The following is a 57,671-nucleotide window of genomic DNA, read 5'->3' on the forward strand; positions in this document are numbered from 1 at the left end:
AAAGGTAGTAGTTGCAATAACTATAGGCTATGCGTTTAGTCCAGTAGATTTAATACCGGACTTTATACCTATTTTTGGATTTTTGGATGATGCTATCTTATTACCTGTTCTGATTTGGCTGTCCTTAAAGCTCATTCCAAAAGAAGTTATAGAAAGTTGCAGACTTGAAGCAGAAAATATTTTTAAGGAAGGAAAACCTAAAAATTATGTAGCCAGTGGAATTATTATATTAATATGGATATTAATAGCATTAGTTATAATAAATAAAAGTTTGCCATAGAAATATAAAAATCGATTTTTATTAAGGAAGATATAGGTAGATGGAATATTAACTAAAATGTAATTAGAGTATTTAATATGATGAATTGGAACTTTAGAAATATACGTAGTATAATTAGGGTATCTTATTGTAATTTAGGAAGGAATGGATATAAGCTGTGATCGATATAAAGCTTGAAACATTTATTACTGTGGCTGATACAAAGAACTTTACACGGGCTGCCAGCATATTAAATATGACTCAACCTGCAATTTCTCATCATATAAAACTTTTAGAGGAATATTACAATGTGAAGTTATTAGAAAAAAAAAATAAGAACATGGAGCTTACGGGGGCAGGAAGGATACTTTATAAGTATGCTTTAGAAATTGATAAAATAAGTAAATTAGCAAAAAACCATCTTTCAAATGAATCATCTATTATAAAGAGATATAATGTAGGCGCAACTCTTACTATAGGGGGATATGTACTTCCATCTATCATAGGAAATTATAAGGTGAGCAACAAAAACATAGATGTAATACTTCATGTGGAAAATACAGGGAATATAATCCAAAAACTCTTTAGTGGTGAGATTATATTGGGTGTTATAGAGGGCCCCTTTGATAAAAGTAAGGTGATTTATGAAAAATTTAAAGATGATGAACTAGTATTTGCTATTTCAAAAAGTCATGAAATGGCTAAGAAAAAGAAAATAACAATGGATGAAATTCTTTCAGAAAAACTTATACTAAGAGAAAAAGGATCTGGGACAAGGCAGATATTTGAAGATTATATGGTGCAGCAAGGATTTGAACCTAAGAATATTAATCCTTATATGGAAATTGGAGATATAACAGCAATTATGTCTTTAGTAGAATCTGGACTTGGAGCAACAGTGGTATCAAAGGAAGCATTAAATTCACCATTGATGTGTAAAAAATTTAAAGCATTATCAATCAAAAATATGAAAATGAAAAGAGAATTTAATTTTATATATTTAAAAAACTCAAATATGGATTTTATAAAGAACTTTATTGATTTTTGTAAAAAGCAATGTGATGAGACTGAATTAGAATAAAACATCTTCTAATTTAGTCTCTATTTTATATTTAAGTTATCCTAAGTATAAAGAATCTTTATCTTACTATAACTAATCTTAAGTTCACTTTGTAAAATTGCAGAGATATAATAAACATGAAAATATTACAAGGGTATGACAAGTGCAGAAAGATTAACAATTAGAATGTCAATACAATGAAATAAAGAAGGGTAGTGAAGAAAATGGCAATAATAGCATCAGCAGAAGAAAAATCAAAATTAAAGGGTCAAGGATTTCTTCCACAAAGAGATGGAATACACTTTGCATGTAGAGTTATAACTGAGGACGGATGCTTAAATTCAAAGGAAACAAGAGTCCTTTCTGAAATATCAGAAAAATATGGAAGAGGATATATGAGTTATACTACAAGACTTACAGTAGAAATTCCATGGATAAGATTTGAAGATATTCAAAAGGTAAAAGAAGAGCTTAGTGAAGCAGGACTAGAAGGGGGAGGGACGGGTCCGAGAGTTAGACCTGTAGTAGCGTGCAAAGGAACCGTATGTATATTTGGGCTTTTAGATACACAAGAATTAGCAAGGAAAATACATGAAAGATTTTATAAAGGATATTACAATGTACTTTTGCCACATAAGTTTAAAATAGGTATAGGTGGATGTCCAAATAACTGTATAAAGCCAGACTTAAATGATTTTGGCATAATGGGTCAAAGAGTACCAGATTGTAATGAGGATTTATGTTTAGGATGTAAAAAGTGTTCAGTAGAAGAGGCTTGTAAAAAAGGAGCAGCAAAAGTTATTAATGGAAAGCTTCAAATAGATAGGGAGAAGTGTACAAACTGTGGACTTTGTATAGATAAATGTCATTTTGGTTCAATGGTATGCAAAAAAGATGGTGTAAAACTATTTATAGGTGGGAAATGGGGTAAAACTCCAAGACGTGGTGAACCATTGAAAGGGGTTTATTTATATGATGAGGCTATGGATATAATAGAAAAAGCAATTTTATATTATAGAGATAACGGAAAAACTGGAGAAAGATTTGGTGATATGGTAGAGAGAATTGGATTTGAAGAAGTATCTAAAGGAATACTAGGTAATGAAATTCTAAAAGAGAAAGAAGAAATATTAAAGGCAGAGGTCCACACCAAGAGAAACTATTCCTGTTAATTAAGATATAGAAATAAAAAAGTAAGCTAGGTTTAAGTTGAAATACTTGTACCTAGCTTGTTTTTCTATTGTAGATTATTTAATAAAAATTTAAGTTTTTCTCTTAAGTCTGATACTTCATCTAAAGAAAGACCAGTACTACAGAACATCTTTTCAGGTATTTTTGAAGCTTTATCCTTCATTGAAATACCTTTATCTGTTAGTTTCACATATACATTTCTTTCATCTTGAGAAGCTCTTATCCTTTGTATTATATCCATGGATTCAAGTCTTTTTAATACAGGTGTAAGGGTTCCAGAATCCAAATAAAGTTTCTTGCCTAACTCTTTTACAGTTATATTATCCTCTTTCCAAAGGACTAAAAGGGTAATATATTGAGTGTAAGTAATGCCAAGTTCATCTAATAGTGGCTTATAACTTTTTATTATAGCTTTTGAAGAAGCATATAAAGCAAAGCATAGTTGCTTATCAATATCTAAGTGTTCATAACTCATATTAGAAACCTCAGTCCTATAAAATTTTTTCTATCTCTGGAATCATATCCATAGGATCTACAGGAGATTCAAATCTATTTACTATATTTCCATCTCTGTCTATTAAGAATTTAGTGAAGTTCCACTTAATACTATTACCAATAATATACTCAGGGTATTTTTCTTTCAAGATGTTATCTAGTAGTCTTCCGCTAGGGGTACTTAAATCAAAACCCTTAAAAGGCATAGAATTACTTAAAAACTTGAATAGGGGATGAGCTGTTTGTCCCTTAACATCTACCTTTTCAAATAATGGGAAGGTAACACCATAGTTTAACTGACAAAATGCTTTTACATCATTGTTATTACCAGGTTCTTGTTCGGCAAATTGATTACATGGGAAGCCTAAAATTTCTAGCCCCATATCCTTATATTTTTTATAGATATTTTCTAAATCAGAATATTGAGGTGTAAATCCACATTTACTAGCTGTGTTTACAACCACTAGAACCTTACCTTTGTATTTTTCTAAAGTAGTTTCTTCTCCGTCTATAGTTTTAACTTTAAAATCATAAATATTCATATATATTTCTCCTTTTATGATGGGTATATAGTGTAATACAAAATAGCTAACAATCAAATTGTGCACAATCGATATCTTTAAGTTAATATTACAGTGGAATCTTAAGTATGTCAATATGAAAATAAAATTAATTTAAAAATATTGCATAAAATTTATACTAAAAAACTATTATTATAGTAGTAATTTAAAAGAGGAATAATTATGTGTAATTTTCTAAGAAATAAAGAAGAATTGGCTATCTCCTATGCAAAAAGAGCGATTGAAGAAGTACAACAAGGTAAAAAGGGGAGAATCAATGCTATATGGTTAGAGATATCAGGGTGTTTTGGAGAAGTAATTTCTCTGTTAAATGGAGATGAACCAGATGTTATATATATGCTAAAGGAATTTGTTAATATGATTTTCTTTGGCAGTATAAATGGAGATGAGGGACAAGAAAGCTATGAGAGAATATTTGAAATTTTGGATACTGAATATATATTTTTAGTTTGTGGCGCAGTACCATTAAGAGATAATGGTCTATTTACTACTGTTGCTACCTATAATGGAAGAAAAATAACAGCAATGGAGGCGGTAGAAACTATAGCTAAAAACGCTAAATATATTATTTCTGTGGGAACATGTGCTTGTTATGGAGGACCTACTGCAGCAAGACCTAATATATCTAATGGAGTTAGCATATCAGAGTTTTTAAAAAGAGATGACATTATTAGAATACCAGGTTGTCCTGCAAATCCTGTTTGGACTATGGGAATTTTGGGTTATATTACATCCTATGGTATGCCAGAAGTTGATAGTGATGGAAGACCAAAGGCTTATTATGGAGAGACAATTCATGACAATTGTCCAAGAAGAAGGTTTTTTGATAATGGGATATTTGCTAAGAAATTTGGAGATCCAGAATGTTTATTTTCTCTAGGGTGCAGAGGTCCAATAACCCATGCATATTGTCCTGTAAGTCGATGGAATGGCACTGATAATTGGCCTATCGGGGATAATACTAATTGTATAGGCTGTGCAGGACCTAGATTTCCAGATGGAACAGAGCCTTTTGTAAAATATGGAGGAGTTTAATTATGACTAAGATAGTAATTGATCCATTGACTAGGGTAAGTGGACTTTTAAATATAGAAGTAAATGTAGTTAATAATAAGATTATAGATGCAAAAAGTAGTGGAAGTCAGTTTAGGGGATTTGAGGAGATGTTTAAAGGTAGATATCCCTTAGATATTATAAGACTGGCTCCAAGGGTATGTGGAATTTGTTCTACCCATCATGCTGTAGCTGCTACTTTATGTCTAGAAGATGCAATGAAAGTTACACCTGATTTTAATGGGAAAGTAGTTAGAGATATTGCTAACGGATTTGAATTTTTGCAGAATTATTTGAGGCACATATATTTTTTCGTATTTCCAGATTATGTAGATATAGTTCATATAAATCCGTTGTATAAAACGGAAAGTGCTAAAGCTGCTGATTACAGGTTATCTAGAGAGGATACAAAAAGAATAAATGAAGATTACTTAGGAGCAGTAAGGTATAGTAGAGAAGCACATAGAGCTGTAGCTGAATTAGCTGGAAAAGTTCCTCATTGTCATGGCATTTTTGTAGGTGGCACAACTACCAATATTGATATACCACAAATAGAAAACATTAAATATAGTATAAAAGTAATAAAAAGTTTTATTGTAGATAAGCTTATACCGGATGTATATACTATAGCAGCCACTTATGAAGATTATTTTAAAATTGGTGATGGATATAAGAATTTTATGAGTTATGGATTGTATGACAATTACTTGCATCCAATTAAAATGGTATCAACTGGAGTAATGATAAATGGAATTAGAGAAGAATTTCAGTCTAGCAATATAGCAGAAGATATTTCTAAAACTTGGGTAGAATCAGATTTGCAAACTTTAATACCAGGAGAAGACAATAAAATCACCTATAATCCTTATAAACCAGAAGCATATAGTTGGGTTAATGCACCTAGATATAAGGGGAATCCTATGGAGGTTGGGGCACTAGCTAGAATGACTTTAAGTGGTGACTATAGTGGAGGAGTATCTATTATGGATAGAATAATTGCTAAATCAATAGAGGCGAAGAGACTTTGTGAAGCTATAGAGGGATTAATAGATTTATTAAAACTAAAAAAGGCTTATCAAGAGCAATGGGAAATACCTGAGGAATCAAGAGGCGTTGGATTAATAGAAGCAGAGAGAGGATCCCTAGGACATTGGTTGTCTATTAAGAATAAGTTAGTACACCACTATACTTTAATACCACCTTCATCTTGGAATTTGTCACCTACTGATAATAGGGGAATAAAAGGGCCAGTGGAAGAAGCGTTGATAGGAACGGAAATAAAAGATATGGTCCATCCAGTAGAAATAGGACGTATAGTAAGAAGCTTTGATCCATGTTTAAACTGTGCCGCACATGTAACCAGTGATAAATATGAGCCTATAACAATAAATATACTATGATAAAGATTTTTGCCATAGGAAATATTATTTTGGGTGATGATGGTATAGGAGTAAAGGTAATGGAGTTCATAGGGGCCCAACTGGAAAGCTATAGCAAAGAAGTTAAGGTATTAATAGTTGGAATTGATTATATATATTATTTAAATGAAATTAATAAGGAAGATACTGTTATTCTGGTAGACAGTACCTACTTTGGAATTGAACCTGGCAGAGTTTCAGTCTTAAATTTAAAGGAATGTGATAAATTTATTAACCCTTGCAGAGATATGCATAGTGAAAATCTTTTGAGGGTTTTAAGAGAAGAATATAGAGAAATTGCTGGATATTTAGTTGGTATTGAAGTGGAAAAGGTGAATTATTCCTTAGAGTTATCTAATACTTTAAAGGATAAATTTTCTGAAATTACTAAAAAAGTATTTAGGGAAATTAAAAGGATAATTGGTGATATAAATGCATGAAATTTCAATAATTAGTTACGTTATAGATATGGTTGAGAAACAGTGTATTAAAAATAATATAACTAAGGTATCAAAAGTATTTTTACAAATAGGAGAATTTTCTTGTATAGATAATTCCTCCATTGATTTTATTTTTAAAGAAATGAGTTCAGGGAGTTGTTGTGAGGGTGCAAAACTTATTATAGAAAAGTTATTAAGTAAGTCATATTGTAATAATTGTCATAAGGAATTTCCTTTAAAGACTACAAATAGAAAGTGTCCTATTTGTAATCAGATAAGTAATGAAATAACTTCAGGTTATGAAATTTTACTCTACAGAATAGAAGGAGAATAAAGTGATTAGAAAAGGAATTATAGTTAAAGGGACAGTTCAAGGCGTAGGATTTAGACCTTTTGTATATAGAATAGCTTTAGAAAATCAACTATCAGGTTGGGTGAATAATACAAGTAAGGGAGTGGTTATGGAAATTCAAGGAGCTGAAGTAGGTATAGATAATTTTTTAACTAACCTTAAGGAAAGGGCACCTGAGTTAAGTAGTATTGAAGAAGTAGTAGTTGAGAATAAAAAAAGCCTAAAGGATTATAAGGAGTTTCTCATAGTAGAAAGTACCGAAGAGAAGGGGAGGACTTTAATTTCTCCAGATATAGCTACATGTAAGGAGTGTGAAAAAGAGCTAGGGGATAGTAATAATCCAAGAAGATATTTATATCCTTTTATAAATTGTACAAATTGTGGTCCTCGATTTTCAATAATAAAAAATACTCCCTATGATAGAGAATATACTTCTATGGATAATTTTATTATGTGTGACAAATGTAAGAAAGAATATGAAAATCTTAATGATAGAAGATTTCATGCAGAGCCTACCTGTTGTTACTCTTGTGGTCCAAGAGTAATCCTCTTAGATAATAAGGGGAGCCCTATAAAATCTAGCGATAAATTTGAAAGTGTGAGAAAGTATTTAAGGGAAGGAAAAATAATTGGAGTTAAGGGCATAGGTGGTTTTAATCTTGTTTGTGATGGAAATAATGAACTAGCTATAGAAAAACTAAGGCTTAGAAAACATAGACCAGATAAGGCATTAGCCCTTATGATGAAAGATATAAATGTAGTAGAAAAATATTGTTATGTAAATAATGAAGAAAAAGAAATTTTAACAGGAAATAAGAAACCTATATTGCTTTTAAAGAAAAAGAACAATAAACTACCAACTAATATTTCTTTTAATAATAAAAGACTAGGAGTAGTATTACCCTATTCTCCCCTTCATTATTTAATATTTGGTAACAACATAGATATTTTAGTTTTTACTAGCGGGAATCTAAGTACTATGCCAATAATATATGAGGATATAGAGGCTATAGACAATCTTATGGAAATAGTAGATTATTTTTTTATTCATAATAGAGAAATTAATATGCCCGTTGATGATTCTGTAGTTCAAGTAATTGGTGGTTACGGTAGGGTTATAAGGGCTGGTAGAGGTTATGCCCCTTACTATAATAAGTATATATTCAAAGAAAATATCCTAGCCTTAGGATCTCAATTTAAAAATTCATTTTCTCTTGGAAGTGGAGATTGTATTTTTACAAGTCCTTATATTGGAGACATGGAGGGAGAAGAGAATTATTTAAGATTTAATAGAGTGTTAAAGCACATGAAGAATATTTTTAAAGTTGAACCGAATACAATTATTCATGATATGCATCCTAATTATTGGAGTAAGAATTATTTAGATAAAAACAAGGTGAAAACTTTAGGTGTTTATCATCATCATAGTCACATAGTGAGCTGCATGATAGAAAATAAAGAAAAGGATAAAGTTATAGGGATAGCCTTTGATGGAGTGGGATATGGAGAAGATGGAAACCTTTGGGGAGGAGAGTTTTTAATATGTGATAAAAAGAACTTTATTAGGGGAGCACACTTAAAATATATTCCTTTGCCTGGAAGGGATAGAGCAGTAAAATTTCCATGGAGAATTGGACTATCTCTTTTGTTTGGAGTTTTAAAGGAAGAGGAGATTGAAGAAGCTGCTTGTAAATATTTTTATGGTATGGAATCAAGGATAATTATTAACATGCTAAGAAAGAATTTTAATTGTCCACTAACTTCTAGTATGGGAAGACTATTTGATGGAATTGCCAGTCTTTTAGATTTTAACAAAGAAGTATCCTATGAAGGAGAGGCTGCTATGTATGTTGAAAGCTTAGCAGAAGATTTCATTGATTCTTTAAAGGGTACTAATAATTATGATTATATAAAAAGGTGTGAGAATATATATCAATGGGAAATTAGTGGTAGCCTGCCTTATATTATAAATATAAATAATATAATTAGAGGCATTATAAAGGATTTAAATAATAACATTGATAAAGGGTGTATAGCTCTAAAATTTCATAATACTATAATAGATTTTTCAAATAAAATTTGTATTAAGTTAAGAGAAGAATATAGCATAAATAAGGTAGCTTTAAGTGGAGGTGTATTTCAAAACTCTATTTTATTAGAAGGAATTGAGACGTCGTTGAAGGAAAGTGGATTTCAAGTTATAACCCATAGATTAATACCTTGCAATGATGGGGGATTGTCTATAGGTCAGATAGTTATTGGAAATGAGTTATGTAAGGAGAATTAATATGTGTGTAGCCATTCCAGGAAAGGTATTAGAAATATGTGAAGGTAATTCCTTAGTTGAATTTGGGAGTTTAAGAAAAAAAATTAATACTAGTCTAATAGAAAATTTAGTTGTTGGAGAATATGTTTTGGTTCATGTTGGTTGTGCCATTGAAAAAATAGAAGAAAAAGAGGCTATGGAGACTTTAATAATATTTAAGGAGTTAATGGGAGACTTTTAGTATGTTTTATAGAGATGAAGGAAATTCAAGGGAAATTAATTTGGCAATTAAACTATTAAAAAACATAAAGGAAAGGTGTAAGGAAAACATAAATATAATGGAGGTTTGTGGTACACATACACGAAGTATTTATAATTCAGGTATTGATAAGCTGTTACCACCTAATATTAGGTTGTTATCAGGACCAGGATGTCCTGTTTGTGTAACAGATGAGAGCTATATAGATCATGCCATAGAGTTAAGTGAGAAAAAAGATGTAATAATAACTACCTTTGGCGACATGATTAAAGTTCCAGGGAGTTGTAGCTCATTAAGAGAACAGATGGCTAAAGGAAGAAAGGTAGAAGTTGTATATTCCCCATTAGATGCTTTGAAGATAGCAATAAATAATAGAGATAAGATTATAGTTTTTTTAGCTATAGGCTTTGAAACTACAGCACCTATAATAGCTCTTACAATAAAAGAAGCACTAGAGAAAAATGTAAATAACTTTTTTATTTTGAATTCTCTAAAGGCTATGCCTAAGGTTATGTCTACCCTAATTTTAGATGAAGAAGTTAAAATTCATGGATTTATATGTCCAGGACATGTAGCAACAATAATTGGTTGCAGACCCTTTGAGAGATTATCTAATGAGTATAAAACTCCTATGGCTATATGCGGCTTCAAGGCTATAGATATATTAGTTGGGATACTTTATATCATATATAAAAAAGAGAGAGGTAATTACGGATGTGAAAATTTATATAAAGGTTTTGTTTATACAGAAGGAAATAGAAAAGCACAAGAGATATTAAATCAGGTCTTTGAAACTTCATCTAGTTTTTGGAGGGGTTTTGGAGAAATAGACGGTACAGGATATAAACTAAGAGAGGAATATAGCTACTTTGATGCTAGAAATAAATTTTCTTTAAAAAATAAAATTGTAAATAAAAATAATCAGTGTATTTGTGGAGATATATTAAGGGGAATAAAAAGTCCTATGGATTGTAATGCTTTTGGAAAGATGTGTACACCAAGGACTCCAATTGGTCCATGCATGGTATCTAAAGAAGGAAGTTGTGGTATTGTATACAGTACAAAAGAATTGTAGCTTATAAGTTTAACATAGAATAAGGTAACAAGTTTAATTATATGCATATTTAAATTATTTTGAAGTTTAATATTAGGAGGAGCTATGGAAGTTATAACATTAGCCCATGGGAGTGGAGGAGAGGAAACGTATAAATTAATAAAGAATGTATTTCTAAGGTATTTTAATAATGATATATTAAAGGAACAAGGGGATTCAGCTATATTAGATATGATTAAGGGGAAAATAGCAGTAACTACAGATAGTTTTGTGGTAGATCCTCTGTTTTTTAAGGGTGGAGATATAGGGAAACTGAGTATTTGTGGTACTGTGAATGATTTGTGCGTAAGTGGTTCAACTCCCATATATATATCTGCTGGTTTTATTCTTGAAGAAGGATTAGAAATTAAAGATTTAGAGAAAATAGTAAAATCTATGGCTGATACTGCTAATAAAATAGGAGTTAAAATAGTAACAGGAGATACTAAGGTTGTACAAAGAGGAAAAGGTCATAAAATTTATATTAATACAACAGGAATAGGATATATAGAAAAAAATAATTATCAGTTAAACATAAAGGAGATAAAAGAAGGAGATGCAATAATTATAAGTGGTACTATTGGAGATCATGGCACATCTATTATAAATGAAAGAGAAAATTTAGATATAGAGTCAGGTTTAAAGAGTGATTGTGCTGCTCTTAATGAACTAACAAAAGCTATAATGGATACTAGCAATGAAATTAGAGTAATGCGAGATCCAACTAGAGGAGGGTTAGCTAACACTTTAAAGGAGTTAGTGAGCACTAGTGGAAAGTCTATGGAAATATGGCAAAAAGATATACCTATAAGAGAGGATGTAAGGAATTTTTGTGATCTTTTAGGATTTGATCCTCTTTATATGGCTAATGAAGGCAAGTTAATTTGTATTGTAAGTAATAAAGATGCTCATAGGGTTTTAAATGTAATTAAATCAAATCCTTTAGGAAGAGAAGGCGCTATTATTGGTAAGGTACTAGATGATGGCAAAAGTAAATTATATTTAAAAACTTACATTGGAGGAACTAAGGTTTTGGGAATGCTACAAGGAGAATTAATCCCAAGAATATGTTGATTGATTTAAGAAGTGAGAGAAATTTTGCTTCTTTTTTATTACTAAAAATACCTATATTCAATAAAAATATAATTAAATTATTTATAAAGATAAATAAGATGTACTCGAGTATATAATAGTAAGTTTTATAATATATTTTGTAATTAAATTTAAAGAAAGGATTAAAGAAATATTTTTATAGATTAAATATTATAGATTTTTAAGTAATTTAATCATTATTAATAATAAGTATATAAATTACAAAAATATATAAATTAAAAAAATTATACACTTAGGAGGAAAAAATATGAAACATAAGAAACTTAATAAGCTTAAGAAATTTAAATTACAGAGCATTAGAGTCAAACTTATAGTTATACTTTTACTGATTTGTTTAGTACCAGTTTCCGGAATGGGAATAACTATATACTCACAATCAAAATCAATTTTAAGCGATAAGCTTGAAACTACAAGCAGACAAACAATTTTAGAGGTGAATAGAGGAATAGATAACTATTTTATCGGCATGTCTAAGTCTATAGAGCTACTATCTAATAATATAAATATTGTGGAAACGGAAGATAAAGAAGAATACTTTAAATTTGCTAAACTATTAATGACAGATGTTAAAAATTCGGATGAAGATATTCTAAATGTATTTATGGGAACAGAAAAGGGGAAATTTCATATTTACCCAGAAGCAAATACTGACGCTAATTATGACTATAAATCTAGACCATGGTATAAACTGGCTATGGAAAATAAAGGTCAAATAGTGATAACTTCACCATATAAAAGTGCAACTACTGGTGAAAATGTAGTAACTGTAGCTAAGACTATAGAAAAAAATAGCAATGTAGTTGGAGTTGTAGGAGTTAATGTAAGTTTAAAAAATCTTTCTGATGGATTATCTGAGATTAAGGTAGGAAACGAAGGGTACATGTATGTATCTGATTCAAATGGTAATTTAGTAGCACATCCTAATAAAGAAATCATAGGTACTGATGAAGCTGCTAAGCTTTCTGTTTGGAGTGACATAAGCTCAAATAAAGAAGGATTTACTGAATATGATTTTAATGGGGAAAAGAAGTTTGCAGTTTACACTACAAGTCAATTAACAGGCTGGAAAATAGTAGCATCTTTGGATGAGAAAGAACTATTAAAGGATACACAAAATATTCTAAATATAATTATACTAACCTCAGGAGTAATAGCTATAATAGCTATAGCAGTATCTTTAATATTTAGTAATTCTATATCAAAGAATATTAATAGATTATTGACGGCTTTTAACAAAGTTAAAGATGGAGATTTAAGGGTTAATGTTAATATAAAGTCAAGAGATGAATTTAAAGACTTAGGTGAAAATTTCAATGGAATGATAGAAAACATATCATCATTAATTAAAAGCGTTAACAAGTCTTCTAATATAGTTTTAGAAACTTCATCAAATTTATCTGCTATAGCCGAGGAAACTAGTGCTTCTATCAGTGAAGTAGCAAGAGCTATAGAAGATGTGTCTGGTGGAGCCATTGAACAAGCTAATAGTGCTCAAGACGGAGCCACAGCTATAATTGAATTATCAGAGAACTTAAAATTATTAAATGAAGCTACAGAAGCTATGGGTGCGGTATATGAAAATGCTAATCACCTAAGCAACAGAGGATTGACCATGGTAGATACATTGATAGAAAAGTCTAATGATACAAGGGTTTCCACTAATAAGGTTTCAGAGTTAGTTATAGATATGGATGAAAGTACAGGAAAAATAAATTCAGTATCAGATACTATTTCTCAGATTACAGAACAAACTAACTTACTTTCTCTTAATGCATCTATTGAAGCAGCTAGAGCTGGTGAAGCTGGTCGAGGTTTTGCAGTAGTAGCAGAAGAAATTAGAAAGCTAGCAGAGCAATCAAAGGATTCTACTATGGAAATTAAGAAGATAGTGGATGATATAAAAACTAAGACTAACATTGCTGTTGTGGCTATTAAGGATACTGAAAAAATTGTAGAGGAACAAGATGGTGTAGTAGACGAAGCAAAGGCTGTATTTAACGATATAATGGCAGGAGTGCAAGATTTAATAAGTAAAGTTACTGAAATTAGTGAATATATAGTAGTTATTAATAAAAAGAAGGATAATGTAGTAACTCAGATAGAAAATATATCATCTATATCACAAGAGACTGCGGCGTCTTCAGAAGAGGTTACTGCTTCAACAGAAGAGGTAACAGGAATTTCAGAGGAGCTTACGGGTCATGCTAATGAGTTACAACATATGTCTGAAAAACTAAAAGAAATAATAAATACTTTCAAATTTGAATAAAGATTATAAGAGAAGGAATATGGAATAAGCTGTATTCCTTCTTATTTTATACAAAAGTTATTTAATAAAAGGATAAATTTTTTTCTCAATAATATGTATAATATGTAATAGAAACTTAGTATTATGTAGATGCATAATTAAATTTAAGGACCTAGGTCAATATCAAATAAAATATTTTAATTTGTTTATACTATATGTTAGAACTCAAAATATATTTAGTTTCGTGCAATATTGTGCATGTTAAAAGGAGAGGTATTTATGGATATAAGAGAAATTCCCAAAAGCCAGTTACTTAAAAATGTTTCAATAGATCAAATTAATAGATGTTCAAAAGAACCTATGATGTTAAGTAATACTCAAGTTATGGTAAGACAACAGGATAATGAGTATTTTGTCATAGAAGGTCTTGAAAAAATATTAAGTACTGATAAAAATAAAGATGGTGATGACTTAATAAAATGTTACGTAGTATAATTTTAGAGTGATATTTAATAAATTATTTAAGATAGAGCATAAACTTTATGAAAAATATTTTAATTAAAAACTCCATTAAAAACACATAAGTTATTGGTATAATCTAATAAATAATTATTATGGAGGGATAGCATGTTTACTAGAATAAAGAAATCGGTTAATAGCTTTTTAGATAAGATTGCAAAACAAAATGAGGAACTATATGGGAAGAGAAAAATGGATTGCTGTAATTTAAATAATCAAAATCAGAAGAAGTCTATAAGAAATAAGTAATAGATAAATGTTTTATATAATATAAGAATTATAAGATATATTTATAGTATATACATTGAAATTATAGATAAGGTTTCACATATAACAAAATATAATAATTATATTTTAAATTTTTATTGACAAATTCAACAACTCCTAATAAAATTTACTCAGTGAATTTCATCTAAAGGAAAGGTGTATATAAAAGAATGGAGAATAAAATCAAATTATATGGCTTTAATAATCTTACTAAGACACTAAGTTTTAACATCTATGACATTTGCTATGCAAAGGGTGAAAGAGAACAAAAGGAGTATGTAGATTATATTGATGAGCAATACAATTCAGAAAGATTAACTAAAATATTATGCGATGTTACTGATATTATTGGTGCTCATGTGTTAAACATATCCAAGCAGGACTATGATCCTCAAGGTGCAAGTGTAACCATATTAATTTCTGAGGAACCTTTAGGGGATGGGGTAATAGATGAATCATGTAATAGTGGTAAATATATTTTAAAAACTAAGGAGACTGTTGTTGCACATTTGGATAAGAGTCATGTAACGGTACATACTTATCCTGAATATCATCCAGATAATTCTATAGCAACCTTTCGAGTAGATATAGACGTATCTACTTGTGGACAAATTTCTCCGCTAAATGCATTAGATTATCTAATTAGCAGTTTTGACTCTGATATAATTACCATTGATTACCGTGTTCGAGGATTCACTCGTGACATTAATGGTAAAAAGTGTTTTATAGATACACCAATTAAATCAATTCAAGATTATATTGATGATAAGACTTTGCAAAAGTATGATGCTATGGATATAAACATGTATCAAACAAATATATTTCATACTAAAATGCTTATAAAGGAAATTGATTTACAGAACTACCTATTTAAAAAAGATACTCATGAATTTTTACCAAGAGAAAGACTTAATATAAGTAATGCACTTAGAAAAGAAATGATAGAAATATTTAGTGGTAAGAATGTTTATAATGAATAATATTATATTAACTAGGAGGATGAAAAATGGAGTTATGGTATACTGAGAATCACTCAGAGACTGTTAGGTTTTCAATAAAGGTTGACAAGCAAATATATGCTGGGAAAAGTGATTTTCAAAGAATAGATGTATTTGAGACAAAGGAATTCGGAAGATTTTTCACTTTAGATGGAATAGTTATGATAACAGAAAAGGATGAATTTATTTATCATGATATGATAGTTCATGTTCCTATGGCTACAAATCCTAAGATTGAAAAAGTTTTAGTTATAGGAGCTGGAGATGGTGGAACAATCAGAGAACTAACAAGATATAATACAATAAAAGAAATAGACATGGTTGAAATCGATAAAAAAGTAGTTGATGTATGTTTAGAGTATTTTCCTATAACATCAAGTAAACTAAAGGATGAAAGAGTAAACTTATACTTTGAAGATGGTATTAAATTTGTAAAAAATAGGAAAAATTACTATGATTTAATAATAGTAGATTCTACTGATCCAATAGGACCTGGAGAGGGCTTATTTACAAAAGAATTCTATAGAGATTGTTACGATGCATTAAATGAAGAAGGAATTTTAGTAAATCAACATGAAAGTCCTTATTATGAAATGTATGCTAGTTCTATGAAGAGAGCTCATAAGCGTATAAAAGAATCCTTCCCAATAGGGAAAGTGTATCAAGTTCATATTCCAACTTACTCATCAGGACATTGGTTATTTGGATTCGCATCTAAAAAGTATGATCCAGTAAAAGATTTAAATGCTGAGGCATGGAACTCTTTAGGGTTAAAGACTAAGTATTATAATACAGACTTACATGTGGGATCTTTTGCTCTCCCTAACTATGTTTTAGATATGCTAGATCATGCTTGTGATGAAGAATAATATTCAATATACATAATAAAGGAAATTGAAGATATATTTTTCTATATAGATAAAATTAAAAATATTAATAAAAAACCTTTGACATATTAAAATTAATTTAACATGTTTTAAAGGTTTTTTATTTTTAAACATTTTGAATATATGGTAAAATGTATATTGAGTTTAGGAGGAATTAATATGAAGTGTAAAATATGTGGAATGAATATTAATGAAAAGAATTATGATTTTAATTCATTTGCTTTTATAAATAAAAATTCTATAAGTAACATAGTATACTGTCCGTTCTGTGGAGTAAGCAGTATTTATTTAAGTGGTGATGATGAAGTTATTGAAGTAGATAGTAAGAAGCTAGATATAAACACATTAAGAATTTTAGACCATGCCGTTAAGCTTGAAATATTTAATGGAGAGTTTTATAAAGAAGCAGCTAAAAAAGCAAAGAGTGAAGAAGTTTCTAAGGCTTTTCAGGCTTTATCAAAAATAGAAATTTTTCATTCAAAGGTTCATATGGGATTAGGAGGTTTTACTAAAACACCTGCTTTGACTAAAATAAACTATGACAAGTATGATAGTGACGAAGCACTTTTGAAATTGGCAAAGGAAAGAGAAGAGCATGCTGTTTACTATTATGAAAGATATAAGAATGAAGTATGCGATGAAAATGTAAAAAGAGTTTTCCAAGCTTTAATTGAAGTGGAAAAGGAACATATAGAGCTTACCTATGAGTATAATTTAATATAGATAAGCTTTATATAGATTAAACACAAGAAAATTAGTTACTATATGAACAAATTGAGAAATCTATTCATATACATTAGGCTTAAAAAATGTTAAAATAGTATTTTAGGCGAATATAGTATGGAAAAAATGAATTATAAAGGAGGAGAATATATGAAAGATTATGTTATTATTACAGATTCAACGGTAGATTTACCTCTTGATAATATAGAGAAAATAAATATAGGCATTATACCTATGGCCTTTGATATGGAAAATAAAACCTATACACACTATCCTGATGAGAGAGAAATGACAAGCCATGAGTTTTACGAGAGACTAAAAAATGGTGATACTTCTGTTACAACACAGATAAATTATTTTACTTATAGAGAGTGCTTTGAAAAGCTACTGAAGGAAGGAAAGGATATTTTATATATAGCGTTTTCTTCAGGACTTAGTGGAACATATAATAACTCTCAATTAGTGATACAAGATCTTAAAGAGGAATACCCTGAAAGAAAAATTATATCAGTTGACTCTCTTTCAGCTTCAGTTGGGGAAGGGCTTCTAGTATATAATGCTGCAATGAAAAAAGAAGAAGGCTTATCCATTGAGGAATTGGTAAAGTGGATAGAAGAACATAGAAATAATACTTGTCACTGGTTTACAGTTGAAGATTTACATCACTTAAAACGAGGTGGAAGGATTTCTTCAGTGGAAGCAATTATTGGGACAACCTTAAAGATAAAGCCTGTATTGAGTGTTGACTATGAGGGAAAGTTAGTAAATGTATCTAAAGTAAGAGGAGAAAAAAAATCCTTGGAGAAATTACTAGATAAGATGCTAGAAGATGGTATAAACCTGAAGGAACAAACTATTATCATAGGTCATGCAGATAGCTTAGAAAGAGCTGAGTATCTTGCTAATATTATTAGAGAAAAGGAACTCGTAAAAGATATTATTATTAGTACTATAGGTCCAATAATTGGAACTCACACTGGTCAAGGAATGATAGGACTAACATTTATGGGAAACAAAAACTTAAAATAAGAACTTATTAAGAATTATTATGGAATATTTATTTATAATATAGCAAAAGAAGCCTAGGTTAGTGGTAATTTAACCTAGGATTCTTTTATATATCTAGATATTCAGAGTTTTCTTCTGAATTTTTTTAGAAACTCTTCCATATAAGAATCCAATTCCAAAACATACTATAAAAATTAAGAAGAGTAAAAAATGGTCAATGGGATTATAAATTATATATTTTACATCTGACTTTAACATTTTTAGTATCATTAGTAATTTGGTGTGTGGTAATAATGATTTTAAATCTATGAACAGCATAGAAATAATTGAAATAGGCACTTGAAGAGAACAGATAAAACCTACTAAACATCTAATAGATAATTTAAAAGATTTTTCTAAATAGTATTTATTAAAGACAGATATAATTAATAAAGAACCCAATATAGGTATAATTAAATAATTGCTTTCTAGCTTATATATGGAGAATCCATATATAATTCCAATTATAAATGTAAAAATAAAGGAAAGTATAATTGATTTAATTAGGTTATTATTTGGTTTGTTATAAATATTATTTGAAATCTCGGTAATTACATCAGTATCATTTACAGATACTTTGTCTAGTTGCATAATTATAGTATTATAAAGTTTTTCCATATCTATATCTTTAAAAAGATTAAGAGATATCTGAAAGGAAGTTGGTGGAATCCCTAAAAGTGAATTTAAATTATTACATATAGATGATTTTGTTTTTTTATTTAGGTCCTTAATTAGCAAGAAAGATAACATAGGATTATTTTGATAATTATAGATTTGTATATTATAAATATCTTTCCAAAATGCAAATTTTTTAATAAATGGTGTAGTGATTTTAATATATTCATAAGTAATTTCAATTTGAAATTTCTTTAGAATTTCAATATTTATAAATAGATACATAAAGAAAATAGAAAGTACAAGTAAAATCAAGCTAAAAACAATGCCCATAATGGGATTTTCTTTAGTAATAAATATAAATATAAGAATAGATAATATTAAAAAAAATAGTACAAAAAATAAATAAAGAAATTTTAGAGACTTTTTTAAGCTTGATTTTTGATAAAGTGGAAGGGTATAAGTGTCCATAAAAACCTCCTAAAAAATTATGTTATAATATAAATTATAGCATAATTTTTATTTTTATACTTATATGTTTTAATTACTCTCCTTGAGACGGATCTAATGCTACTCTCAAGATATCACCAAGAACATTAAAGCTTAATACAATTAATAGTATCATAAGACCTGGAAAAATTGCTAAGTAAGTCTTATCACCAATTCTGGCTTGAGCAGTTTGAAGCATGCTTCCGAGAGAAGCCATCGGTTGTTGTACCCCTAGACCTAAAAAACTTAAAGATGATTCCATAAGTATAGCATCGGCTATATTTATGCTAGCTGCAACAATTACTGTGGAAATAGCATTAGGTATTATATGTGTTTTTACTATTTTTATATTATTGCTACCTAAGGCTTTAGAACATAGAATATAATCCCTTTCTTTTATAGATAATGTTTCTGAGCGGACTATTCTAGCGATACTCATCCATCCAAATATACCTATAATGATTATTATATTGGCTATACTTGGTCTTAAATAAGAATTTACTATTAGTAGTAAAAAGAATAGAGGTATACTCATTAACATGTCTATTATTCTCATTATAATAGCATCAACTTTGCCTCCTAATAGTCCGCTTATAGCACCAACTAGGGTGCCGATGAATATAGATACCATCATGGAGAGTACACCTACTATTAAGGAGATTCGTGCACCATATAAAGCTCTAGTAAAGTAATCTCTTCCGAGTTCATCTGTTCCAAATATATTTTTTAAATTTGGAGAAATAAATTGATTACTCATATCAATAGTATCAGGATTATAAGGAGTCAAAAATGCAAAAACAGATAAAATAATTATTAAAATTAAGCATACTAAAGCAAATATTCCTAATTTATTTTTTTTAAGCTCTCTTATAAAATTTTCTTTAAATCTAATACTAAACATTTTCATCCCCCCTACGTATTCTAGGATCTACTAGTACATAACTAATATCAGCAAGTAGATTTCCTATAACAACCATTATTGAGGTAACTAAAGTCATAGCCATTATAACTGGATAATCTAAGGCTTTTATTGAGTTAATGCCAAGTCTTCCCATACCAGGCCATCCAAAGATAGTTTCAGTGATAAATGCACCAGAAACTAAAGATGGTAAGCTCATTCCAAGAATTGTTATCATTGGAAGAAGAGCATTTTTCATGATATGTTTAAATAGAATTCTATTCTTACTTGCGCCTTTGGAAATTGCGGTAACAATATAATCTTGCTTTAGTTCTGTTATAGTACAAGAACGTACATATCTTGTAAGAACAGCTATATTAGAAAAACTAAGTACTATAGTAGGTAATATACCGTGTTTTATAACATCTAATATTGAAGTTACACCTATAGTTCTCATACCAACACTAGGAAGCCACTTTAATTTTAAAGAAAATATTGAAAGCAATATCATTGCAAACCAAAAGCTAGGTATAGAGATTGCAATATAGTTTAATATATTTGTAAATCTGTCTAAGAATTTATTTCTATGCATGCCCGTATGTAATCCTAGGGGAATTGATATTAAAATAGCTAGAAGTAGGGAAGAACCCATAAGTCCAAGGGTAGCAAAAAATCTTGAAGAAATTTCACTAGCTACAGCTTGTCTAGAAACCAAGGAGTAACCCAAATCACCACTTAATACATTTTTTAGCCATAAGAAATATCTAGTTAGCATAGGTTTATCCAGTCCAAGACTTACTCTTATTAAATCTGCTTGCTCCTTTGACATTTTAGGGGTTATATATCCTTGAGCTGGATCTCCTGGAGCCAGATTCATAAGTAAAAAGGATACAAAGGATATAAATAAAAGCATAGGAATAGCTTGTAAAATTCTCTTTGTAATTTTATTTTTCATAATACTATCCTTTCTATGTAAAAAATTTATGTAAAAATGGCTCAAGTACCCGGAAAGGGTAAATGAGCCATAGAAATATATTTTTATTGTTGAATCATATATATTTTTGATAAATCTTCAAACATATATATAGGTACTAATTTGGCATCTTCAATTCCACCAAATTTAGCATCAACTCCGATTAATGACTTTGAATAATATAATGGGTATACTACAGCATCATCAGCTATGGTCTTTTGAATTTTTTCATATAATTCTTTTCTCTTTGCATCATCTGATTGAGAAGCTCCATCCTTCCACAACTTGTCTAGTTCTTTGTTATTATAACATTGAGCATTAAAGCTACCACTAGACATATAAGCACTAGAATATCCATCTGGATCATTTCCCATTACATATCCATTTATAAGTATATCATAATCTCTTTCTTGTTCTCCAAGGATTTTTGAGAAGTATACATTGTCATCTATTTGCTGAGCATCTACTTCTATACCGATAGTAGAAAGTTGTTGTTTAACAACCATAGCAATTTTGCTATCTTTTGGAGTGTATTGAAAATTCAATTTTATATTACCTACACCAGACTTTTCCATAAGCTCTTTTGCTTTTTCTAAATTTTGGTCATATTTTTCTACATCATCAGTATAGAATTTTGTATTTGGAGTTAGAATAGAGTAAGCTTTTTCAGTATTTTCTAAATTAGTATAGGATGTTTTTAAAATCTCTTCTTTATTTAGGGCATAGGATATAGCTTGTCTAACTTCTTTTTTACTTAAGTTTTCATTTTTTTCATTAAGTATAATATAGTTTAGCATTCCTTCATCAAAAGAATGAGTTTTAAACCTATCATCTGATGAGAAAGTTTCAAACTTATCTTCAGCTAAATATGCTGCAGAAACTTCTCCATTTTCAAAAGCAATTTTTGAAGTATTATCATCTGGAATTATTCTATAAACCACACTATCTAAATGAGGTTTTCCTAAATAATAATCATCAAATCTTTCTAGGGTTACCATCTCACCCTTTTTCCATTCTTTGAATTTAAAAGGACCAGAACCTACTGGAGTATTATTTTTATCTGATTCTGCTAAATTGCTTTCACCCTCAAATATATGTTTTGGAATTATTTTAAAATCTCCAATTGATATATAGAATGGTGCAAAGGTATTTGGAAGTTTAAATTCAACAGTTAAGTCATCAATTTTATTAGCTTGGACTTCTTTTTTATCAATAACAAAAGTTTGTCTAGCATCAATTCCCTGACTTTCATCTTTAGCTACATTTACACTATAAACAACATCATCTGCTGTTATTTTTGTACCATCATGCCATGTTAAATTATCTTTTAATTTTAATGTATATGTAAGTTTATCTTCAGAAGTTTCCATACTTTCTGCTAAGTAATATCTTACTTCATCTTTATCAACTACATATAGTGGATCAAATAAAGCATTGTTTATTGTATAAGTAACTCTGTTTTGTTGAAAAAAAGGATTTAGGCAACTTGGATCAGTTCTAGCAGAAAATATCATTGTTCCTCCATCCTTTATTTGTTGTTGAGCAGTTTCATTCTTTTTGGACTCAGTATTAGTAGAACTATTTTTTGAACTACATCCAATTAAGGACAAGGATAGTATTAAAGATAGTCCAATACTGAGGAATCTAGTCTTTTTCATTGTAATCCCCCTTATACACTGTAAAATCAATTCATGTTTATGAATGAATTTTATGATAGTTGTAGTTACGTGAAAATACGCAACAATTCCTTATATAGGATAACATAATAAATATTAGTATATAACTCTTATTATAAATTAAAATAAATAAAATCAGTCTATCAGAAAACGTTATAACTACAAAAATCAACAATTTATTACATAATAAATTAAAGGTTTTGCTAATAGTAACTGGCAGAAATAAGCCATATAATAATTTCTGAAATTCTTAACATTTCATAATAGTGAATTGTATTATAAAATGGTTTGTTAAGTATAAATATATTAAAAACAGGAAAATATATTATTAAATTCTATGGAGTAAGGAATATTAAAATTAGGAGGAAAATATGATGAATAATTATGTATTACCAGAAGACAATTTAGGAGAAGAATATAATTTTGAAAATGAAATTAGTTATTATGATGAAGGATATGAAGAATGTATACGATGTGGTAATAGGGAGTGTTTAGACAATAAAAGATTATGTAGTTACTGTAGTGAAACTTGGGAATAAAATTAAATGTTTTAATGATATAAACATAGTTCTTTGCTTTAGAGGGAGTTTTTCTCCCCCTAAAGCTTACTAACAGACTTCTAAGTATCAATTTATTTGATACTTAGAAGTCGTTATCCTTTAGAGATTATTACAGTAATTTTTAGATGTTATATTTTAATTTTATAATATGCTAGACAAAAATATAATTTATTCATATAGGATTATAATAAATTTCATTATTGGCATTTGACAACAATTTAAAACAGCAGTAATATAAATTTAGTAAATACCAATAATAATGAGGAGATGATTTTATGTCAACATGTGATACATGTCCATCCAATGGTGGATGCAGTAAAGATAAAGGAAGTTGTGGAGTTGAGAACAATCCTTTAAACAATGTTAAAAAAATTATTGGAGTTATGAGTGGAAAAGGTGGCGTTGGTAAATCATCCATGGCTACTTTAATAGCAAGACAATTAAAGGAAAAAGGATATAAAGTAGGGATTTTAGATGCAGATATTACAGGGCCAAGTATACCAAGACTTCTTGGAATTACAGGACAAAAAGCTATGGCGGATGGTAAAAATATATATCCTATTGAATCTCAAGAAGGAATAAAGGTTATGTCGTTAAATCTGCTAGTAGAGAATGAAGAAGATCCTGTAATTTGGAGAGGTCCTATGATTGGTGGAATGGTTAAGCAGTTTTGGACAGATGTAATTTGGGGAGAATTAGACTATTTAGTTGTTGATATGCCACCAGGAACAGGAGACGTAGCACTAACTGTAATGCAAGATATTCCGATAAATGGAATAGTAATGGTATCTGTTCCTCAAGATTTTGTATCTATGATAGTTGCAAAGGCAGTTAATATGACTAGAAAATTAAATATAAAAGTTTTAGGTGTTATTGAGAATATGAGTTATATTAAGTGTCCTGATTGCTATAAAAAAATTAAATTATTTAATGGAGAAGATACAGAAAAGTTCTTGAAAAATCTAGATTTAAATCTTTTAGGTGAATTACCTATGATAAGTAGTATAAGCAATTTATCAAAAGGTGAAGAGCATCAAGATGAATTTAAAAACATATTTAATAAAATTGTTGAAAACATAATTAATAATTTATAATAGATAATTATTATAACTTTTTTATAGATTAGTGTATCATTATATCAGCTTATAACAGTATAAAAATTTATCATATAAAAACTATCTTAAGTCTTTGATTTGAGATAGTTTTTATATTTTTTGATTTAAATCTAAGGATTGAGCTACATTGTTGTATAAGAGATAAAAATCCAAAAACTAAAATAAAAAATAATTATTATATAAATAAAAAAATATATAATAGAGAAACTATAAATAAACATATTTTTTAAAACATTAGTTTTATTAGTATTTAGAGTGAATGTTTGTTATTTATTAATGAATATAATAAACTTTAGGAGGAGTTCTATGTTTAATGATACATTGATTGAGTGGATAGGTTATTTAGCATCTATACTAATTACTATTTCTATGTTTATGAAGAAAATATTTAAGCTAAGATTTATTAATTTAATGGGATGTATATTATTTGTAATATACGGGCTGATTATTGGAGCATATCCTGTAGCTATAGCTAATGCAATAATAGTTTTTATAAATCTATATTACTTATACAAGTTATTTAGAGAAATGAATACTAAAAATAATATTTAAATTTTAATATAATAATAAAAGTTAAGCTATAGTGAAATAGAAAAATTACACTATAGCTTTAAATATAGAATTAAAAAGTTAATTTTCTATGTAAATTCATACTAAGTTTACATAGAATTAATTTACAGATAATTTAAAGTATAGTATATTTATCAGAGAGTTTATAATTATTATTTAAGGAGGATATTGGATGTTAAAGGATGAAGAAAATATAAAAAGTGATAATGAAAGTATAGAAGAGGAAAATGTAACAGAAGAAACTATAGCTGAAACACAAGAAAACATGGAAGCAACTTTAGAAAATGAAGAAGTATTAGAGCATATAGATGAAGCTGAAAAGGCAGAAGAGTGTTCTAATGAAAATGTTAAAAAGAAAGGTGGATTTTTAGCCAAACTAGGTGCTAATATAATTGATCAGAGCATAAGTTTATTAGTAAGTTTTGCATTACTCTATTTATTTAATTTAATATTAATGCCTTTTGGATATAGATTTGGAGACAAAGTATTAGGAATTTTAGTAATATATGTAATTGTAAATATTTTATATGGTATTATAATGGAAGCTACTAAGCTAAAAACAACTATAGGAAAATTTATTTTTAAATTATAGTAGTGAAAACGTGTCTGTGTTTAGATGCGTTTTTTATTTATGGAGAAAAAGATAGATACCATGCTAAAGTATATATTATACAGAAGCAAATGATATAATTATAATAAGAAAAAATTGAATTAAGAAATTATTGTTGAGAAAGTTATTATTAATAATTAATGTTTTAAGCTGGAGGATTAAATATAAATGAATAGAATCACTACAACAAAGAATAAGAAAATTACAATCTTAGCAACTACAGATATACATGGAAACATTTTAGGATATAACTATGATAAGGGTGAAAGCTTCAATAATAGTGGAATGAATCGTATTTATTCTTATATAAAGCAAGTTAAGAGTGAAAATCTTAATACTTTGGTAGTGGATAATGGAGATATAATTCAAGGAAATACGTTAACAGATGAAATGTATAGTAATAAAAAGGATGAAAAACATCCTGTGATTTCTGCTATGAATTTTATGGGATATGATGCTATGGTATTGGGAAATCATGAATTTAACTTTGGACTTGATTTAATAAAATCTCTTGAAAAGCAAAGTAACTTTCCATTTCTTTCAGCAAATGTAGACTATAGAGAAAGTGGTGAAGACTTTGTAAAGACACATACAATTATAAATTGTGGTGGAGTGAGAGTTGGAATTATAGGGTTAACTACTCCTAATGTACCAAGATGGGTAGGAAATCTAGTGAAGGATCTAAATTTTCATGATCTTGGTGAAACTGCCTATAGGTATGTAAGTGAAATTAGGGATAAAGTAGATATTATAATGGTTATGGCTCATGCAAGCATGGTTTCAGAACATGATAAGAAGAATGAAAGAGATGCAGCTGAAAAAATATTGAGATTATGTCCGGAGATAGATGTACTAGTAGTTGGGCATTTTCATATAACAGTAAAAGAAAAAAGAGGAAAAACGCTCATTGGAGGGGCTACAGATAGTGGACAGGAAGTAATTCGTTTTGATTTAACCTTGGACAATAATAATCATGTTATAGATGGACAAGTTAAAGTTGTATCCATGAAGCCGTATTATCCTAGCGAAGAGTTAAGTGGATTACCAGTTATTAAGAAAGCACATGAAACAACTATGGATTTTGTCACAGAAATAATAGGAGAAGCCACAGAAGATTTTCAACCAAAGGATGAGATAAGCTTTATACCTGAAGGACGGCTTAGAGATACTCCACTTATAGAGTTGATAAATAAGGTTCAACTTATAAATTCTGGTGCAGATGTTACATCAACTTCTTTAATTAGGGATGATAGTAATATAAAAAAAGGTGTTATTACTTATGGACATATTTTCAATGTATACAAGTTTACTACTTTTCTTTATGTAGTAGAAGTTACAGGGAAAGAGTTAAAGAATTATATGGAATGGGCTGCTTCAGCTTACAATCAGTGGAAGTCAGGAGATATTTCTATAAGCTTTACCATGGATATTCCAGGATATCAACATGAATTTTTTGCTGGAGTAAATTATAAAGTAGATATTTCTAAACCAGTAGGTCATCGAATTGTAGATTTAATTTTCAAAGGTGATTTAGTGAAAGAAAATCAAAAATTAAAATTAGCAACCAGTGATTATTGCTATTTTGCAAATTTAAAAGGTAGAAAATTAGCAAAGAATAATTATATTTGGAAATCTTCTAATACAATTAGAGATATGATAGTAGAATATATTAAAAATCAAGGTATTATATCTCCACAAGTGGATAATAACTGGGAGATAACTGGAGTTAATTTGGAATCACCATATAAAGAGAAAATAATTAAATTAGTTAATGAAGGTAGTATTGAATTACCCTATAATAAAGCTTTAAATATAGATGAACTTAAAAAATTGGGTTTAATAGATGTGAAGTAGGAATATTTGTATTGACTATATATATTTATTATGGTAAATTATACTTGTAATTTTAAATTTAGGAAGGGGACAATGAGATGTTGATTAGAATCAATTGTTAGTTAAATTTTCGAGAAAAGAAAATATTTAAATTAAAAGAGGTTTTGTTTACGTTATAGGTCTATAGTACATCTATAGGATTTTTTGTGATACTTCTTTTTAAAACAATTGAAATGAAATCAATCTTATTGAGCTATTTCTAAATTTTACTTAATTATTATAATTAGCTTTGCTTAAGATGTGAATCTTAAGAAGGGTATTTTATAGGATTATTTTTAGTGAATGCCACAATTATTTATGTTTTAAATAATTTGTGATTTACAAGGTGTCCTAAGTTTATAATAATATTTGTTAATATATATTTCTAAATGTAAAGAAGTACTTAAAGTATGAGTAAATATGGTAACATATTTAATACTTTGCTGTGTCTTTGAATTTATAGGATATATAATAATATGAAACTTTATCTGTATATACTGGGTAAAGTAGATGATATATACTAAATTAGAGATTTAGTATATTAACTAAGTAAAATAAAAATGTTAGATTTGGCTGTAAGAGAGAGATTCTTTCTTACAGCTTTTTTGTTGCTCAATAAGGGGATTTCTAAAAAAGTAAAAAGATAAAGTAGAAAAAGGGGGATTTAATAGTGAATTATTATGAGGATAAGAAAATTAGGATAAGAGACATAGAAAAAGGAGATATCATTAATTTGTTTTCTTGTAGAATTGACAAGGAGATTAATAGGTATGATCCAAGACCTATACCAAGTAATAGTAGAGAATTAATTCAAGAATGTAAAATCTATTGTGATAACTTTGAAAGAAATGTGATCAATGATAGATTAGAAGATCGAATGTATAAGTATTTTATAATCACCGATAATGATGAAAATTTTATAGGTTTTGTCAACTTCTTTAGTATAGATACAGTTGCAAAGCAGGGGGAAATGGGAGTTACTATAGGTGATAAAAGATATTGGAGGAAAAGCATAGCTTATGACTCTATCAAGATAGCCATGAACTATATATTTAATACCATGGATATAAATAGAATATATGTGGAGATTGAAGAAAATAATAAGCCATCATTGTTACTATTTAACAAGCTAGGATTTAAAAAATGCGATGAGTATATGGAAGATGGAGAATTTAAATTTATAGTAATGGACATTAAATCTCATAACGAATAAATTTTAAATAGTTTCATATACAGAAATTTACCTGTGAAACTATTTAAATATAGAACTATACAACTAGTTAAATAGTTGAATTCAGTAAGTTTAGATAAAGAATAAATTAAAATATACTTAAATTGAAGGGGGGAAGCGATTGAGGTATCTATTAGATAACCTTATTGCTAAATTAATTATGAAGAATAAAAAAATGTTAAGTCCAATGATATTAAAACTTGAAGAGGATATGAATTCTGGAAATGATAATGCTATAGATATATTTTGGGAAAAGATCGAAAGAGAAGGGGCGCCTCTTATTGAAGACATAGAGGGAGATGAAGAAAATTCAATTGTAACTGTAATTTGGAGACAGGATAGAGAAATTGATAATATATTTGTTTTCAGTGAAATCTTTGGAGGATGGATGTTCGGAGAAGGCGATAAAAAAACTAATTTATATAGATTAGGCAATAGTGATTTATGGTATAGAAGTGCTATTTTATCTAAAAAAGCTCGTTGTTTATATACATTGATAGCAAATGTTAATGAAGAGTATGAATGGAGGGATGAAGATGTAATCATAGATCCTCTTAATCCTAAAACTTATACACCTGTAAGAGATGAAGAAAATCCAGAAGATATAGCGCTTCTTGTACCTACCGAAAATATAATTGAGATGCCTGAGGCTAAAGAAAAAATATGGACAAAGGAAAGAACTGATAATAAAACAGGAAAAATTCATATGTCTAGATTTAAACTTAAGTCAGATAAAAAGGAAAGAAGAGTTTGGATATACACCCCTTATGGATATGAAGAAGATGGAAGTGATAACAATCTAATGGTGTTTACTGATGGATGGGAATATATAAACTTAGTAGAAGCTCCCAAAATACTAGATAATCTCATAGGTGATAGGCATATAAGTCCTACCTGTGCTGTATTTATTGAAGGCTCAGATAATAGAGCAAAAGAATTAATTTGTAATAATGAATTTTTAAAATTTATTACAGAAGATATATTACCATGGGTTAGGGAAAATTATAAGGTGACAAAAAATCCTAAAAATACAATTATTACAGGATTAAGTTTAGGTGGACAATTTGCAGCTTATGCATCACTTAATGGATATGATATATTCGGAAATGTTCTATCACAATCAGGAGCCTTTGCATGGTTTATTGATGATAAGGGAGAAATACAACTTGATTCTGAAGGAAATAGTAAACTAATAGAGGAATACAAGGATTCAGAGGTATTACCAATAGACTTCTATTTAAATATGGGAAGCCTAGAGGGATTTTCAAAAGGTCATGTGGAGGCAAATAACAGAATGATAGCTACATTAAAAAGTAAAGGATACAATGTAACTTCTGAAACTTTTATAGGTGCTCATCTTTATTATGATTGGCAAGATAATCTAGCAAATGGTGTAAAAGCTTTGTTAGTAGATAAAAAATAAAGAGGTTAATTAAATAAAATTATTAGATAATTTTTATTATTAAAATGATTTGAACAGATACTTAAGGGGGTATAGTATATGAAATTTCAAAAGTGGTCAAAGGAAATATTAAGTTATGAATTAAGGGATGGATATAGACTAGAAAGGGCTGATAATAAAGGGTTCACTGATTACTATACAGTTTACTCACAGATGAACATTGCCAATGGCTTCTTTAAGAAAAGTTATGACGTAATGAGAACTGTAGTTGATGATGAAGATGAATGCTTTTGGATTATTAAAGATGATAAAAAAATAGGTGGAGTGTTTATAGAACCTAATAATATATCAGAATTATTCATTATACCTCCCTATTCAAATGTAGATTTATTATTAGAAAGACTTAAAGAAATTCTAGTTTTTTGGTCAGATACTACAAAGGATATACTTGCGGATATAGTACAACCATCTTTAGTTGAAAATTATGAGAAAATAGGATTTAAGAAAATTGAAAGCGGTAGGTGGATGATAAGACCGACAGAAGAATTCAATATTATGTGGAGAGAAGGTTTTTATGCGAATTTACCTAAAAGAGAAAATCAAGGAGAAATAGGAAAGTTACTTTATGAGGCATTTGAAAACAATGTGAATCTTCATAGTAGTTATACTCTAGAGGAATATACAGGTTGGGTAAAAGAATACTTTGATGATTATTTAGACAGTGACATGCTAAATAGAGCTTCTACCCTTGTATATGATGGGAATACTAATGAGCTAGTGGGAGTTTGCTATGTATCACTTTGGCAGGAATGGCCTTTAATATCTCAGATAGCTGTTAAGCCAAGCTATGAAGGCAGGGGTATTGGAACTAAGATGCTAAAAAAGGCGCTTACTATTCTAAAGAAAGAATATCCTGTAGTTAGGCTGTATGTTGATATAGGAAATGAAGCTGAGGAGGTTTATGAGAACTTAGGCTTTTTAAAGGGACTTGAGCTGACACAGATGAAGTTAGTTTAATTAAAAGAAATGGTTTCAATATAATCAATTGAAAGGAGGGATGACAATGAAGTTGCCAATAAAAGATTACTTTGGATTATTATATAAGTACTTAAAAAAGCAAAAAAATATGGTAATACTACTATTTTTTATATTAGTTATTAACTTAGTAATACAATTAGCTAACCCACAAATATTGAGATATTATATTGATGCTGTAACAGAGAATTTGGGCAGCGAAAATTTAGTAATAGCAGCTCTGTTATTTATAGCTTTTGGAATTATAAGGCAAGTATTTAAAATTATATCAACTTATATTAGTGAAAAGGTTGGATGGAGAGCAACTAATGCATTAAGAGGAGATTTAATAGAGCACTGTATAAACTTAGATATGGATTTCCATAAAACACATCAATCAGGAGAGATGCTTGAAAGGGTTGATGGAGATGTAAATGCTCTATTTAGTTTCTTCTCCACTTTTGTATTGCAATTTATATCAAATTTAGGACTTTTAATAGGAATAATTTTATTGCTATATAAAGAAGATTGGAGGATTGGATTAACATTAACCATGATTGCTATTTTGGATATGGTTGTAATGAAATATATAGAAAAACATTCATCAAAGCATTGGGAAAAATCAAGGGAATATAGTGCGCAGTTGTATGGTTTTTTAGGGGAACACATTACTAGTGTGGAAGATATAAATACTTGTGGCAGTAAAAATTACACTATGAATAGTTTATATAAATTATTTAGAAAAATGCTGCCCGTTGAAATAAAAGCCAGTTTAGGCCACTATTATATGTGGATAGCTAACATAATTGTCTTTGCATTAGGTAATGCTGCAGCATTAATACTTTCAGCGTATTTTTATGGGAATTCATTAATAACCTTTGGTACTGTATATTTAATATTTCACTATGTTGAGCTTATGGCTAATCCACTAGAAGAAATCAGATCACAGATGCAAAAACTTCAAAGAGCTGAAGCAAGTATTAAGCGTATAAAAGAGCTTTTGCAAATTAAAAGTACAATAAAGTACGGCTATAATGGTCTAAATAGTAAAGATTCTATTGATGTAGCTATAGATGGAGTTTCATTTAGTTATGAAGATGGAGAAGCTGTACTTAAAGATATAAATATTAATATAGAAAAAAATACTATTTTAGGAGTACTAGGTCATACAGGGAGTGGTAAAACTACCTTAGCTAGGTTAATTGTAAGGATATACGATGTATGCAATGGAGCTATTAGATTTAATGGAGAGGATTTAAAGAGCTTCACTAAAGAAAGTTTAATGGAAAATATTAGTTATGTTACTCAAGAAGTACAAATTTTTCATGCAACAGTTAGAGAAAATCTCACACTCTTTAATCCTAGTATTAAAGATGAAACTATACTTAATATCATTGAAGATATTGGATTAATGCCATGGCTTAATAATTTACCCCAAGGGCTAAATACTATTCTAGATAATGGTGGTAGTGGCTTATCTTCAGGAGAAGCTCAACTTCTCGCTTTTGTAAGAGTGTTTCTTAAAAATCCCAAATTAGTTATTTTAGATGAAGCTACTTCAAAACTTGATCCAATCACTGAAGGACTTATAGATAATGCGCTAAATAAACTACTCCAAAATAGGACTTGTATAATTATAGCTCATAGACTTGGAACAGTTGGTAGAGCAGATAGCATTTTGATTCTTGAAGAAGGAACAATTGTAGAGTACGGCAATAGAAAGAAACTTTATAAAGATAATAATTCAAAATTTTATAATTTACTACAAAAGGGTATGGAGGAGGTGCTGGCATGATAAAAAGTAAAAAGGAGAAAATTCCAGTGCTTGAGTATGTTGGTAAGATGATAATGTATAGACCATGGTATTATTTACTCAACTGCTTTTTATGGATAACAATTCATATGTTTCCACTGATACCGGGTTTAATTACTAAGAGATTTTTTGAAGTCTTAGAGAAAAGTGGAGGGTTGAATAGTGAAATTCTAAGCCTTATGGCATTAATTTTAGTAGTAGCATTAACTAGATCAATTATTATAGCTATGGGTGGAAGAGTAGACGCTAACCATAGATTTTCTATGAGTGGATTACTTAGAAGAAATCTACTAGAGTGTATTATAAATAATCCATTAATTGAAAATAAGACTTCTTTAGGTGAGTCTATGAACTGTTTTAGAGATGATATAGAAGAGATTGAGACTGTTATAAGCTTCACCTTAGATATAATTGGGGATGGATTATTTGCTTTAGGAGCACTAATTATTTTATTAACCATAAATGTAAAGGTAACTTTATTTATTTTTGCTCCTTTAGTTATAGTAATATTATTATCACAAAAGGCTATGAAGTATATTTCAAAATACAGGACTACTGCTAGGGAAGCAACTGGTGATGTATCAGGGGCTATAGGGGAAATATTTACTGGAATACAAGCCATAAAAATATCTGGAAGTGAGAAGTATATAATTAATAATCTAAATAATCTTAATGAAAAAAGAATGAAATATATGGTGCGCGATAAGATTTTTGTAAATATCATGGATGCTATATATGAAAATGCTGTAACTATTGGTACTGGATTTATATTGCTATTAACAGGTAAATATATGCTGAAAGGGAGCTTTTCAGTAGGAGATTTTTCACTATTTCTATATTATCTTCCCTTTGTAGCTGATTTTGCAGGCTTCCTTGGAGAAATTTTTGCTAGGTATCAGCAAGGGGGAATTGCATTTAAGAGAATGTTTAAACTCTTAGATGAAAATATGGAAAAAGAGTTATTAGCTCATAATTCATTATATCTAAAAGGTGAATTAATTGAAGAGAAATGTAAACAAGAAGATATAGAATTTAAGAGTTTAGAGGTTAAGGAGCTAACCTATAAGTATAATGAAACTAGTGGTATAGAAAATATTAACTTAAGAGTAAATAAGGGTGATTTAGTAGTAGTTACAGGAAGAATTGGAGCAGGGAAGACAACTCTTATAAAATCTATTTTAGGAATGTTACCTGTAGATAGTGGGAAAATCTATCTAAATAATGAAGAAGTTAAAAAAAATAGTGAAAAGCTAACACCGCCAATAGTAGCTTATACATCTCAGAATCCTAATTTATTTAGTGATACTATTAAAAATAATGTTCTTTTAGGACTAAAGGATGAAGGAGAAAAATTGGAGCAAGCTATATATTCAGCAGTTTTAGATAGGGATATTAAGAATTTTAAGGATGGAATAGATACATTGATAGGTTCTAAAGGAGTAAAACTTTCCGGAGGTCAAAGACAAAGAGTAGCTGTAGCAAGAATGTTTGTAAGAAAGGCTGATTTATATGTCTTTGATGATATATCTAGTGCCTTAGACATAGAAACAGAAATAAAGCTTTGGGATAGGATGTTTGAAAGAAAAAATATAACGGCCTTAGTAGTTTCTAATAGACATGTAGCCTTAAAGAATGCAGATAAAATTTTAGTTATGAAGGATGGAAAAATTGCAGGACAGGGAAAACTTGAAGAACTTCTTAAAAACTGTGAAGAAATGAGGCAGATATGGGGCCTTGAAGCATAGAAGATAGCCTATATAGAAGAAGTTTCTGAATATCCAAAGTTAGACTTTATTTACCTATTGAATAGGAGGAAGGAGATTAATTACATGTTTAATTAATCTACTTCCTTTTAAGCATTTTATACTGAGTTAAATATAATATATTTTATAAGATATATTCCATATGATAATCAAAGGGTTCAAGACTATATAGCTTTTTATTTACTTCTTTAGTTAGTATACATCCCATACACCTATAAAAGGTTTGAGCATTTTCACAAGATGAGGCAGAGATATAAACTTTACTAGCTTTTAATTCTCTAGCTTTATCAATACACATGTTAAATAGTGTTTTCCCAATACCTTTATGGCGGTGGCTGTTTGTAATGTGAAGATTGGACAATTGAATATATTGTTTTTTACTCCCAAAGAATTCATTTTCTAGGGAAGCAAATCCTACTAATTTACTTTCATCAAAGGCTGCAAAAACTGAACCACCTTTTTCAAATGTAGATTTTAATTCATTACATATGCATAATAGCTCATTATTATCCCAATTCTCTTCATAATAGATATCTTTTAGATACTCACTTCCATCATCTCTTAGTCTCCAAGCTCTGTATATTTTCTCATGTCTATCAAAATCATTTAATAGTTCAGGAACCAAGTCAGTTATTTTTAATTCTTTATATATCATCATTTATTTCCTTTCATAACTTATATTAATAGATTATTTACTATCTAAGGTATCTAAATGAGATAATTTATTTGTATAAATTATTCTATGACAACAGCTAGTTATCTGCCAGTGGTGTATTCCAGTATCACCTGTAGATATAAAAAGTTGTGAATTTATAGGAAGCTCAAGAAAACTTCTAAAAAGCATATTTATAATGCCACCATGAGCAACAATGGCTATAGTAGAATCAGAGGAGTTTTCGCTAACTATCTTTGATAATATGGATTCAGCTCTGGATCTGAATTCTATCATACTTTCCATTCCATACATAGATGTGTGTGGCCATCTTATAGCAGGTTCAGGATAGCGTTCATTTGCCTCTTCTCTAGATAACCCTGCTAATAGTCCATTATTAAATTCCATAAGTCCATTTTCATATATAATAGGAATGTTAGTAGCATTAGATAATATTTTAGCAGTTTCACTAGCACGTTTTAACGGACTGGAATAAATTTTATCAATATTATAATTAATTGATAAAAAATTTGACATAGCTAAACTTTGCTTATTTCCAAGCTTTGTTAATGGAAAATCTGCTCTTCCTTCATGAACATTTAATATGTCTGCTTCTGATTGACCATGTCTAATTACAATGATATCCAAATTTATAGTTCCCCCTCATAATTAATTTAAGGTTATAAAATAATTATATAATATAAATAAAGTGAATTATATGAATTTTTAGTTAAATATAATTGCAATTAAGTGGCTATTCATAGGTGAAGAATAATAAATTTTTAAATAAATTAAAATTTATATATAGATTATATTCATTTATTAATCTGGAAAAGTGTAACAATTATAGCATTTGTATTATAGTTAGTAGAAAAATTTATAGAAGAGAGGAACGTTATTATAAGTAAATAATATGAAATTATTAATTATTATAGAATCATAGGAAGTGTTCTACTAATAAAAAATTCTATATTTTATGTTATAAATAAATAATAAGGGAATTAAAAGGAGTGATACTAATGAAGAGGAAACTTATTACATTAATTATATGTGGAGCATTAGCAGGCACTGCACTGGTAGGATTAACTTTACAAAATAATTCTAAGTACATTAATAATTCAGCTATTGAAAGTGTAGATGAAAAAGAAGACACAATAGGGGACAAGAGAAATGAAATTGCTTTATATGATGAAGTAAATGAAGAAGATAAAAACAGTAATGAAGAAATAAACCTTAGTAAAGATACTAGGTTATCTCGAGGTAGTGGACAAGCTGATAATTCACAAAATGATAAAAATGTAGTTAATAATGATGAAGGAAGGAATTTAGAGGAAAAAGAAAGTTCTAATACTACAGTTAATAATCAAGAAGAAATAACTGAAGATAATTCTTATAGTAATACTGAAAAGTCATCAGTACCTTCTCAGGAAAAAGTTAATACACCATCTAAATCAACTACATCGACTACAACAGTTACAGGTGATTTTTCATCACAAATAGAACAGCTTATATTTACAAAAGTAAATGAAGAGAGGGCTAGAGCGGGTATGAGCACCCTAAGTTACAGTAGTCTTATGGAGAAATACGCAAGAATAAAATCAAAGGATATGGGAGATAAAAATTACTTTGACCATAAAAATCTAGAGGGTGAGCTTATAACAGCACAAATGGCTAGAGACGGTATTTCTTATAGATCTTGGGGAGAGAATATAGCTTATATAGGTGGAGTATCTGATATAAATGAACTTGCAAATCAATTTATGACAAATTGGATGAATTCACAAGGACATAGAGAAAACATACTATCCCCTAACTTTACAAGCATAGGTGTTGGGGTATATAAAGCTGGGAATAGATACTATGCTACACAGGAGTTCTATAAATAATAGTACAAGCATTAAAAGTTTCACTGTAAATATGTAATTAAGGATTAAATTAAAAAAGCACTAAGATAAAAGATATCTTTAGTGCTTTTATTTTACATAAAACATTTATTAAAAGTTATTATTCATTTGTTAATACTGTAAGTTTATTGTAATATATAATAAAGGTTAATCCGATGACTACCAGCTCTAATACTCCCTCTTTTTTTAAAGTGGGAGTTAAGAGCTGGTACGTCCCTGGATAACGATTTCCCCTAAAGGACAACGACTTCTAAGTATCAAATAAATTGATACTAAGAATTCTGTTAGTAAGCTTCAGAGAAGCTAAGAACTCTGTTTATAGAGTAATCTTATATTGGTAAGGAGTGGAATAATGAAAGTTAATTTTTATAAATTTAGCGAAATAGATGATTATAAATTGAAATTTGCAGTAATAATGGCAAGATATATGAATCAATGGATATTTGTAAAGCATAAAGAAAGAGATACTTGGGAGATTCCAGGAGGACATAGAGAAGAGAATGAAAGTATAAAGGATACTGCAAATAGAGAATTGAGAGAAGAAGCAGGAGCTATAAAATTTAAACTTAATCCTGTAAATATATACTCTGTTGTAAGGGAGAGTAATGACATTGATGAATATGATGAATCCTATGGGGCACTTTTCTTTGCCGATATTGAGGAGTTAGGTGAACTTCCTAACTTGGAAATTGGGGAAATTTGCTTATTCGATAATCAACCTAAAAATCTTACTTATCCATCAATACAGCCTCATTTATTTAATAAAGTTTGCAGAATATATACTTTAGATGATGGAGCAAAATTAAATAAACCTATAAGCATTAGGTAGGAGGGAGTTAAAAAATGGGAAAAAACTTTGAAGATGTGTTAAAATCAGATTATAAAAACAATGAAGGAAATGATTTAAACTCCATGGAACTTAAAAAACCCATTATGTTAATGGAAGGAGATAAAGTTGCAACTATAAGTCTATCTTGGGGCGGAGCAGGAGATGAAAATATTCTTTGGACAAGTGAACATCTGCCTTGGGAAATAGAGAATAAATTTATTCCAAGAAAAGTAAATAAAAATATGGAATATGAATTATTACAAGGAAGTGGAAAGGTTCAAGGACATTTAATAGGTGGTTGTATTGATGTATTAGAAATGTTAAAAGGAACTGAAGTATGGCCAAGTAGTGACAAGTGGAAAGATGGAATATTGTTTTTGGAAACATCAGAAGATAAACCAGAACCTACTTATGTGGAATATTGGCTACGAAACTATGGAGCTCAAGGAATTTTACAAAATATAAATGGAATAGTTTTTGGAAAACCTTATGATAATGTTTATTATAATGAGTATAAGGAAGCTTTTATTAAGGTCATAAGAGATGAATTGAAACTAAAAGATTTACCAATACTATTTAATGTGAATTTTGGACACACAGCACCTATGATTACAATTCCTTATGGAGCAAAAGCTGAAATAGATTGTGAAGAGAAGGGTTTTTCAATAATAGAAAGTGGAGTTAGGAAGTGATAAAATGAGATACGTTATTGTTTCCGTTATAAAGGGAGAAGCAGGAGATTTTAACAATAATCTTAGAAAAGAAGTTTATGATAAGTTTAAGGCTAAGTCTTCAAAATTACCTGCACATTTTACTATAAAAGCCCCCTTTGAATATGATGGAGATATTAAAGAACTAGAGAAATCTATAGAAAATTATTGTATATCTCATAAAAGAGAGCCTTTAGAGATTAACGGTTATAATCACTTTGATGATAGAGTGATATATATGGATATGATAATGAGTGAAGAGGGAAAGGCTCTTCACGATGAATTAATTAGTAAAATGAGTAGGATTCCTTATATTGAATTTACTAATAAAGATGGTAAGGATAAAATATTTCATATTACCATAAGTTCAAAAAGAATAAAAACCATATATTATGATCTTTGGAATTATATAAATAAGTATCCATGCAATTTTCACGGCTATTTTGATAATATAAGTATTTATAGATGGGATACTAATACTTGGGTATTACATAGAGAGTATCTTTTCCAAAAGTAAAATAATATAATAACTACTGATTGATAATTTAAAATCAATAGTTATTATAGAAAATTAATATAGATATAGTTATATATAAAGTTAAAATTACAATAAATATTTATAATTAAGCTAGAATAAATTTTATATATTTGTAATATATATCTGGATAGGAGTAGATATGGGTAATGATATAAAAAGATGTATAATGATATTTCCAGAGTTTCAAAATATAAATATAATTAATGAAATAAGAGAAACTTATGATCCTTTTGTAAATAATGTGAGTCCTCATATTACGTTAGTCTTTCCTTTTGAAAGTAAAATTAAAGAGTACCAATTGAGAAATTGGATGAATGAATCATTAAAGGGTGTAAAGCCCTTTCATGTGGAACTCGAAGGAATAATAAAAATTAGCAGTGATTCAAGTTTATATTTATGTTTAGAGGTAAAGAAAGGCAAAGAAGAAATAAGAGAAATTCACAGTAGATTATATGATGGAATACTTAAGGTGTATAAGCCACAGTGGTTAAATCAGGTTGAATTTATACCTCATATGACTATTGGCAAATTTAGTTCTGAGGAAGAGCTAAATATTGCGTATGAAAAAATTGGAAATGTGAAAGAAAAGTTTTTTTCTAAGGTGGACAAGATATCTGCAGAAATTGTAGTTAAAAATGATAGATCGATTAGGGAAATAGAGATTAATTTACAAGAGTAGATTATATTAATAAGCATTATAAGGAGACGATATATAATGAAGAGAAGATTTGCTAATAAGCCAGATTGGAGTAGAGTATTAAGGAAAGAGTTTAAAATTGAATTCATAGATAATAAAGAGTTAAGAGGATATATATCAAGTATCCATATGAAAGAGATAACAGAACCGTTAATTATACAAACTAAGGGTGTGGATTATTGTATTGTGGATAAGGAATATTCTTGGATTCAGTATTTTCCAGAAAATAAAAACTATGTATTAACAGTTATGATTGATGAAAAACACAATATAATTCAATGGTATTTTGACATTTCAGAAAAATATGAACTTACTGAGGATGGAATACCTTTTTATGATGACTTATTTTTGGATATAGTAGTGTTAACTACAGGAGAAGTAATTTTATTAGACGAAGAGGAATTAGAAGAGGCTTTAAATAATAAGGAAATAACAGAAAAACAATATGGAGATGCAAAAGAACAGGCTAAGGAACTTATTGTATGGATAAATAAAAACTTTGAAAAATTATATGAACTTACTAATAAATATTATAACCATTTACAAAATATTTCTTAGGAAATATATTACATATAAGAAATGTTTTGTATAAGATACCTCTGAGCATGTTTCAAACAAAGTTGAAGATTTCATAAGGATTCGTGTAATATTTTTTAGTATAGGTATAATTTAAAAAATACATAAAAGATATTGTAAACCTAATCTTTAAAAAAAGATTACAATTTTCGCAAAAGCTATAGAAATGGATGTACACATATGTTAATATATGAGGGAATAAATATTTGAAATAAAATATAATAAGTATTAATATGGGAGGTACAACATTGAAAATTACAACTAAGAACATTATATTATGCGCTACTTTTGCTGCATTAACAGCTATTCTCTCACAAATATCAATACCACTGCCATTTACTCCTATTCCTATAAATCTTGCCATGATATCAGTTTTTATTGCAGGAGGCTTGTTAGAAACTAAGATAAGTTCAATTAGTCAATTGGTATATGTAATAATTGGAGCTATTGGAGTTCCTGTTTATGCAAACTTTACAGGGGGGCTTGGAATTCTAGTTGGTCCTACAGGAGGATATATAGTAGGATATGTTATAACTACAATTATAATTGGAGTTATAGTTAAAAGGTTAGGGAACAGTATATATTCTTATACAGTGGCTATGGTAGTAGGTATCTTAGGATGTTACTTCGTAGGAACAGTATGGTTTATGCATATAACTCAAAGTGGACTAATAGAGGCGTTGCTTATGTGTGTAGTGCCATTTTTAATTGGAGATATATTAAAAATCATTTTATCAGCTTTCTTAGTTAAAAGGTTAAAAAAATATGTATAGAGGATTAATAAAAGCACGGTAGATAGCTACTGTGCTTTTTATAACTGATTTAGGATTAAAGTATATTTAGCATATATGACTTAGCTATGTTTTTATATCCATATTTAATTAATGCTTCTACTACAATGCTTCTTACTTCATAACCAGTAGTTATTTCTCTAGATAAAGATATTAAGATTGACTCTACATCTGAAACAATTAGTTCTAGTTCTTTAGAGTTAAGTTGAATATCTACATCAGAGCCAGCATTTTCAACACTAGTTTTAATTTTTGATGGTTCAAAGGAAACAACATTTCCATTCTTCTTTATAAATTTCATTTAAACGCCTCCTTACTATAGTTATTATTCACACATTAGTTTATTTATAGTAATTATACACTTAAATATATAATAATAACATATATTTAAGTAATAAAATTGTAGTACTAATAAAATTTTATTTAAAAGAGGAATAATGAAAAATTTGTAGAATTTAATAAGTATATGTTAAAAAACATATAGATTATTCATTATGAGAAATAAATTTTCTCATAATGAAAAAGGTTTAAATTGAAAGGGGATTATTATGACTAAGACTCAACTAAAAGCAAATATTTTACTTCTACTTACAGCTGCAATATGGGGGTTAGCATTTGTAGCTCAAAAGGTAGGAGCAGAACATGTAGGGGCTTTTACATATAATGGTATTAGGTTTACCCTTGGAAGTATTTCGTTGATACCGTTAATTTTATTTTTAAATAAGAAAAAGGGAGAGAATGAGGAGACCAAAAATAATGATAGAGATTCTTTAAAACTTACAGTTAAAGCTGGGATAATTGCGGGTTGTGCCTTGTTTATAGCAACAAGTCTTCAGCAAATGGGAGTTATGGGTACAACTGCCGGAAAGGCTGGTTTCATTACTGGACTCTATATGGTTATAGTTCCTATATTAGGATTATTTTTAAAGCAAAAGGTTAATAAAAGTACTTGGATAGGAATAGTTATAGCCATTATTGGATTATATCTATTAAGCATTAATGAAGATTTTTCTATATCAAATGGTGATTTATTAGTATTAATAGGATCTGTAGGATGGGCTATACATATTTTATTAATTGATAACTTTACTAAAAAAATAGATCCATTAAAGTTATCAAGTATACAATTTGCTACATGTTCAATTTTAAGTTTAGTAATGGCTATTATATTTGAAGATATTAATATGGTAGGTATTTCTGGAGCTATGGTATCAATATTATATGGTGGGCTTTTATCTGTAGGAGTTGCATATACTCTTCAAGTAGTAGCACAAAAAAATGCAAAACCGTCACATGCAGCTATACTTCTTAGCATGGAATCTGTGTTTGGTGCATTAGGTGGTGCTATGTTCTTAGGAGAAAGAATTGGTGCTAGAGGCTTAGTTGGATGTATACTTATATTTATAGCTATAATAATTTCTCAACTAAAGCCTTCAGAAAAAGGTTTAAAAGATATGGCAGAAAATATTTAATATTATATTAAAGCTTGTACTATAGCTACTGCAATTATGAATGCAGTAGATTATAATACAAGCTTTATTCATATTAGGTTATAGTAGAAAATAAATATAAATTTTATAAATATAATATGATAATGGTAGTAAATATAAAATCTTTAATATTTTATTAAAGATTTTTTCACCTATTGAATTAGTTTTAAGATTAAGGAAATTAATGTTAATTTTTAGTGGAAATAATAATTCTACCCCTTGGTGAGTAAATAAATCTAGAAATATATGTGATGCATACCCAAACCAAAAACCATAGCATAATATTTCTATTACCACATTCCAGTTGCTTATGTAAATAAAAAAAATATAAACTATATATAATACTATTAAACACAGTAAACTATGGGTAAAACCTCTGTGTTTAAATTTTTTACCTAAGGATTTTGAAATTAATGGATATCTTTTGCTTATATAAGAACTTTTAAGATCTATATCAGGAAATAGTGCTCCAATATTTACTGCACGAAAATATAAAATTATCAATAGTAACTGATAAATTAATAAGTAATTGTTTAAGTTCTTTAGGATCATTGGGTAAATAGTTATAACTCCAACTAAAAATCCACCAGATTCATGTGTTTGTTTTGTCATTTTTTCACCTGTCATCTTCTGTTTTACTACTAATTATTAAAGCTATAATATCTGCTCAGTAGTTAAATACATTATATATTAATTATAGGGTTACGTACATATGTTTTTGTGATATGTATTATAAAATTTTGATAATGGAATTCTATATAAATCAAGTAAGTGAAATTTAAAAAAGATATTTGTTTTATTGTTCTGCAAGGAGTAAAGCTGTACAATGATTAATTGGTTTAGCTTAAGAAAAAAATAGTGAAGTATGTCAATAAGTCATATTATAATAATTACAATGAAGTTAAAATATGGTATAATTATTTCAATATGTAATTGGGGGGGAGTGTCATGAAAAACATTCAACTAGAAGATTTTACAAAATATAATTTTTTATCATCTCTAAACTTTTCACCAAAGGGAGATACTGCTTGTTTTGTAGTGTCTAATTGTAATTTAGAGGATAACACATATGATTCTAATTTGTGGCTTTATGATTTAACTTTGAATAAGTATCATCAATTGACTACTTTTAATAAAGAAAGAAGTTATATATGGCTCCAAGATAATGAGACTATATTATTTCAAGGAGTAAGAGATAGTAAGGATAAAAAGAAACTTGAAGATGGTGATGAATTTACTCAATTCTACAAGTTAAATATTCGTGGTGGAGAAGCTGTTAAGGCTTTTAAAATCCCTATGTTAGTTGAAACTATAGTTGAGGTGGATGAAGATACATTCCTTTTCACAGGGATTCATAAAGTTGGGAGAAAAAGTTTAATTGGACTTTCTGACGCTGAAAAAGTTGAGGAATTAAAGTCTAGAAAAGAAGAGAAGGACTATGAAGTTTTAGATGAGATTCCATTTTGGAGCAATGGTGGTGGATTTACTAATAAAAAGAGAAGTGGATTATACAAATATGTAGTAAGTACAGAGGAGATAAACTTAATAACTGATGAGTATACTTCGGTTATGTCATTAGAATTAAGTGAAGATAAAAGTAAGGTAGTATTTGCTGCAAGCTCCTATAAAGATAAGGCAGCAATTAATGATGAGCTATATATTTATAATATTAAATTAGATGAGCTTTCTTTAATTAACGGAGAAGAAAAATTTTCTTATAGCTATGTAAATTTCATGGATGAAGAGAAATTAATAGTACTTGGAAGTGATATGCAAGAATATGGAATTAATGAGGATGGTAGATTCTACCTAATAGATATAAATACTAAGATTAAAACCTTATTAACTCCAGATTTTGATAAAAGTACATGGAACTCTGTAGGTTCAGATTGTAGATATGGAGGAGGAAAATCTATTGTAAGAGATAGTAAATACTTATATTTTATAACTACAGAAATAGATAGTTCTTATATAAATAGAATCAATATAGATGGAAATATAGAAAAAATAAGTTTTAATAAAGGGTCTGTAGATTGTTTTGATGTTAAGAATGGTAGTATATTATTTATAGGCCTTAGAAATCAAAAATTACAAGAAATATATTCTTTAAAAGATGGTAGCGAGTGTGAAATTTCAAAATTTAATCAGTGGATTCATGATGAATTAAAAATCTCGAAACCAGAAAGAGTTGAGGTTGAAACAGAACCAGGTGTTGTAATAGAAGGATGGGTATTAAAACCTGTAGACTTTGAAGAAGATAAAAAATATCCTGCTATTTTAGATATTCATGGTGGACCTAAAACTGTATATGGTGAAGTTTTTTATCATGAGATGCAACTTTGGGCTAATATGGGGTACTTTGTATTCTTTTGTAACCCAAGGGGGAGTGACGGTCATGGGAGAGCTTATGCAGACATTAGAGGGAAATACGGAACTATTGATTACCATGATATAATGACTTTTACAGATATAGTTTTAGAGAAGTATAAAAATATTGATGTAAACAATGTAGGGGTAACTGGTGGATCTTATGGAGGATTTATGACTAACTGGATAATTGGTCATACTGATAGATTTAAAGCTGCAGCATCTCAAAGAAGTATATCTAACTGGATTTCTAAGTTTTGCACTACAGATATAGGGTTCTATTTTGTAGATGATCAAAATGGTGGCACTCCATGGAGTAATGTGGATAAATTATGGTATCATTCACCGCTTAAATATGCAGATAAAGTTAAGACACCAACTTTATTTATACATTCAGAAGAAGACTATAGATGTTGGTTAGCAGAAGGTATACAGATGTTCACAGCTTTAAAATATCATGGAGTTGAAGCTAGACTTTGCATGTTTAGAGGAGAAAACCATGAGCTTAGCAGAAGTGGAAAACCAAAGCATAGAATAAGAAGAATTACAGAAATAACAAATTGGTTTGAAGAACATCTAAAATAATTGTATGAATTATAAATGAAAAAATTCAGAATAGGAGGAGTAATATGGCTATGACTTTTAAACTTATATCCTTGATTTTAATAATAATCTATGGTGGATTATCTATGTTTGCTTGTGCTATGGCCATCAAAGAAAGTAGAGAAAGTATTTTTCCTAATTTATTGATGATTACAGGAAGCGTAGCTATTTTACTTGCTTCTATTACACAGTTTAAAAGTGGAAGTAATATGTTATATATACTTTTGTTAGGATTGATATCAATACATGTAGCTGCAATAATTCATGGATATAAAATATTTAATAAGCTGAATTTAAAACATCATATACTAAGGGGATGTATTTCTTTGATAATTTTAATATGCTATTATGTAGGTTATTTTTCTTAGTATTTTAGTAAGATGCTAAAAACATAGGATGAAAAATATATAAAAATATGGTTTAATATACTTATGAAAGAATATGAAAGGGGTAACTTAAGATGGCAGTAAAGAAGATAGTTCAATATGGAGATGAACATTTAAAAAGGGTTAGTGATACTGTAGTTGAGATAAATGAAGAAATAAGAGATTTAATTCAAGATTTAAAGGATACATTATCAACGGTTGAAGGTATTGGACTTGCAGCTCCACAAATTGCTGTAAATAAAAGAGTTATATTAATTGACTTAACGCCTGATAATTCTTCGCCTTTAATACTGATTAATCCTAAAGCTATTAAAGTATCTAAAGAAACAGCTAGAGATTATGAGGGATGTCTTAGCTATGTGGGATATGAAGGAGTGGTTGAAAGACCTACAAAAATGATAGTTGAAGCATTAAATGAAAATGGTAAACTTATAAAGTATGAAGTAGAAGATTTTATGGCAAGAGTTTTTTGTCATGAGATGGATCATTTAGAAGGAATTCTTTATATGGAAAAAGCTGATGAAATGTATGAATTAGTGGAAGGTAAAGAATAAAAGTTATTTATTGGTAATGTGAAAATAGATGGAACTGTTAAATGGTTATTTATAAATATAACCTTTTAACAGTTCTTATTTATTTTGTGAATTTAAAGTTATTATAGATAACTTTAAATAGGCTATTTAAAAACTTTAATATAGATTTATACTAAAATTTAGATTATTATATAATAAAGGTAAAATTTAAGCTTTATTATGTAATAAGTGAAAGTATATAATATAAAGAAATACATAAACAAATATTAATTTATAAATTTAGTGAATTAAAGAAATCTTGCATATAGAGACTTAGAAATGCAGAAATTAAGTAAATGTAGTAGAAATATAATAAATAAAAATAAAGGAGTACTATACTATGAATAAACAAGAAATTATAGAGATTTTAGAGGATAATGCTTTAGAAAATATTACAGAAGTAAAAAAGCATGATCATTGCTTCATAATTAAATTTTCTTACGAATTTGACGAGTTAGAAATTGAAGGAGCTAGAGAATTTGCCAATGAAGATTGTGAGGAAAAAAGAGAAGGAGAACAATGGTATGAAGAGTATTTTCTACCTTATTTAAATGATACTGCAATAGATAATATTAATGACATAGTAGATGAAATTTCAGAGGAGTATGATTTAGATTATGAAATGTTGTCTTATGAGCTTTCAGAAGAGGATTATGGCTCAATGAATTTTTTAGTTGCATTTTATAGAGAAGTTTTACCTGTAGATATTGATGAATTAATTATGGAGTTATAATTAATTATGAAAAAAATAATTATAATAAATGGTTCTCCAAATAAAGAAGGTCACACAAATAAAATAGTAGATTCAATTTTGGAAGGTATTAATCCCAACGTGGAAATAAAGTATATTAATTGCTATGATATGAATATTAATCCATGTATTGATTGTAAATATTGTAGTAAAGTATTAGGGGAGTGCTCAATTAAAGATTCTATGACGGATATTTATAAACATATACAAGAATGTGATATAATCATTTTAGCATCTCCTATGTATTTTGGTATGTTTCCATCACCATTAAAATCATTGATAGATAGGTGTCAAGTGCTCTGGAGTAAAAAGTTTATTTTTAAGCAAAATACAAAAGAACGAAAACAGGGTATATTTATATTTAATGGGGGCAGTTCCTGGAATAATATGTTTAACTCTATGGAAACTATAGGTAAATATTTTTTTAATACCCTTAACTGTGATATTTCATTTAAACTATATATAGACAATACAGACATAAATTATAATTATATTAATAAACATTATGATGATATTTTAAAATGTCAAAACATGATAAATGTGGAAGTACATTAGGCTAATTTCTTATGTTTTTTATCATTATTAGAATTATTACTCATCTTTTGATATTCTACGATATATTCATCTAAATGTTGAGAGCATATTACAACAATATTATCTGTAGGTCTCTTAAATCTAAGCAGTACATGTAGTAGTAGTTTAAAAGATTTAATTTTTTGATTTAGGAATTTAAATTTTAATAACATACCATCACATCCTTAAACTTTATATTTTTATTTTAACAGAGATATAGCATAATGTTAATGATTATTAATAGTCAAATTCATATTAAGTTTTACAAAAATCACCATAAAAGCGATAAATATATCATAAAAAACTTATAAGTAAATATATGAAGATGACTTAAAGCCATTTCTCGGATATGGAAGTAAATATAATAATACACTTTGCGACATGCAATAAACATAAATTTAAAATAATTAAAAAAATACCTATAAATAATACTATAATTCACATCATAGTAATTATTTAGGGAAGTTACTATATAATCGTATAATAGACTATTAGGAGGAAAAATGAATAAAGAATATATAAATATTGATAATATGAAAATAGAAGAAGTTATTGAGGAAATAAACTTTTTATATAAAAAGAGCCAAGAATCTGGTTTAACAGAAGCTGAAAAAAATAGACAGCAAGTTTTGAGAAGAAGGTATATAGATAATGTTAAAAGAAATTTTAAGGCTCAGATTAGTGGATATAAACCTGTAGACCCAAAACATAATAATTAGTAAAATAGAATTTAAGTAAACAATAATTATAAATGCAAGATATGAGGTAGGGGAGGCGTAAGATGGGAGTACAAGTTTTAGATTTAGTTAACAACTATAACTTAGAGGTTTTAGTAGAAGGAGATTTAGAATCTAATATTGTGGTAAGTGAGATAAATAGGCCTGGATTACAATTTGCTGGTTTCTATGATTATTTCGATAATAAGAGAATTCAAGTTGTAGGTAAAACTGAGTGGAGTTATCTAAAGTGTCTTGATCCAGAAGTAAGGATACGTAGAATAAAAAAATACTTTTCTTTCCCAATACCTGGAGTAATAATTACAAGTGGATTAAAAGTACATGATGAATTTTTAGAAGAAGCAAGAAATAAAAATGTTACTGTTCTCAGAAGTATTGATAAGACTACAAAATTCATTAATAGGGTTAGTAATTTTTTAGACTCAGAGTTAGCTCCAGAAACTAGGCTCCATGGTGTTTTAGTAGATGTGTATGGAATTGGCATATTGATTATAGGAGAAAGTGGAATAGGAAAAAGTGAAGCAGCATTGGAGCTTATTAAAAGAGGTCATAGGCTTGGAGCTGATGATGCAGTAGATATTAAAGAAATAGATGGAAAGTTATATGGTTCTTGTCCTTATATAACTACAGGAATGCTTGAAGTTAGAGGTATGGGGATTATTGATTTATCAGCAATTTATGGTAGTAGCTGTATAGTTTCTCAAAAAAATATCAACTTAGTTATTTCTTTAGTTAACTGGGACGTAAATGATAAATATGAAAGACTTGGAGTAGATAAAGAGTATATGGAGATACTAGGGGTTGAGGTAGAGAAAATAGTATTACCTTTAAAGCCAGGGCGTAACATAGCAGTTATAATCGAAGCTGCAGCAGCTAATTTTAGATATAATGCCACATCAAATTGTACTGCGGTAGAAACAATTGAAAAGAGAATCATGGATAGTCAAAATACTTAAGAGTTTTAGTGCAAAAAATATAATTTAAAGAATAATTTTATAAAAATTTTAAGTTGTATTAGGCACTTACTTATAAAGTTTACTGTAATAAATTTAAATATAGTATACATTTGAAATTTTCACAAATTTAAATTGTAAATCAATTTGAGTTGAGTTAATATAAAAGTATAATTATATGACTATGATTTTATTGGGAGGGATTTTAGTGGAAGATTTAAAAAAATTAGAAAAGAAATATGAATTGGTCTGGGATAAATACGGAAAGGAAGACCTTGGTAAGGCATTCGAATTATCAGATAGATATATAGATTTTATGTCAAAGTGTAAAACTGAAAGAGAATGTGTTACTGAATTCATAGAAATGGCAGAAAAAGACGGATATTTAGATATAAATCAGTGCATAGCTGAAGGAAGAAAGCTTAAAGCTGGAGATAAAGTTTATGCAAATTGCATGGGAAAAACTCTTGCATTATTCTTAATAGGAACAGAACCTATAGAAAAAGGTTTTAAAATATTAGGAGCACATGTTGACTCACCAAGACTTGATCTAAAGCAAAATCCATTATATGAAGATTCAGATTTTGCAATGCTTAAAACTCATTACTATGGAGGAATTAAAAAATATCAGTGGGTTACTATACCTCTAGCAATTCATGGTGTTGTGATTAAAAAAGATGGAAGTGTAGTAAACATAGTTATAGGTGAAGATGATAGGGAGCCAGTAGTAGGAATATCAGATTTATTAGTTCACTTATCTGCAGATCAAATGGCTAAGACATTAGCTAAAGGAATCGAAGGCGAAAGTCTAAATGTATGTGTTGGATCTATACCAGTAGAAGATAAAGAAGCTAAAAATAGAGTTAAACTTAACATATTAAGACTTCTTAATGAAAAATACGGAATTACAGAGGAAGACTTTGTATCAGCAGAGCTAGAGGTTGTTCCAGCAGGAAGAGCTAGAAGTTATGGTTTAGATAGTTCAATGGTTATGGCCTATGGTCATGACGATAGAATATGTGCATATACTTCTTTTGAAGCAATGATGAAAATTAAGAGTACAGATAAAACTTGTATCACATTACTTGTAGATAAAGAAGAGGTTGGAAGTCAAGGTGCAACAGGAATGCAGTCAAGATTCTTTGAAAACACTGTAGCAGAACTTGTAAACCTTGTTGAAGATTATAGTGAACTTAAAGTTAGAAGAGCACTTGCAAATTCTAAAATGCTTTCTTCAGACGTAAGTGCAGCTTTTGATCCAAATTATCCATCAGTAAGTGAAAAGCAAAATAACGCATTCTTCGGTAAGGGTGTGGTATTCAATAAATATACTGGAGCAAGAGGAAAAGGTGGATGTAATGATGCAAATCCAGAATTTATTGCTCAATTAAGAAGAGTAATGGATAAGAATAATGTTTATTGGCAAACATCAGAACTTGGAAAAGTTGACCAAGGTGGCGGTGGTACTATAGCATACATTCTTGCTGAATATGGAATGGAAGTTATAGATTCAGGTGTAGCTCTACACAATATGCACGCTCCATGGGAAATTGCAAGTAAAGCAGACATATATGAAACTTGCAGAGCTTATGAGGCATTTTTATTAGATATCTAATTTAAATATTTATATAAACAGAGTTCTTTGCTTCAGAGGGAGTTTTTACACTCCCTCTGAAGGTTACTAGCAGAATTCTTAGTATCAGTATTTTCGATACTTAGAATTCGTTGTCCTTTAGGGGAAATCGTTATCCAGGGACGTACCAGCTCTTTACACCTACTTTGAAGAAGAGGGTAGTATTAGAGCTGGTAGTCATAGGATAAGATATAAAAGGTAGAAGAAATATTCTTCTGCCTTTTATATTTTCTTTTATTGCTAACTATTCTTCTGTAAAGTATTTACAAATACCATATAAGTTATAGGAAATTGGCACTTCAGTAATGTTTAAGTAATCAACTTCATATTTACCATCCCAATCATAGATAGATATATATTTTTCGTTAAATATAGTTATGCCATATTTTTTATTTGGGAATTCAATATATACTTTATATTTATAAGATTCAGGTAAATCATTAGGTTTTTTTATGAAATAGCTTTCATCTAAGGAATTTAAAAAACTAACAATATCTTTAGATTCTGTAGAAGGAAAATCAAATTCTTTAAAAAATTCTTTATAAAATACAGAAATACGCGTTGGCTCTGATTTATTAAGATTTGTTACTAGTTCTTGAGTATAATAATCAAGATATGTTTTTTCTTTATTTAGTGATGACTTTACCCTTGTACAGCCAGTGGTTATTGTTATAATAATAATAAATAAAATTAAAAATTTCTTTTTCAAAATATCAACCCCTCTATTCCTTATAAATTATGAAAGTTAAGGTGTAATTATTACTACTAATAAGAAAAAATACTAGGTATAATATGTATAAATAAAAATGCAATATTTGTATTATAAATATTTACCATTTAATTATAAAAATTATGTTTATATTAATAATAGTATAAAAGGAGGAAGGTTATGATAATTATAGATAGGTTTGAAGAAGAGTACGCTGTATGTGAAAAGGAAGATATGGAAATGGTAAATATACCAATTATATATTTACCAAAGGGCGTTAAAGAGGGAGATTGTATGGATTTAGTTAATGATAAATATATTATTAATAATAAAGAGACGGAAAAACTTAAGAAAGAAATTGAAAAACTTACAGATAATATGTGGATATAATAGTGTTAATTTAATCAAAAAGATATGTTAAGCATATCTTTTTTTATGGAAAACAATATACTTTATACATATATACACTAAGAAAATAAAATTATAGAATATATTTTAGCACTTGGCATTTGAGTCTTAGTTAGAATTGACAATTATACTATTCGGCTATACAATTGAGTTGTTAAAACTTTATCAAATTGATATTGTTAAATAGTTTACATTATTTATTTTATGATAGGGGATAGATTTTCCATGGGTATACTGAAATTTAAAAAAGCTAATTGTAAGAACTGTTATAAATGCATTAGAAATTGTCCTGTTAAAGCTATAGAGGTAAAAAATCATCAAGCCCAGATTATTGAAAGAGATTGTATTTTATGTGGTAATTGTATGGTTGTTTGCCCTCAGAATGCCAAAGAAGTTCGTAATGATGTATTAACTATAAAGAATTTGATCAGGGAGGGGAAACAGGTCATTGCTAGTATAGCGCCTTCTTATATTTCAAATTACAACGTTACTCAGTTTTCACAATTTGCTAATGTGCTAAGAAAGCTTGGATTTAGTAATGCTTTTGAAACGGCAGAAGGAGCATACATAGTCAAAAGTGAATATGAAAATTTGATTAAAAATCATTGGAAAAATGTAATTATATCTTCATGTTGTCCTACGGTTGTTAAATTAGTTCAGAAGCATTATCCAGAAGCGTTAAAGTATTTAGCACCTGTAATTTCACCAGTGCAAGCTCATAGTAAGTTATTGAAAAGTAATATAAAGGATGCTATTGTTGTGTTTATTGGTCCATGCATATCTAAAAAAGAAGAATGTGGAAGTGGAGAAGAATACAATAATATAACCATTACTTTTGAAGAACTAGATATTTGGATAAATGAAGAAGGATTAAAATTTGAAGATAATATTAACATAGATAAAAACACTTATGTTTCAAGATTATTCCCCATAACTGGAGGAATTTTGAATACAATGAATAAAAGTTCTGAGTATAGATATATTGCTATTGATGGTCTAGATAATTGTATAGAAACCATAAAAGAAATAATTAATAATAATCTAGATAATTGTTTTATTGAAATGAGTGCATGTAGTGGTAGTTGTATAAACGGACCAGCATCATCTCATAACAAAGTCTTACGGATATCTTCAATGAATAAGGTGGAAAGTATAGCATTGAATGAATGTAATCCTACTGATTTTGATTTGAAATATAATATTGATACAAGTAGAAGAATTACAGATGAACAAGTAGTTGTTCAATCTCCTAGTGATAGGGAGATTAGCAGTATATTAAGAAAAATGGGGAAAAACAGTATTGAGGATGAATTGAACTGTGGAACTTGTGGGTATTCAACTTGTAGAGAAAAAGCAATAGCAGTAATTTTAGGAAAAGCAGAAATAAGTATGTGTTTACCCTATATGAAGGAAAAAGCAGAATCTTTTTCTGATAAGATTATAAGTGTTACACCTAATGCTATTCTTACTGTAGATACTAATTTAAAAGTTCAACAGATTAATAAATCAGCTTGTGATATATTTGAAATTCAAAATTCCAGAGATATTATTGGTTTTTCAGTATCTAGAATTTTGGATGAATTTGATTTTATAAAGGTAATTAGCAAAGAAGAGAATGTAGCAAATGAAAATGTTTACTTGCCTGAATACGGTAAGTTTGTTAAACAGAATTTTATATATGATAAAAATAGCGGAATTGTTATTTGTATAATGAAGGATATAACTAAACTAAAACTAAAAAGAGAGAAATTGATTAAAGAAAAGACACTTAGAGCAGAGATAACTGATAAAATTGTTGAAAAGCATATGTGTATTGTACATGAGATTGCATCATTACTTGGAGAAACAGCCGCTGAAACTCAAGTAGCACTTACAGACCTTAAAGAAGCAATACTTATGGAGGAAGAGGATTATGACTAATTTGTTTTTGGAAAGCGGATTTGCAAGCTTTAACAAACATGGTGAATCTATCTCTGGAGATTTTTATACTACAATAAAAGGTAAAGATAAGACCACATTTGTATTGTCTGATGGGTTGGGAAGTGGTATTAAGGCTAATATACTAGCAACTTTAACATCAAAGATATTAGGCACCATGATGGCTAGTAATATGTCTATAGAGGAAAGCGTATATACAATAGCTAAAAGCTTACCAGTTTGCAAGGTTAGAAATATGGCATATTCAACTTTTACTATACTTCAAATTTATCAACGAGGTGATGCATATTTAGCACAATTTGATAATCCGTCGGTAATTTTAATTAGAGAAGGAAAAAACGTTGTATATGATTCAATGTGCAAAGTTATATATGAAAAAGAAATACATGAAAGCAATATTAAGCTTTATATAGGAGATATGATAATACTTTTAACTGATGGAGTTACAAGTGCTGGTCTCGGGAGAACTACAAAAAATGGGTGGAGAAGAGAAAGTGTTATAGAATATGTTCAGAGATGGTACACTCCAGAAATGTCACCACAAAGGATGGCAGCAACCATAGCAAATGCATCTATGGATTTATATTTAAATTCCCCAGATGATGACATAACCGTTGCTGTGTTTAAAATCTGTGAGAGAAAAGTAGTAAATCTTATGATAGGTCCACCAGAGCATAAAGAAGATGATAATAAGGTATTAAAACTTTTTTTTTCAAGAAAAGGTAAGAAGATAATTTGTGGAGGAACTACGGCTAAGATAGCAAGTAGATATTTAAATAAGCCTATTGTAATAAACAACAATACATGCAATGAGGAAATACCATCAACTGCGTGTATTGAAGGAGTAGATTTAGTTACAGAAGGAGTTATAACTTTGGAAAAAGTTTTAAATATTGCTAAACAATATAGTGTTACATCAACTATATCCTTAGATTTAAGAAATAAAATAGACGGAGCTTCCATGATAGCCAAAATTTTATTTGAAGAATCAACTGATATAAATTTTTTTATAGGGAATGCAATAAATCCTGTTCATGATGATTCCAACAGTCATATTAGCTATACTATAAAATTAGGAATAATAAGAGAATTAGAAAAGGTACTTAGTGATATGGGTAAAAATGTTAAAGTGAGTATGTGTTAAAAAAAGAGTTTTAAAGAAGAAAAGTTGCAAAACCCTAATCATAGTATATTTTATGATTAGGGTTTTACCATTATAGTTAAATCATGTTTTGAAACATTTGAAGTATATTTAATAATCCATAGCCCCATTGAGGATTAGGATATATATCCCCAAGACGTTGTACAGCTCCTCTTGCTATATAGGTTTTCATAGATTGAGAATACATGTAAGGATCATTAAGTCTAGTAAATCCCCATTCAAATAACATAGCACAAGCACCAGCAACAACAGCAGCAGCTACACAGGTGCCATTAACTGTTGCAATTTCGTTGTTAGGAGCTACTGTTATAGCATTTACACCACCAGCTGCTATATCAACGTAATTAAATTTAAGGTCGTTAAAACCTGCACCAGAGTAGTTTAGAAGATAATTATTGCTTTGATTATAAGCAGCAACAGAGATAACATAAGGGGAATTGCTTGGATTAGTAGATGTCCCAAAGGGATCTGCATAGCTAAAGTGAGTACCACCAACAGTTAAGCCCTCTTCTGGAATCCAAGCATTAAAGTTACCTTTTAAAACAGTATTTGTAATCAATCTAAGTTTCCATATGCCTGATTGTATATCATAAAATCTAATTCGTATTAATTCATCACCGGTAATATCTTCAGGTAAATAGTAATTAACTTTGACTGAAGTCCTTTCGAATATATAATCGTAATATTCTGTATTATTAATTACGGCTCCAATAATACCAGTGCTTTCACCGGAGGGAGATATAATTTCTACTGACATGATATTAGGTGAATCTACCCAAATATCCATCCAAAGACTATTTTGTTCTGGAGATACATCAACTTCTACTATATGAAGTTCTCCAGGTTCGGATAGTATTCCAGAAGTATGGCATCCTTTATCTCTTTGATTTCCAGTTGGAACAACCACTACAAGCCCACTATTTTGGCTTAGAGACTCTATATACTGCTCTAAGATTCCAGTTCCCTTATGGTTGCCTAAATTAGTACCAAGAGGAAAAAGGATGACCATTGGTTTAGATGAAGTTAAAGAATATCTATATAAAAATTCTAGGGCTGCAAAAATAGTAGTTATATTATAAAGTGGAACTTTAACATTAAATTGTGATTTATAGGAAAAGTCTTCAATTAATTTGACAATTACAAAATCACAATTGGGGACTACACCCTTTAACTTGGGATTTTTACCTGTGGCTCCAATTATCCCAGCCATATTTGTACCATGACCGATTTCATCTATGGTTGGTACTATATCATATGGTGATTTCCCTTCTCTAGCTGCTTGTATAGCAGACTGAATATCATCCTTTTCATATACAGAGCCATATGGAATAAACTCATCTAAAGTTTTACCATTAGAAGGAATTGATTGATCCCAAATACATTCTATTCTAGTTTCTCCATTATCCCTCATAAATTCTTCGCTTAAGTAATCTATACCTGTATCAAGAATTGCTATATTTACACCACTGCCATTTAAAGTTAAAGGTAGGTCTAGCTGTAAGAAACCTACTTGAGAGGCCTCTGTAGGGGTAATCTGTTGAAGGGTATACATTTCAACTGGTTTTACATATACAATGGATGGATATTCAGGGTCACCAACAGATATTTCTACGTTTTTAGGCAGAGATATGATTGCATATCTGTCATTAATTATAGTTAAATAGTGACTCGGCTCTTGAGTGATATCTTGTTGAATATTTCCTTGATACTGAACAATATAATGATCGTAATTTATATCATAAAAAATGTTATCAGGAACATCTAAATGTTGCTTCATATAAAATCACCTACAATACATTTTGGAATTCTTATAAACACATTA

At 28.9% G+C, this 57,671-nt stretch carries 61 protein-coding genes (2 of these 61 cut by a window edge); 47 read left to right on the forward strand and 14 right to left on the reverse strand.

What is annotated here, in order from left to right; genetic code table 11:
* The 3 genes from B2S02_RS13110 to B2S02_RS13120 form a co-directional block, all read left to right on the forward strand.
* Nucleotides 1-280 carry the 3' portion of a YkvA family protein gene (locus tag B2S02_RS13110; RefSeq protein WP_346879219.1) on the forward strand. Its footprint begins 95 nt before the window's first position, so only the last 280 of its 375 coding nucleotides appear in the window; its start codon lies off the left edge, out of view; its stop codon occupies nt 278-280.
* A gap of 157 nt (nt 281-437) precedes the next feature.
* On the forward strand, nt 438-1,340 hold the full coding sequence (locus B2S02_RS13115; RefSeq protein ID WP_346876992.1) for a LysR family transcriptional regulator: 903 nt from the start codon (nt 438-440) through the stop codon (nt 1,338-1,340).
* Between the two features lie 203 nt (nt 1,341-1,543).
* Complete coding sequence (locus tag B2S02_RS13120) at nt 1,544-2,491, forward strand: 4Fe-4S binding protein (RefSeq protein ID WP_346846480.1); 948 nt, start codon at nt 1,544-1,546, stop codon at nt 2,489-2,491.
* Between the two features lie 65 nt (nt 2,492-2,556).
* Here B2S02_RS13120 and B2S02_RS13125 read toward each other — a convergent pair whose 3' ends face one another.
* Complete coding sequence (locus B2S02_RS13125; protein WP_346846481.1) at nt 2,557-2,985, reverse strand: MarR family transcriptional regulator; 429 nt, start codon at nt 2,983-2,985, stop codon at nt 2,557-2,559.
* 16 nt (nt 2,986-3,001) lie between these two features.
* Nucleotides 3,002-3,547, reverse strand: a complete 546-nt coding sequence (locus B2S02_RS13130; protein ID WP_346876990.1) for a glutathione peroxidase — start codon at nt 3,545-3,547, stop codon at nt 3,002-3,004.
* 201 nt (nt 3,548-3,748) lie between these two features.
* Between B2S02_RS13130 and B2S02_RS13135 the strand changes: the two genes are divergently transcribed.
* From B2S02_RS13135 to B2S02_RS13205, 15 genes are all read left to right on the forward strand, one after another.
* Nucleotides 3,749-4,621 carry a hydrogenase small subunit gene (locus B2S02_RS13135; protein WP_346846483.1) on the forward strand — a complete coding sequence of 291 codons (873 nt, stop codon included), beginning with the start codon at nt 3,749-3,751 and terminating at the stop codon, nt 4,619-4,621.
* Nucleotides 4,622-4,623: 2 nt separating this feature from the next.
* Nucleotides 4,624-6,039 carry a nickel-dependent hydrogenase large subunit gene (locus B2S02_RS13140; protein WP_346846484.1) on the forward strand — a complete coding sequence of 472 codons (1,416 nt, stop codon included), beginning with the start codon at nt 4,624-4,626 and terminating at the stop codon, nt 6,037-6,039.
* Nucleotides 6,036-6,497 carry a hydrogenase maturation protease gene (locus B2S02_RS13145; protein ID WP_346846485.1) on the forward strand — a complete coding sequence of 154 codons (462 nt, stop codon included), beginning with the start codon at nt 6,036-6,038 and terminating at the stop codon, nt 6,495-6,497. Before B2S02_RS13140 ends, B2S02_RS13145 begins: the two co-directional genes overlap by 4 nt.
* Entirely contained in the window at nt 6,490-6,831 is a 342-nt protein-coding gene (hypA, locus tag B2S02_RS13150; RefSeq protein WP_346920847.1) for a hydrogenase maturation nickel metallochaperone HypA, read from the forward strand. Before B2S02_RS13145 ends, hypA begins: the two co-directional genes overlap by 8 nt.
* A 1-nt stretch (nt 6,832) precedes the next feature.
* Nucleotides 6,833-9,136 carry a carbamoyltransferase HypF gene (gene hypF / locus B2S02_RS13155; protein WP_346920848.1) on the forward strand — a complete coding sequence of 768 codons (2,304 nt, stop codon included), beginning with the start codon at nt 6,833-6,835 and terminating at the stop codon, nt 9,134-9,136.
* Nucleotides 9,114-9,356: a HypC/HybG/HupF family hydrogenase formation chaperone gene (locus B2S02_RS13160; RefSeq protein ID WP_346920849.1), complete on the forward strand. Its 243-nt coding sequence runs from the start codon at nt 9,114-9,116 to the stop codon at nt 9,354-9,356. The genes hypF and B2S02_RS13160 overlap by 23 nt, the downstream gene beginning before the upstream one ends.
* A 1-nt stretch (nt 9,357) precedes the next feature.
* Nucleotides 9,358-10,449 carry a hydrogenase formation protein HypD gene (gene hypD, locus B2S02_RS13165; protein WP_346920850.1) on the forward strand — a complete coding sequence of 364 codons (1,092 nt, stop codon included), beginning with the start codon at nt 9,358-9,360 and terminating at the stop codon, nt 10,447-10,449.
* Between the two features lie 84 nt (nt 10,450-10,533).
* A complete protein-coding gene (gene hypE / locus B2S02_RS13170) occupies nt 10,534-11,541 on the forward strand; it encodes a hydrogenase expression/formation protein HypE (RefSeq protein WP_346876987.1) in 1,008 nt (335 codons plus the stop codon).
* A 286-nt stretch (nt 11,542-11,827) separates the two neighbouring features.
* Complete coding sequence (locus B2S02_RS13175) at nt 11,828-13,849, forward strand: methyl-accepting chemotaxis protein (protein WP_346879217.1); 2,022 nt, start codon at nt 11,828-11,830, stop codon at nt 13,847-13,849.
* A 258-nt stretch (nt 13,850-14,107) separates the two neighbouring features.
* Nucleotides 14,108-14,323: a hypothetical protein gene (locus B2S02_RS13180; RefSeq protein ID WP_346876985.1), complete on the forward strand. Its 216-nt coding sequence runs from the start codon at nt 14,108-14,110 to the stop codon at nt 14,321-14,323.
* Nucleotides 14,324-14,455: 132 nt separating this feature from the next.
* Nucleotides 14,456-14,596: an LDCC motif putative metal-binding protein gene (locus tag B2S02_RS13185; RefSeq protein WP_156964382.1), complete on the forward strand. Its 141-nt coding sequence runs from the start codon at nt 14,456-14,458 to the stop codon at nt 14,594-14,596.
* Nucleotides 14,597-14,784: 188 nt separating this feature from the next.
* The gene (speD, locus tag B2S02_RS13190; RefSeq protein ID WP_035134951.1) at nt 14,785-15,594 is read left to right on the forward strand and encodes an adenosylmethionine decarboxylase; all 810 of its coding nucleotides are present in this window, start codon (nt 14,785-14,787) and stop codon (nt 15,592-15,594) included.
* A 26-nt stretch (nt 15,595-15,620) separates the two neighbouring features.
* Nucleotides 15,621-16,481 carry a polyamine aminopropyltransferase gene (gene speE, locus B2S02_RS13195; protein WP_346846493.1) on the forward strand — a complete coding sequence of 287 codons (861 nt, stop codon included), beginning with the start codon at nt 15,621-15,623 and terminating at the stop codon, nt 16,479-16,481.
* A 177-nt stretch (nt 16,482-16,658) separates the two neighbouring features.
* Nucleotides 16,659-17,222 (forward strand): ferritin family protein, encoded by a 564-nt coding sequence (locus B2S02_RS13200; RefSeq protein ID WP_346846494.1) that lies wholly within the window; start codon nt 16,659-16,661, stop codon nt 17,220-17,222.
* A 150-nt stretch (nt 17,223-17,372) separates the two neighbouring features.
* The gene (locus B2S02_RS13205; protein WP_346846495.1) at nt 17,373-18,251 is read left to right on the forward strand and encodes a DegV family protein; all 879 of its coding nucleotides are present in this window, start codon (nt 17,373-17,375) and stop codon (nt 18,249-18,251) included.
* Between the two features lie 93 nt (nt 18,252-18,344).
* On the opposite strand, the gene B2S02_RS13210 is transcribed toward B2S02_RS13205, so the two are convergent.
* The 4 genes from B2S02_RS13210 to B2S02_RS13225 form a co-directional block, all read right to left on the reverse strand.
* Nucleotides 18,345-19,355, reverse strand: a complete 1,011-nt coding sequence (locus B2S02_RS13210) for a hypothetical protein (protein ID WP_346920851.1) — start codon at nt 19,353-19,355, stop codon at nt 18,345-18,347.
* A gap of 73 nt (nt 19,356-19,428) precedes the next feature.
* On the reverse strand, nt 19,429-20,274 hold the full coding sequence (locus tag B2S02_RS13215; protein WP_346846497.1) for an ABC transporter permease: 846 nt from the start codon (nt 20,272-20,274) through the stop codon (nt 19,429-19,431).
* Complete coding sequence (locus B2S02_RS13220) at nt 20,267-21,226, reverse strand: ABC transporter permease (protein ID WP_346876982.1); 960 nt, start codon at nt 21,224-21,226, stop codon at nt 20,267-20,269. The genes B2S02_RS13215 and B2S02_RS13220 overlap by 8 nt, the downstream gene beginning before the upstream one ends.
* An 83-nt stretch (nt 21,227-21,309) precedes the next feature.
* Nucleotides 21,310-22,902 (reverse strand): ABC transporter substrate-binding protein, encoded by a 1,593-nt coding sequence (locus B2S02_RS13225; RefSeq protein WP_346879215.1) that lies wholly within the window; start codon nt 22,900-22,902, stop codon nt 21,310-21,312.
* A gap of 392 nt (nt 22,903-23,294) precedes the next feature.
* Here B2S02_RS13225 and B2S02_RS13230 point away from each other — a divergent pair, with 392 nt between their 5' ends.
* The 10 genes from B2S02_RS13230 to B2S02_RS13275 all read left to right on the forward strand — a co-directional run bounded on the left by B2S02_RS13230 (nt 23,295) and on the right by B2S02_RS13275 (nt 34,852).
* Nucleotides 23,295-23,459, forward strand: a complete 165-nt coding sequence (locus B2S02_RS13230) for a hypothetical protein (protein WP_346880030.1) — start codon at nt 23,295-23,297, stop codon at nt 23,457-23,459.
* Nucleotides 23,460-23,755: 296 nt separating this feature from the next.
* Complete coding sequence (locus B2S02_RS13235; RefSeq protein ID WP_346879214.1) at nt 23,756-24,574, forward strand: Mrp/NBP35 family ATP-binding protein; 819 nt, start codon at nt 23,756-23,758, stop codon at nt 24,572-24,574.
* A 297-nt stretch (nt 24,575-24,871) separates the two neighbouring features.
* Nucleotides 24,872-25,147, forward strand: coding sequence for a YgjV family protein (locus tag B2S02_RS13240; protein WP_414632288.1), 276 nt, complete (start codon nt 24,872-24,874; stop codon nt 25,145-25,147).
* A gap of 190 nt (nt 25,148-25,337) precedes the next feature.
* Entirely contained in the window at nt 25,338-25,757 is a 420-nt protein-coding gene (locus B2S02_RS13245) for a hypothetical protein (RefSeq protein WP_346920852.1), read from the forward strand.
* Nucleotides 25,758-25,943: 186 nt separating this feature from the next.
* Nucleotides 25,944-27,629: a bifunctional metallophosphatase/5'-nucleotidase gene (locus tag B2S02_RS13250; RefSeq protein ID WP_346846504.1), complete on the forward strand. Its 1,686-nt coding sequence runs from the start codon at nt 25,944-25,946 to the stop codon at nt 27,627-27,629.
* Nucleotides 27,630-28,317: 688 nt separating this feature from the next.
* Nucleotides 28,318-28,860: a GNAT family N-acetyltransferase gene (locus B2S02_RS13255; RefSeq protein WP_346876979.1), complete on the forward strand. Its 543-nt coding sequence runs from the start codon at nt 28,318-28,320 to the stop codon at nt 28,858-28,860.
* Nucleotides 28,861-28,999: 139 nt separating this feature from the next.
* Nucleotides 29,000-30,301, forward strand: a complete 1,302-nt coding sequence (locus B2S02_RS13260) for an alpha/beta hydrolase (protein ID WP_346920853.1) — start codon at nt 29,000-29,002, stop codon at nt 30,299-30,301.
* 78 nt (nt 30,302-30,379) lie between these two features.
* Complete coding sequence (locus tag B2S02_RS13265) at nt 30,380-31,297, forward strand: GNAT family N-acetyltransferase (RefSeq protein ID WP_346879212.1); 918 nt, start codon at nt 30,380-30,382, stop codon at nt 31,295-31,297.
* Nucleotides 31,298-31,343: 46 nt separating this feature from the next.
* Nucleotides 31,344-33,089: an ABC transporter ATP-binding protein gene (locus tag B2S02_RS13270; protein WP_346879211.1), complete on the forward strand. Its 1,746-nt coding sequence runs from the start codon at nt 31,344-31,346 to the stop codon at nt 33,087-33,089.
* Entirely contained in the window at nt 33,086-34,852 is a 1,767-nt protein-coding gene (locus B2S02_RS13275) for an ABC transporter ATP-binding protein (protein WP_346879210.1), read from the forward strand. The genes B2S02_RS13270 and B2S02_RS13275 overlap by 4 nt, the downstream gene beginning before the upstream one ends.
* Before the next feature lie 142 nt (nt 34,853-34,994).
* Here the strand turns inward: B2S02_RS13275 and B2S02_RS13280 are convergent, their stop codons facing one another.
* Together B2S02_RS13280 and B2S02_RS13285 are read right to left on the reverse strand one after the other, a co-directional pair.
* On the reverse strand, nt 34,995-35,528 hold the full coding sequence (locus B2S02_RS13280; protein WP_346920854.1) for a GNAT family N-acetyltransferase: 534 nt from the start codon (nt 35,526-35,528) through the stop codon (nt 34,995-34,997).
* Nucleotides 35,529-35,558: 30 nt separating this feature from the next.
* Nucleotides 35,559-36,170: a histidine phosphatase family protein gene (locus B2S02_RS13285; protein WP_035134931.1), complete on the reverse strand. Its 612-nt coding sequence runs from the start codon at nt 36,168-36,170 to the stop codon at nt 35,559-35,561.
* A 371-nt stretch (nt 36,171-36,541) separates the two neighbouring features.
* Between B2S02_RS13285 and B2S02_RS13290 the strand changes: the two genes are divergently transcribed.
* From B2S02_RS13290 to B2S02_RS13320, 7 genes are all read left to right on the forward strand, one after another.
* Nucleotides 36,542-37,408, forward strand: coding sequence for a CAP domain-containing protein (locus tag B2S02_RS13290; RefSeq protein ID WP_346920855.1), 867 nt, complete (start codon nt 36,542-36,544; stop codon nt 37,406-37,408).
* Nucleotides 37,409-37,778: 370 nt separating this feature from the next.
* A complete protein-coding gene (locus tag B2S02_RS13295; RefSeq protein WP_346920856.1) occupies nt 37,779-38,255 on the forward strand; it encodes an NUDIX hydrolase in 477 nt (158 codons plus the stop codon).
* A 14-nt stretch (nt 38,256-38,269) separates the two neighbouring features.
* Nucleotides 38,270-38,947, forward strand: a complete 678-nt coding sequence (locus B2S02_RS13300; protein WP_414632894.1) for a hypothetical protein — start codon at nt 38,270-38,272, stop codon at nt 38,945-38,947.
* A gap of 4 nt (nt 38,948-38,951) precedes the next feature.
* Nucleotides 38,952-39,482 (forward strand): 2'-5' RNA ligase family protein, encoded by a 531-nt coding sequence (locus B2S02_RS13305; RefSeq protein WP_346920857.1) that lies wholly within the window; start codon nt 38,952-38,954, stop codon nt 39,480-39,482.
* A 160-nt stretch (nt 39,483-39,642) separates the two neighbouring features.
* Entirely contained in the window at nt 39,643-40,182 is a 540-nt protein-coding gene (locus B2S02_RS13310; RefSeq protein WP_346920858.1) for a 2'-5' RNA ligase family protein, read from the forward strand.
* A gap of 36 nt (nt 40,183-40,218) precedes the next feature.
* Nucleotides 40,219-40,758 carry a DUF402 domain-containing protein gene (locus B2S02_RS13315; RefSeq protein ID WP_346920859.1) on the forward strand — a complete coding sequence of 180 codons (540 nt, stop codon included), beginning with the start codon at nt 40,219-40,221 and terminating at the stop codon, nt 40,756-40,758.
* Nucleotides 40,759-41,024: 266 nt separating this feature from the next.
* A complete protein-coding gene (locus tag B2S02_RS13320) occupies nt 41,025-41,549 on the forward strand; it encodes a biotin transporter BioY (protein WP_346920860.1) in 525 nt (174 codons plus the stop codon).
* Between the two features lie 55 nt (nt 41,550-41,604).
* Here the strand turns inward: B2S02_RS13320 and B2S02_RS13325 are convergent, their stop codons facing one another.
* Nucleotides 41,605-41,868 (reverse strand): ATP cone domain-containing protein, encoded by a 264-nt coding sequence (locus B2S02_RS13325; RefSeq protein WP_150842366.1) that lies wholly within the window; start codon nt 41,866-41,868, stop codon nt 41,605-41,607.
* A 247-nt stretch (nt 41,869-42,115) separates the two neighbouring features.
* Between B2S02_RS13325 and B2S02_RS13330 the strand changes: the two genes are divergently transcribed.
* On the forward strand, nt 42,116-43,039 hold the full coding sequence (locus B2S02_RS13330) for a DMT family transporter (RefSeq protein ID WP_346920861.1): 924 nt from the start codon (nt 42,116-42,118) through the stop codon (nt 43,037-43,039).
* Between the two features lie 78 nt (nt 43,040-43,117).
* Here the strand turns inward: B2S02_RS13330 and B2S02_RS18265 are convergent, their stop codons facing one another.
* Nucleotides 43,118-43,684 carry a metal-dependent hydrolase gene (locus B2S02_RS18265; RefSeq protein WP_084178167.1) on the reverse strand — a complete coding sequence of 189 codons (567 nt, stop codon included), beginning with the start codon at nt 43,682-43,684 and terminating at the stop codon, nt 43,118-43,120.
* 321 nt (nt 43,685-44,005) lie between these two features.
* On the opposite strand from B2S02_RS18265, the gene B2S02_RS13335 reads away from it, so the two are divergent.
* The 5 genes from B2S02_RS13335 to B2S02_RS13355 all read left to right on the forward strand — a co-directional run bounded on the left by B2S02_RS13335 (nt 44,006) and on the right by B2S02_RS13355 (nt 48,291).
* Entirely contained in the window at nt 44,006-46,009 is a 2,004-nt protein-coding gene (locus tag B2S02_RS13335; RefSeq protein WP_346920862.1) for a S9 family peptidase, read from the forward strand.
* A gap of 44 nt (nt 46,010-46,053) precedes the next feature.
* Complete coding sequence (locus B2S02_RS13340) at nt 46,054-46,395, forward strand: hypothetical protein (RefSeq protein WP_346920863.1); 342 nt, start codon at nt 46,054-46,056, stop codon at nt 46,393-46,395.
* Nucleotides 46,396-46,487: 92 nt separating this feature from the next.
* A complete protein-coding gene (def, locus tag B2S02_RS13345; RefSeq protein ID WP_346920864.1) occupies nt 46,488-46,967 on the forward strand; it encodes a peptide deformylase in 480 nt (159 codons plus the stop codon).
* A gap of 358 nt (nt 46,968-47,325) precedes the next feature.
* Entirely contained in the window at nt 47,326-47,718 is a 393-nt protein-coding gene (locus tag B2S02_RS13350; RefSeq protein WP_346920865.1) for a hypothetical protein, read from the forward strand.
* A gap of 6 nt (nt 47,719-47,724) precedes the next feature.
* Entirely contained in the window at nt 47,725-48,291 is a 567-nt protein-coding gene (locus B2S02_RS13355) for a flavodoxin family protein (protein ID WP_346920866.1), read from the forward strand.
* Here the strand turns inward: B2S02_RS13355 and B2S02_RS13360 are convergent.
* Entirely contained in the window at nt 48,288-48,482 is a 195-nt protein-coding gene (locus B2S02_RS13360; RefSeq protein WP_035133703.1) for an aspartyl-phosphate phosphatase Spo0E family protein, read from the reverse strand. The genes B2S02_RS13355 and B2S02_RS13360 overlap by 4 nt on opposite strands.
* A 345-nt stretch (nt 48,483-48,827) precedes the next feature.
* Here B2S02_RS13360 and B2S02_RS13365 point away from each other — a divergent pair, with 345 nt between their 5' ends.
* The 3 genes from B2S02_RS13365 to B2S02_RS13375 all read left to right on the forward strand — a co-directional run bounded on the left by B2S02_RS13365 (nt 48,828) and on the right by B2S02_RS13375 (nt 51,614).
* Nucleotides 48,828-49,028, forward strand: a complete 201-nt coding sequence (locus tag B2S02_RS13365) for a DUF896 domain-containing protein (protein ID WP_035133744.1) — start codon at nt 48,828-48,830, stop codon at nt 49,026-49,028.
* 62 nt (nt 49,029-49,090) lie between these two features.
* A complete protein-coding gene (hprK, locus tag B2S02_RS13370; RefSeq protein WP_346884455.1) occupies nt 49,091-50,002 on the forward strand; it encodes an HPr(Ser) kinase/phosphatase in 912 nt (303 codons plus the stop codon).
* Between the two features lie 175 nt (nt 50,003-50,177).
* Nucleotides 50,178-51,614 (forward strand): aminopeptidase, encoded by a 1,437-nt coding sequence (locus B2S02_RS13375; protein WP_346920867.1) that lies wholly within the window; start codon nt 50,178-50,180, stop codon nt 51,612-51,614.
* Nucleotides 51,615-51,876: 262 nt separating this feature from the next.
* Here the strand turns inward: B2S02_RS13375 and B2S02_RS13380 are convergent, their stop codons facing one another.
* The gene (locus tag B2S02_RS13380) at nt 51,877-52,341 is read right to left on the reverse strand and encodes a DUF4883 family protein (protein ID WP_346846523.1); all 465 of its coding nucleotides are present in this window, start codon (nt 52,339-52,341) and stop codon (nt 51,877-51,879) included.
* Nucleotides 52,342-52,521: 180 nt separating this feature from the next.
* Between B2S02_RS13380 and B2S02_RS13385 the strand changes: the two genes are divergently transcribed.
* From B2S02_RS13385 to B2S02_RS13395, 3 genes are all read left to right on the forward strand, one after another.
* The gene (locus tag B2S02_RS13385) at nt 52,522-52,731 is read left to right on the forward strand and encodes a DUF3006 domain-containing protein (protein WP_346846524.1); all 210 of its coding nucleotides are present in this window, start codon (nt 52,522-52,524) and stop codon (nt 52,729-52,731) included.
* Nucleotides 52,732-52,974: 243 nt separating this feature from the next.
* Nucleotides 52,975-54,669 carry a [Fe-Fe] hydrogenase large subunit C-terminal domain-containing protein gene (locus tag B2S02_RS13390; protein ID WP_346920868.1) on the forward strand — a complete coding sequence of 565 codons (1,695 nt, stop codon included), beginning with the start codon at nt 52,975-52,977 and terminating at the stop codon, nt 54,667-54,669.
* On the forward strand, nt 54,662-55,831 hold the full coding sequence (locus tag B2S02_RS13395; protein ID WP_346920869.1) for a SpoIIE family protein phosphatase: 1,170 nt from the start codon (nt 54,662-54,664) through the stop codon (nt 55,829-55,831). Before B2S02_RS13390 ends, B2S02_RS13395 begins: the two co-directional genes overlap by 8 nt.
* Before the next feature lie 76 nt (nt 55,832-55,907).
* Here B2S02_RS13395 and B2S02_RS13400 read toward each other — a convergent pair whose 3' ends face one another.
* Nucleotides 55,908-57,626, reverse strand: a complete 1,719-nt coding sequence (locus B2S02_RS13400; protein ID WP_346920870.1) for a S8 family peptidase — start codon at nt 57,624-57,626, stop codon at nt 55,908-55,910.
* Nucleotides 57,623-57,671, reverse strand: partial view of a S8 family peptidase gene (locus B2S02_RS13405; protein WP_346920871.1) — the end only. The gene runs 1,811 nt beyond the window's last position; 49 of the gene's 1,860 nt are visible here — the last part of the coding sequence; its start codon lies beyond the right edge, outside the window; the stop codon is at nt 57,623-57,625. The genes B2S02_RS13400 and B2S02_RS13405 overlap by 4 nt, the downstream gene beginning before the upstream one ends.

The organism is Clostridium sp. UBA7339 (assembly GCF_002470865.1).
In the GTDB taxonomy this organism is placed as follows: Bacteria; Bacillota; Clostridia; order Clostridiales; family Clostridiaceae; genus Clostridium_J; species Clostridium_J sulfidigenes.

Excerpts from the sequence above, each read along its gene's own strand:
- B2S02_RS13340 (WP_346920863.1), top strand. The coding sequence starts at position 46,054 with ATGGCTATGACTTTTAAACTTATATCCTTGATTTTAATAATAATCTAT.
- B2S02_RS13295 (WP_346920856.1), top strand. The coding sequence starts at position 37,779 with ATGAAAGTTAATTTTTATAAATTTAGCGAAATAGATGATTATAAATTG.
- B2S02_RS13145 (WP_346846485.1), top strand. The coding sequence starts at position 6,036 with ATGATAAAGATTTTTGCCATAGGAAATATTATTTTGGGTGATGATGGT.
- B2S02_RS13270 (WP_346879211.1), top strand. The coding sequence starts at position 31,344 with ATGAAGTTGCCAATAAAAGATTACTTTGGATTATTATATAAGTACTTA.
- B2S02_RS18265 (WP_084178167.1), bottom strand. The coding sequence starts at position 43,684 with ATGACAGGTGAAAAAATGACAAAACAAACACATGAATCTGGTGGATTT.
- B2S02_RS13210 (WP_346920851.1), bottom strand. The coding sequence starts at position 19,355 with ATGGACACTTATACCCTTCCACTTTATCAAAAATCAAGCTTAAAAAAG.
- hypE (WP_346876987.1), top strand. The coding sequence starts at position 10,534 with ATGGAAGTTATAACATTAGCCCATGGGAGTGGAGGAGAGGAAACGTAT.
- B2S02_RS13390 (WP_346920868.1), top strand. The coding sequence starts at position 52,975 with ATGGGTATACTGAAATTTAAAAAAGCTAATTGTAAGAACTGTTATAAA.
- def (WP_346920864.1), top strand. The coding sequence starts at position 46,488 with ATGGCAGTAAAGAAGATAGTTCAATATGGAGATGAACATTTAAAAAGG.
- B2S02_RS13120 (WP_346846480.1), top strand. The coding sequence starts at position 1,544 with ATGGCAATAATAGCATCAGCAGAAGAAAAATCAAAATTAAAGGGTCAA.
- B2S02_RS13180 (WP_346876985.1), top strand. The coding sequence starts at position 14,108 with ATGGATATAAGAGAAATTCCCAAAAGCCAGTTACTTAAAAATGTTTCA.
- B2S02_RS13355 (WP_346920866.1), top strand. The coding sequence starts at position 47,725 with ATGAAAAAAATAATTATAATAAATGGTTCTCCAAATAAAGAAGGTCAC.
- B2S02_RS13385 (WP_346846524.1), top strand. The coding sequence starts at position 52,522 with ATGATAATTATAGATAGGTTTGAAGAAGAGTACGCTGTATGTGAAAAG.
- speD (WP_035134951.1), top strand. The coding sequence starts at position 14,785 with ATGGAGAATAAAATCAAATTATATGGCTTTAATAATCTTACTAAGACA.
- B2S02_RS13225 (WP_346879215.1), bottom strand. The coding sequence starts at position 22,902 with ATGAAAAAGACTAGATTCCTCAGTATTGGACTATCTTTAATACTATCC.
- B2S02_RS13135 (WP_346846483.1), top strand. The coding sequence starts at position 3,749 with ATGTGTAATTTTCTAAGAAATAAAGAAGAATTGGCTATCTCCTATGCA.
- hypD (WP_346920850.1), top strand. The coding sequence starts at position 9,358 with ATGTTTTATAGAGATGAAGGAAATTCAAGGGAAATTAATTTGGCAATT.
- B2S02_RS13240 (WP_414632288.1), top strand. The coding sequence starts at position 24,872 with ATGAATATAATAAACTTTAGGAGGAGTTCTATGTTTAATGATACATTG.
- B2S02_RS13300 (WP_414632894.1), top strand. The coding sequence starts at position 38,270 with ATGGGAAAAAACTTTGAAGATGTGTTAAAATCAGATTATAAAAACAAT.
- B2S02_RS13185 (WP_156964382.1), top strand. The coding sequence starts at position 14,456 with ATGTTTACTAGAATAAAGAAATCGGTTAATAGCTTTTTAGATAAGATT.
- B2S02_RS13280 (WP_346920854.1), bottom strand. The coding sequence starts at position 35,528 with ATGATGATATATAAAGAATTAAAAATAACTGACTTGGTTCCTGAACTA.
- speE (WP_346846493.1), top strand. The coding sequence starts at position 15,621 with ATGGAGTTATGGTATACTGAGAATCACTCAGAGACTGTTAGGTTTTCA.
- B2S02_RS13235 (WP_346879214.1), top strand. The coding sequence starts at position 23,756 with ATGTCAACATGTGATACATGTCCATCCAATGGTGGATGCAGTAAAGAT.
- B2S02_RS13250 (WP_346846504.1), top strand. The coding sequence starts at position 25,944 with ATGAATAGAATCACTACAACAAAGAATAAGAAAATTACAATCTTAGCA.
- B2S02_RS13275 (WP_346879210.1), top strand. The coding sequence starts at position 33,086 with ATGATAAAAAGTAAAAAGGAGAAAATTCCAGTGCTTGAGTATGTTGGT.
- B2S02_RS13130 (WP_346876990.1), bottom strand. The coding sequence starts at position 3,547 with ATGAATATTTATGATTTTAAAGTTAAAACTATAGACGGAGAAGAAACT.
- B2S02_RS13305 (WP_346920857.1), top strand. The coding sequence starts at position 38,952 with ATGAGATACGTTATTGTTTCCGTTATAAAGGGAGAAGCAGGAGATTTT.
- B2S02_RS13230 (WP_346880030.1), top strand. The coding sequence starts at position 23,295 with ATGAATAATTATGTATTACCAGAAGACAATTTAGGAGAAGAATATAAT.
- B2S02_RS13290 (WP_346920855.1), top strand. The coding sequence starts at position 36,542 with ATGAAGAGGAAACTTATTACATTAATTATATGTGGAGCATTAGCAGGC.
- B2S02_RS13200 (WP_346846494.1), top strand. The coding sequence starts at position 16,659 with ATGAAGTGTAAAATATGTGGAATGAATATTAATGAAAAGAATTATGAT.
- B2S02_RS13360 (WP_035133703.1), bottom strand. The coding sequence starts at position 48,482 with ATGTTATTAAAATTTAAATTCCTAAATCAAAAAATTAAATCTTTTAAA.
- B2S02_RS13160 (WP_346920849.1), top strand. The coding sequence starts at position 9,114 with ATGAGTTATGTAAGGAGAATTAATATGTGTGTAGCCATTCCAGGAAAG.
- B2S02_RS13265 (WP_346879212.1), top strand. The coding sequence starts at position 30,380 with ATGAAATTTCAAAAGTGGTCAAAGGAAATATTAAGTTATGAATTAAGG.
- B2S02_RS13175 (WP_346879217.1), top strand. The coding sequence starts at position 11,828 with ATGAAACATAAGAAACTTAATAAGCTTAAGAAATTTAAATTACAGAGC.
- B2S02_RS13335 (WP_346920862.1), top strand. The coding sequence starts at position 44,006 with ATGAAAAACATTCAACTAGAAGATTTTACAAAATATAATTTTTTATCA.
- B2S02_RS13330 (WP_346920861.1), top strand. The coding sequence starts at position 42,116 with ATGACTAAGACTCAACTAAAAGCAAATATTTTACTTCTACTTACAGCT.
- hprK (WP_346884455.1), top strand. The coding sequence starts at position 49,091 with ATGGGAGTACAAGTTTTAGATTTAGTTAACAACTATAACTTAGAGGTT.
- B2S02_RS13140 (WP_346846484.1), top strand. The coding sequence starts at position 4,624 with ATGACTAAGATAGTAATTGATCCATTGACTAGGGTAAGTGGACTTTTA.
- B2S02_RS13375 (WP_346920867.1), top strand. The coding sequence starts at position 50,178 with ATGACTATGATTTTATTGGGAGGGATTTTAGTGGAAGATTTAAAAAAA.
- B2S02_RS13395 (WP_346920869.1), top strand. The coding sequence starts at position 54,662 with ATGACTAATTTGTTTTTGGAAAGCGGATTTGCAAGCTTTAACAAACAT.
- B2S02_RS13215 (WP_346846497.1), bottom strand. The coding sequence starts at position 20,274 with ATGTTTAGTATTAGATTTAAAGAAAATTTTATAAGAGAGCTTAAAAAA.
- B2S02_RS13220 (WP_346876982.1), bottom strand. The coding sequence starts at position 21,226 with ATGAAAAATAAAATTACAAAGAGAATTTTACAAGCTATTCCTATGCTT.
- B2S02_RS13125 (WP_346846481.1), bottom strand. The coding sequence starts at position 2,985 with ATGAGTTATGAACACTTAGATATTGATAAGCAACTATGCTTTGCTTTA.
- B2S02_RS13205 (WP_346846495.1), top strand. The coding sequence starts at position 17,373 with ATGAAAGATTATGTTATTATTACAGATTCAACGGTAGATTTACCTCTT.
- B2S02_RS13350 (WP_346920865.1), top strand. The coding sequence starts at position 47,326 with ATGAATAAACAAGAAATTATAGAGATTTTAGAGGATAATGCTTTAGAA.
- B2S02_RS13315 (WP_346920859.1), top strand. The coding sequence starts at position 40,219 with ATGAAGAGAAGATTTGCTAATAAGCCAGATTGGAGTAGAGTATTAAGG.
- hypA (WP_346920847.1), top strand. The coding sequence starts at position 6,490 with ATGCATGAAATTTCAATAATTAGTTACGTTATAGATATGGTTGAGAAA.
- B2S02_RS13325 (WP_150842366.1), bottom strand. The coding sequence starts at position 41,868 with ATGAAATTTATAAAGAAGAATGGAAATGTTGTTTCCTTTGAACCATCA.
- B2S02_RS13310 (WP_346920858.1), top strand. The coding sequence starts at position 39,643 with ATGGGTAATGATATAAAAAGATGTATAATGATATTTCCAGAGTTTCAA.
- B2S02_RS13245 (WP_346920852.1), top strand. The coding sequence starts at position 25,338 with ATGTTAAAGGATGAAGAAAATATAAAAAGTGATAATGAAAGTATAGAA.
- B2S02_RS13400 (WP_346920870.1), bottom strand. The coding sequence starts at position 57,626 with ATGAAGCAACATTTAGATGTTCCTGATAACATTTTTTATGATATAAAT.